Source organism: Streptomyces sp. NPDC001848 (assembly GCF_042891915.1).
Lineage (GTDB): Bacteria > Actinomycetota > Actinomycetes > Streptomycetales > Streptomycetaceae > Streptomyces.
In genome coordinates this window covers 117,828-172,531 of sequence record NZ_JBIATP010000003.1, presented here as the reverse complement: position 1 = coordinate 172,531, position 54,704 = coordinate 117,828, and the positions used below count along the sequence as shown (strand labels likewise).

Annotated in this window: 59 protein-coding genes and 2 pseudogenes (2 of these 61 cut by a window edge); 28 read left to right on the top strand and 33 right to left on the bottom strand. The window is 72.1% G+C overall.

Annotated elements, in window-relative coordinates; translation table 11 throughout:
* Positions 1-500, top strand: partial view of a DUF6461 domain-containing protein gene (locus tag ACFYZJ_RS06985; RefSeq protein WP_388563700.1) — the 3' portion only. Its footprint begins 91 nt before the window's first position; 500 of the gene's 591 nt are visible here — the last part of the coding sequence; its start codon lies off the left edge, out of view; its stop codon occupies positions 498-500.
* A gap of 50 nt (positions 501-550) precedes the next feature.
* Here ACFYZJ_RS06985 and ACFYZJ_RS06980 read toward each other — a convergent pair whose 3' ends face one another.
* The 5 genes from ACFYZJ_RS06980 to ACFYZJ_RS06960 form a co-directional block, all read right to left on the bottom strand.
* Complete coding sequence (locus tag ACFYZJ_RS06980) at positions 551-1,210, bottom strand: zf-HC2 domain-containing protein (protein WP_388563698.1); 660 nt, start codon at positions 1,208-1,210, stop codon at positions 551-553.
* A gap of 169 nt (positions 1,211-1,379) precedes the next feature.
* Positions 1,380-1,895 carry a hypothetical protein gene (locus tag ACFYZJ_RS06975; RefSeq protein ID WP_388563696.1) on the bottom strand — a complete coding sequence of 172 codons (516 nt, stop codon included), beginning with the start codon at positions 1,893-1,895 and terminating at the stop codon, positions 1,380-1,382.
* A 136-nt stretch (positions 1,896-2,031) separates the two neighbouring features.
* Complete coding sequence (locus ACFYZJ_RS06970) at positions 2,032-2,580, bottom strand: sigma-70 family RNA polymerase sigma factor (protein ID WP_388563694.1); 549 nt, start codon at positions 2,578-2,580, stop codon at positions 2,032-2,034.
* A gap of 125 nt (positions 2,581-2,705) precedes the next feature.
* Positions 2,706-4,130 carry an amino acid permease gene (locus tag ACFYZJ_RS06965; protein WP_388563692.1) on the bottom strand — a complete coding sequence of 475 codons (1,425 nt, stop codon included), beginning with the start codon at positions 4,128-4,130 and terminating at the stop codon, positions 2,706-2,708.
* An 84-nt stretch (positions 4,131-4,214) separates the two neighbouring features.
* On the bottom strand, positions 4,215-4,676 hold the full coding sequence (locus ACFYZJ_RS06960; protein ID WP_388563690.1) for a universal stress protein: 462 nt from the start codon (positions 4,674-4,676) through the stop codon (positions 4,215-4,217).
* A 169-nt stretch (positions 4,677-4,845) separates the two neighbouring features.
* Here ACFYZJ_RS06960 and ACFYZJ_RS06955 point away from each other — a divergent pair, with 169 nt between their 5' ends.
* Positions 4,846-5,697, top strand: coding sequence for a polysaccharide deacetylase family protein (locus tag ACFYZJ_RS06955; RefSeq protein ID WP_388563688.1), 852 nt, complete (start codon positions 4,846-4,848; stop codon positions 5,695-5,697).
* Positions 5,698-5,727: 30 nt separating this feature from the next.
* On the opposite strand, the gene ACFYZJ_RS06950 is transcribed toward ACFYZJ_RS06955, so the two are convergent.
* The 4 genes from ACFYZJ_RS06950 to ACFYZJ_RS06935 form a co-directional block, all read right to left on the bottom strand.
* Complete coding sequence (locus tag ACFYZJ_RS06950; protein WP_388563686.1) at positions 5,728-6,396, bottom strand: class F sortase; 669 nt, start codon at positions 6,394-6,396, stop codon at positions 5,728-5,730.
* Positions 6,397-6,449: 53 nt separating this feature from the next.
* Positions 6,450-7,019 (bottom strand): hypothetical protein, encoded by a 570-nt coding sequence (locus ACFYZJ_RS06945; RefSeq protein WP_388563684.1) that lies wholly within the window; start codon positions 7,017-7,019, stop codon positions 6,450-6,452.
* Between the two features lie 211 nt (positions 7,020-7,230).
* The gene (locus tag ACFYZJ_RS06940) at positions 7,231-7,995 is read right to left on the bottom strand and encodes a DUF4239 domain-containing protein (protein ID WP_388563682.1); all 765 of its coding nucleotides are present in this window, start codon (positions 7,993-7,995) and stop codon (positions 7,231-7,233) included.
* 16 nt (positions 7,996-8,011) lie between these two features.
* The gene (locus tag ACFYZJ_RS06935) at positions 8,012-8,140 is read right to left on the bottom strand and encodes a hypothetical protein (protein WP_388563680.1); all 129 of its coding nucleotides are present in this window, start codon (positions 8,138-8,140) and stop codon (positions 8,012-8,014) included.
* A 749-nt stretch (positions 8,141-8,889) separates the two neighbouring features.
* Here ACFYZJ_RS06935 and ACFYZJ_RS06930 point away from each other — a divergent pair.
* From ACFYZJ_RS06930 to ACFYZJ_RS06920, 3 genes are all read left to right on the top strand, one after another.
* A complete protein-coding gene (locus ACFYZJ_RS06930; RefSeq protein ID WP_388563678.1) occupies positions 8,890-9,846 on the top strand; it encodes an SCO0930 family lipoprotein in 957 nt (318 codons plus the stop codon).
* 306 nt (positions 9,847-10,152) lie between these two features.
* Positions 10,153-10,965, top strand: coding sequence for an SAM-dependent methyltransferase (locus ACFYZJ_RS06925; protein WP_388563676.1), 813 nt, complete (start codon positions 10,153-10,155; stop codon positions 10,963-10,965).
* Entirely contained in the window at positions 10,962-13,127 is a 2,166-nt protein-coding gene (locus tag ACFYZJ_RS06920; protein WP_388563674.1) for a putative bifunctional diguanylate cyclase/phosphodiesterase, read from the top strand. Before ACFYZJ_RS06925 ends, ACFYZJ_RS06920 begins: the two co-directional genes overlap by 4 nt.
* 4 nt (positions 13,128-13,131) lie before the next feature.
* Here the strand turns inward: ACFYZJ_RS06920 and ACFYZJ_RS06915 are convergent, their stop codons facing one another.
* Positions 13,132-13,995 (bottom strand): LysR family transcriptional regulator, encoded by an 864-nt coding sequence (locus ACFYZJ_RS06915; protein WP_388563672.1) that lies wholly within the window; start codon positions 13,993-13,995, stop codon positions 13,132-13,134.
* Between the two features lie 125 nt (positions 13,996-14,120).
* Here ACFYZJ_RS06915 and ACFYZJ_RS06910 point away from each other — a divergent pair, with 125 nt between their 5' ends.
* Entirely contained in the window at positions 14,121-15,011 is an 891-nt protein-coding gene (locus ACFYZJ_RS06910; RefSeq protein WP_388563670.1) for an NAD(P)H-binding protein, read from the top strand.
* A 12-nt stretch (positions 15,012-15,023) separates the two neighbouring features.
* Here ACFYZJ_RS06910 and ACFYZJ_RS06905 read toward each other — a convergent pair whose 3' ends face one another.
* A complete protein-coding gene (locus tag ACFYZJ_RS06905; RefSeq protein ID WP_388563668.1) occupies positions 15,024-15,908 on the bottom strand; it encodes a LysR family transcriptional regulator in 885 nt (294 codons plus the stop codon).
* 120 nt (positions 15,909-16,028) lie between these two features.
* Here ACFYZJ_RS06905 and ACFYZJ_RS06900 point away from each other — a divergent pair, with 120 nt between their 5' ends.
* From ACFYZJ_RS06900 to ACFYZJ_RS06870, 7 genes are all read left to right on the top strand, one after another.
* The gene (locus ACFYZJ_RS06900) at positions 16,029-16,700 is read left to right on the top strand and encodes a succinate dehydrogenase (protein WP_388563666.1); all 672 of its coding nucleotides are present in this window, start codon (positions 16,029-16,031) and stop codon (positions 16,698-16,700) included.
* A 1-nt stretch (position 16,701) separates the two neighbouring features.
* On the top strand, positions 16,702-18,651 hold the full coding sequence (locus tag ACFYZJ_RS06895; protein ID WP_388563664.1) for a fumarate reductase/succinate dehydrogenase flavoprotein subunit: 1,950 nt from the start codon (positions 16,702-16,704) through the stop codon (positions 18,649-18,651).
* Positions 18,648-19,397 (top strand): succinate dehydrogenase/fumarate reductase iron-sulfur subunit, encoded by a 750-nt coding sequence (locus tag ACFYZJ_RS06890; protein ID WP_388563662.1) that lies wholly within the window; start codon positions 18,648-18,650, stop codon positions 19,395-19,397. Before ACFYZJ_RS06895 ends, ACFYZJ_RS06890 begins: the two co-directional genes overlap by 4 nt.
* Before the next feature lie 239 nt (positions 19,398-19,636).
* Positions 19,637-20,407, top strand: a complete 771-nt coding sequence (locus tag ACFYZJ_RS06885; protein ID WP_388563660.1) for a GNAT family N-acetyltransferase — start codon at positions 19,637-19,639, stop codon at positions 20,405-20,407.
* Between the two features lie 116 nt (positions 20,408-20,523).
* Entirely contained in the window at positions 20,524-21,396 is an 873-nt protein-coding gene (locus ACFYZJ_RS06880; RefSeq protein ID WP_388564520.1) for a lysophospholipid acyltransferase family protein, read from the top strand.
* A 49-nt stretch (positions 21,397-21,445) separates the two neighbouring features.
* The gene (locus tag ACFYZJ_RS06875) at positions 21,446-22,948 is read left to right on the top strand and encodes a metallophosphoesterase family protein (protein ID WP_388563658.1); all 1,503 of its coding nucleotides are present in this window, start codon (positions 21,446-21,448) and stop codon (positions 22,946-22,948) included.
* A 124-nt stretch (positions 22,949-23,072) separates the two neighbouring features.
* Complete coding sequence (locus ACFYZJ_RS06870; RefSeq protein WP_388563656.1) at positions 23,073-23,546, top strand: DUF1348 family protein; 474 nt, start codon at positions 23,073-23,075, stop codon at positions 23,544-23,546.
* Between the two features lie 22 nt (positions 23,547-23,568).
* On the opposite strand, the gene ACFYZJ_RS06865 is transcribed toward ACFYZJ_RS06870, so the two are convergent.
* The 4 genes from ACFYZJ_RS06865 to ACFYZJ_RS06850 form a co-directional block, all read right to left on the bottom strand.
* Positions 23,569-24,576: an LLM class flavin-dependent oxidoreductase gene (locus tag ACFYZJ_RS06865; RefSeq protein WP_388563654.1), complete on the bottom strand. Its 1,008-nt coding sequence runs from the start codon at positions 24,574-24,576 to the stop codon at positions 23,569-23,571.
* 88 nt (positions 24,577-24,664) lie between these two features.
* On the bottom strand, positions 24,665-26,620 hold the full coding sequence (locus ACFYZJ_RS06860; RefSeq protein ID WP_388563652.1) for an amino acid transporter: 1,956 nt from the start codon (positions 26,618-26,620) through the stop codon (positions 24,665-24,667).
* Between the two features lie 226 nt (positions 26,621-26,846).
* Positions 26,847-27,032: a hypothetical protein gene (locus ACFYZJ_RS06855; protein ID WP_388563650.1), complete on the bottom strand. Its 186-nt coding sequence runs from the start codon at positions 27,030-27,032 to the stop codon at positions 26,847-26,849.
* Positions 26,966-27,502 (bottom strand): cation:proton antiporter, encoded by a 537-nt coding sequence (locus tag ACFYZJ_RS06850; RefSeq protein ID WP_388563648.1) that lies wholly within the window; start codon positions 27,500-27,502, stop codon positions 26,966-26,968. The genes ACFYZJ_RS06855 and ACFYZJ_RS06850 overlap by 67 nt, the downstream gene beginning before the upstream one ends.
* A 171-nt stretch (positions 27,503-27,673) precedes the next feature.
* Here ACFYZJ_RS06850 and ACFYZJ_RS06845 point away from each other — a divergent pair, with 171 nt between their 5' ends.
* Both ACFYZJ_RS06845 and ACFYZJ_RS06840 read left to right on the top strand, forming a co-directional pair.
* On the top strand, positions 27,674-28,078 hold the full coding sequence (locus ACFYZJ_RS06845) for a luciferase family protein (RefSeq protein ID WP_388563646.1): 405 nt from the start codon (positions 27,674-27,676) through the stop codon (positions 28,076-28,078).
* A 105-nt stretch (positions 28,079-28,183) separates the two neighbouring features.
* A complete protein-coding gene (locus tag ACFYZJ_RS06840) occupies positions 28,184-29,404 on the top strand; it encodes an MFS transporter (protein WP_388563644.1) in 1,221 nt (406 codons plus the stop codon).
* 29 nt (positions 29,405-29,433) lie between these two features.
* On the opposite strand, the gene ACFYZJ_RS06835 is transcribed toward ACFYZJ_RS06840, so the two are convergent.
* Complete coding sequence (locus tag ACFYZJ_RS06835) at positions 29,434-29,916, bottom strand: inorganic diphosphatase (protein WP_388563642.1); 483 nt, start codon at positions 29,914-29,916, stop codon at positions 29,434-29,436.
* A 200-nt stretch (positions 29,917-30,116) separates the two neighbouring features.
* Between ACFYZJ_RS06835 and ACFYZJ_RS06830 the strand changes: the two are divergent.
* A pseudogene (locus tag ACFYZJ_RS06830) lies at positions 30,117-30,554 on the top strand (TIGR03668 family PPOX class F420-dependent oxidoreductase); the annotation flags it as partial.
* Positions 30,555-30,618: 64 nt separating this feature from the next.
* Entirely contained in the window at positions 30,619-31,044 is a 426-nt protein-coding gene (locus ACFYZJ_RS06825; protein WP_388563640.1) for a CBS domain-containing protein, read from the top strand.
* 14 nt (positions 31,045-31,058) lie between these two features.
* Here ACFYZJ_RS06825 and ACFYZJ_RS06820 read toward each other — a convergent pair whose 3' ends face one another.
* Positions 31,059-31,346, bottom strand: a complete 288-nt coding sequence (locus ACFYZJ_RS06820; RefSeq protein ID WP_388563638.1) for a hypothetical protein — start codon at positions 31,344-31,346, stop codon at positions 31,059-31,061.
* A 679-nt stretch (positions 31,347-32,025) separates the two neighbouring features.
* Positions 32,026-33,225, bottom strand: coding sequence for a hypothetical protein (locus ACFYZJ_RS06815; protein ID WP_388563636.1), 1,200 nt, complete (start codon positions 33,223-33,225; stop codon positions 32,026-32,028).
* 265 nt (positions 33,226-33,490) lie between these two features.
* Here ACFYZJ_RS06815 and ACFYZJ_RS06810 point away from each other — a divergent pair, with 265 nt between their 5' ends.
* Positions 33,491-34,186 (top strand): helix-turn-helix transcriptional regulator, encoded by a 696-nt coding sequence (locus ACFYZJ_RS06810; protein ID WP_388563634.1) that lies wholly within the window; start codon positions 33,491-33,493, stop codon positions 34,184-34,186.
* Between the two features lie 43 nt (positions 34,187-34,229).
* Positions 34,230-34,718 carry a hypothetical protein gene (locus ACFYZJ_RS06805; RefSeq protein WP_388563632.1) on the top strand — a complete coding sequence of 163 codons (489 nt, stop codon included), beginning with the start codon at positions 34,230-34,232 and terminating at the stop codon, positions 34,716-34,718.
* A gap of 38 nt (positions 34,719-34,756) precedes the next feature.
* Here ACFYZJ_RS06805 and ACFYZJ_RS06800 read toward each other — a convergent pair whose 3' ends face one another.
* The 5 genes from ACFYZJ_RS06800 to egtA are packed head-to-tail and all read right to left on the bottom strand — an operon-like array spanning position 34,757 to position 39,449.
* Positions 34,757-34,972, bottom strand: coding sequence for a dodecin (locus ACFYZJ_RS06800; protein WP_388563630.1), 216 nt, complete (start codon positions 34,970-34,972; stop codon positions 34,757-34,759).
* Positions 34,973-35,024: 52 nt separating this feature from the next.
* Positions 35,025-35,996 carry an L-histidine N(alpha)-methyltransferase gene (gene egtD / locus ACFYZJ_RS06795; protein ID WP_388563628.1) on the bottom strand — a complete coding sequence of 324 codons (972 nt, stop codon included), beginning with the start codon at positions 35,994-35,996 and terminating at the stop codon, positions 35,025-35,027.
* Complete coding sequence (gene egtC, locus ACFYZJ_RS06790) at positions 35,993-36,820, bottom strand: ergothioneine biosynthesis protein EgtC (RefSeq protein ID WP_388563626.1); 828 nt, start codon at positions 36,818-36,820, stop codon at positions 35,993-35,995. The genes egtD and egtC overlap by 4 nt, the downstream gene beginning before the upstream one ends.
* Positions 36,820-38,136: an ergothioneine biosynthesis protein EgtB gene (gene egtB / locus ACFYZJ_RS06785; RefSeq protein ID WP_388563624.1), complete on the bottom strand. Its 1,317-nt coding sequence runs from the start codon at positions 38,134-38,136 to the stop codon at positions 36,820-36,822. The genes egtC and egtB overlap by 1 nt, the downstream gene beginning before the upstream one ends.
* Positions 38,133-39,449 (bottom strand): ergothioneine biosynthesis glutamate--cysteine ligase EgtA, encoded by a 1,317-nt coding sequence (egtA, locus tag ACFYZJ_RS06780; RefSeq protein ID WP_388563622.1) that lies wholly within the window; start codon positions 39,447-39,449, stop codon positions 38,133-38,135. Before egtA ends, egtB begins: the two co-directional genes overlap by 4 nt.
* Before the next feature lie 300 nt (positions 39,450-39,749).
* On the opposite strand from egtA, the gene ACFYZJ_RS06775 reads away from it, so the two are divergent.
* Positions 39,750-40,583: a TIGR02452 family protein gene (locus ACFYZJ_RS06775; protein WP_388563620.1), complete on the top strand. Its 834-nt coding sequence runs from the start codon at positions 39,750-39,752 to the stop codon at positions 40,581-40,583.
* 7 nt (positions 40,584-40,590) lie between these two features.
* Here ACFYZJ_RS06775 and ACFYZJ_RS06770 read toward each other — a convergent pair whose 3' ends face one another.
* Entirely contained in the window at positions 40,591-41,037 is a 447-nt protein-coding gene (locus tag ACFYZJ_RS06770; RefSeq protein WP_388563618.1) for a type II toxin-antitoxin system PemK/MazF family toxin, read from the bottom strand.
* A 77-nt stretch (positions 41,038-41,114) separates the two neighbouring features.
* On the bottom strand, positions 41,115-41,309 hold the full coding sequence (locus ACFYZJ_RS06765) for an antitoxin (RefSeq protein ID WP_388563616.1): 195 nt from the start codon (positions 41,307-41,309) through the stop codon (positions 41,115-41,117).
* Between the two features lie 95 nt (positions 41,310-41,404).
* Here ACFYZJ_RS06765 and ACFYZJ_RS06760 point away from each other — a divergent pair, with 95 nt between their 5' ends.
* Together ACFYZJ_RS06760 and ACFYZJ_RS06755 are read left to right on the top strand one after the other, a co-directional pair.
* A complete protein-coding gene (locus ACFYZJ_RS06760; protein WP_388563614.1) occupies positions 41,405-42,085 on the top strand; it encodes an alpha/beta fold hydrolase in 681 nt (226 codons plus the stop codon).
* Positions 42,086-42,266: 181 nt separating this feature from the next.
* Entirely contained in the window at positions 42,267-42,872 is a 606-nt protein-coding gene (locus tag ACFYZJ_RS06755; RefSeq protein WP_388563612.1) for a GPP34 family phosphoprotein, read from the top strand.
* 15 nt (positions 42,873-42,887) lie between these two features.
* Here the strand turns inward: ACFYZJ_RS06755 and ACFYZJ_RS06750 are convergent, their stop codons facing one another.
* Both ACFYZJ_RS06750 and ACFYZJ_RS06745 read right to left on the bottom strand, forming a co-directional pair.
* Entirely contained in the window at positions 42,888-43,574 is a 687-nt protein-coding gene (locus tag ACFYZJ_RS06750; protein ID WP_388563610.1) for an SDR family oxidoreductase, read from the bottom strand.
* Between the two features lie 88 nt (positions 43,575-43,662).
* Entirely contained in the window at positions 43,663-44,265 is a 603-nt protein-coding gene (locus ACFYZJ_RS06745) for a muconolactone Delta-isomerase family protein (RefSeq protein WP_388563608.1), read from the bottom strand.
* A gap of 163 nt (positions 44,266-44,428) precedes the next feature.
* Between ACFYZJ_RS06745 and ACFYZJ_RS06740 the strand changes: the two genes are divergently transcribed.
* Positions 44,429-44,992: a CGNR zinc finger domain-containing protein gene (locus tag ACFYZJ_RS06740; RefSeq protein WP_388563606.1), complete on the top strand. Its 564-nt coding sequence runs from the start codon at positions 44,429-44,431 to the stop codon at positions 44,990-44,992.
* A 162-nt stretch (positions 44,993-45,154) separates the two neighbouring features.
* Here the strand turns inward: ACFYZJ_RS06740 and ACFYZJ_RS06735 are convergent, their stop codons facing one another.
* Together ACFYZJ_RS06735 and ACFYZJ_RS06730 are read right to left on the bottom strand one after the other, a co-directional pair.
* Positions 45,155-46,642: a flotillin family protein gene (locus tag ACFYZJ_RS06735; protein ID WP_388563604.1), complete on the bottom strand. Its 1,488-nt coding sequence runs from the start codon at positions 46,640-46,642 to the stop codon at positions 45,155-45,157.
* A 133-nt stretch (positions 46,643-46,775) separates the two neighbouring features.
* On the bottom strand, positions 46,776-46,994 hold the full coding sequence (locus ACFYZJ_RS06730) for a hypothetical protein (protein WP_388563602.1): 219 nt from the start codon (positions 46,992-46,994) through the stop codon (positions 46,776-46,778).
* A 143-nt stretch (positions 46,995-47,137) separates the two neighbouring features.
* Here ACFYZJ_RS06730 and ACFYZJ_RS06725 point away from each other — a divergent pair, with 143 nt between their 5' ends.
* Both ACFYZJ_RS06725 and ACFYZJ_RS06720 read left to right on the top strand, forming a co-directional pair.
* Positions 47,138-48,172 carry a LacI family DNA-binding transcriptional regulator gene (locus tag ACFYZJ_RS06725; RefSeq protein ID WP_388563600.1) on the top strand — a complete coding sequence of 345 codons (1,035 nt, stop codon included), beginning with the start codon at positions 47,138-47,140 and terminating at the stop codon, positions 48,170-48,172.
* 63 nt (positions 48,173-48,235) lie between these two features.
* Entirely contained in the window at positions 48,236-49,669 is a 1,434-nt protein-coding gene (locus ACFYZJ_RS06720; protein ID WP_388563598.1) for a benzaldehyde dehydrogenase, read from the top strand.
* A gap of 18 nt (positions 49,670-49,687) precedes the next feature.
* On the opposite strand, the gene trxA is transcribed toward ACFYZJ_RS06720, so the two are convergent.
* A complete protein-coding gene (gene trxA / locus ACFYZJ_RS06715; protein WP_388563596.1) occupies positions 49,688-50,074 on the bottom strand; it encodes a thioredoxin in 387 nt (128 codons plus the stop codon).
* Between the two features lie 118 nt (positions 50,075-50,192).
* Here trxA and ACFYZJ_RS06710 point away from each other — a divergent pair, with 118 nt between their 5' ends.
* Positions 50,193-51,623, top strand: coding sequence for a dihydrolipoyl dehydrogenase family protein (locus ACFYZJ_RS06710; RefSeq protein WP_388563594.1), 1,431 nt, complete (start codon positions 50,193-50,195; stop codon positions 51,621-51,623).
* A 12-nt stretch (positions 51,624-51,635) separates the two neighbouring features.
* Here the strand turns inward: ACFYZJ_RS06710 and ACFYZJ_RS06705 are convergent, their stop codons facing one another.
* The gene (locus ACFYZJ_RS06705; protein WP_388563592.1) at positions 51,636-52,283 is read right to left on the bottom strand and encodes a peptide deformylase; all 648 of its coding nucleotides are present in this window, start codon (positions 52,281-52,283) and stop codon (positions 51,636-51,638) included.
* Positions 52,284-52,503: 220 nt separating this feature from the next.
* Between ACFYZJ_RS06705 and ACFYZJ_RS06700 the strand changes: the two are divergent.
* Positions 52,504-53,302 (top strand): annotated as a pseudogene (locus ACFYZJ_RS06700) (PepSY-associated TM helix domain-containing protein).
* A gap of 14 nt (positions 53,303-53,316) precedes the next feature.
* Complete coding sequence (locus ACFYZJ_RS06695) at positions 53,317-53,811, top strand: PepSY domain-containing protein (protein ID WP_388564518.1); 495 nt, start codon at positions 53,317-53,319, stop codon at positions 53,809-53,811.
* A 139-nt stretch (positions 53,812-53,950) separates the two neighbouring features.
* Here the strand turns inward: ACFYZJ_RS06695 and ACFYZJ_RS06690 are convergent, their stop codons facing one another.
* The gene (locus tag ACFYZJ_RS06690; RefSeq protein ID WP_388563590.1) at positions 53,951-54,298 is read right to left on the bottom strand and encodes a tetratricopeptide repeat protein; all 348 of its coding nucleotides are present in this window, start codon (positions 54,296-54,298) and stop codon (positions 53,951-53,953) included.
* A 386-nt stretch (positions 54,299-54,684) separates the two neighbouring features.
* Positions 54,685-54,704, bottom strand: the 3' end of a protein-coding gene (locus ACFYZJ_RS06685) for a LacI family DNA-binding transcriptional regulator (RefSeq protein ID WP_388563588.1). Its footprint extends 352 nt past the window's final position; 20 of the gene's 372 nt are visible here — the last part of the coding sequence; its start codon lies beyond the right edge, outside the window; its stop codon occupies positions 54,685-54,687.

Below are 54,704 nucleotides of genomic sequence, written 5' to 3'. Positions count from 1 at the left end.
CCGAGGAGCTGCTGACCCGCATGGGGGTGGAGCCGACGACCCTGGCGCTTCGCGACGGCAGAGACCTCTCGGACGATTTCGGCGACGACCTGCTTGACGATGACGAACCGGTCGCCACCTGCGGTGTCGACGGCTCCTGGACGTGGGCGTGGGAACAGGGCGGGACGCACGGACTGGACGAGCGGATACTGAGCGCTGTCTCTGCGGGGACCGAAGCCGTCGCGCTGCACTACAACGAGAAGCCGATGCACTGGTTCAAGTACGCGGTGGGCGGCGAGATCATCGTCGACTTCCACACCCTCCAGGCGATCGAGCCGACCGGGCAGGATCCGACAAGGCTTGACGAGATCATGAGGCCGCTCGGGCTGGTTCCTGGCAGTGTCGCGCCTCTTCACAGCGTCTTGGGGCTGGTGGAGAACGCTTTCGGCATCCGCCTGACGATGCCCGGGGAGGTCGACGACGAGCGGTGGAGTGGCAGGCTGCGTCCTCTGCCGGACTGAACGTCTCGTTGCTGCCCTCAGGGCGGGAGCTCAGGGGGCAGCCAGGCCCGTCAGGGGGCCTTCAGGGTGACCAGGTGCTGTCCGTCCTTGGTGCGCACGTCGAAGTGGTCGATCTCGTCCGACCGCATCCCGGTGCCGCCCTGCAGCGTGGTCGGCTCATCGTCCTCCGCGGGGTCCATCCAGCTCGCCACCGTCTGCTCCGAACCGTCCCTGCCGACCGCGACGAGCCGGCACGGGTGCGGTCCGGAGCGGTCCTTGACCGTGACGTCGATCTGGCTGCCCCAGAGCTGGTCGTGCGCGGTGATCCGGGCCCATACGCCCGTGTTCGGGTCGGTCGCGGTCATGGCCGTGGCGGTGGTGGACGTCGAGCCGTGCCCGGTGACGACCGCCATGGTCGGGCCTCCGACGGCGAACACCACAGCCGCCGCGACGGCGTACAGCCATCGCCTGCGCCCGCTGCGGTGCTTGGTCGCCACCTCGTCGAGCAGCCGCTCCAGCAGCCGGGGCCCAGGCGCCGCGAAGGGGTGCACGGACCGCGGGGTCGCCCTCCGGTAGAGCATCAACTGGCGTGCGGCGGGGCGGAACTCCGTGACATGCGCCGTGCACGACGGGCACTCCATGAGGTGGTCCTCGAAGCGGAAGGCTTCCGCCTCGTCCAGCACGCCCAGCGCGTAGGCGCCGACGTCGCGATGGCGTTCCAGGGACCTCATACCAAATCCTCAGGCCGGTGGGCGGTGGTGGGGGTGGTGCTGCTGTTGCCCACCGGTACGGACCAGGCGGCCGAATCACTCAAGGCCGTTACCGAATCGCGGCCAAGAAGGGTGTTCGGAGCCGCCGGGCCGGCGGATTGGTCGTCCGGGAAGACTTTCTTCAGAAGAATCAGAAGAGATGGATGGCGAGATGTCCCAGGGGAAGCCCCAGCTGCCAGGCCGGCGTCCACACCTTGGGGCCGTCGTCCTCGCCGACCACCGGACCGCCGCCCGGCACCGCGTCCAGATCGGGGGCGAGCAGCTCGGTCTCCTCCAGCCAGCGCCAGGCCGCCGTGGCGAGCTCCAGGTCGGGCGCCGGGCCGCCCGACCGGGCCGCTTCCGTGGACAGCTCCGCCATCCGCTCGCACACCCAGTCCTGCCACGGCTGGTCGTACGCCGTCAGCGAGAGCCAGGTCTCCAACTGGGAGACCACCCGGATGCCGGAGAGCTCGCCACCGGTGTCGGACAGGAAGATCGTCAGCGCCAGGGCGTCGCGCCCGGCGCGGAACTCGAAGGACGTCGGCGGCATCAGGTCGCCGGTCCGCAGCAGCTCGTCCGCGATGTACTCGGCGTACAGCCATGCCATGGGGACGGTCAGTTCGCCGCCGTCGGTGCCGTCCGTGCTCTCGTGGCCTCTGTGCAACATCCCTTCCTGCCTTCCTCCGGTGCGTGCGCGTCGCCCGATGCTCGGGCCCCAGTCCGCAACACGGATGAGGCAAGCCCATTGCTCAACCATGGTCGGCAGCAAGGCGCTTTGCGAAGGCTTGACTCCGACGTCGGTTTCACCGCAGGTCGGTCGCGTATTCCGGAAGGACCCGGCGCAGGGCGCGCAGCGCGTAGTACGCACGGGACTTCACAGTACCGGGCGGAATCCCCAGCGTTCGGGCGGCCTCCGCCACACTGGCCCCGCGGAAGTACACCTGCACCAGGACTTCCCTGTGCTCGGGAGTGAGTGTCTTCACAGCCCGCCGGACATCCAGCGTCGCGGCGGCCCGTTCGGCGTGGTCGGCGATCACGCGGGCGTTCTCCGGGACTGCATCCCCCACCTCGGGGGGACGCGCCTGGCGCGCCCGCCTGGCGTCGATGGCGAGCCGCCGGCCGACGGTGAGCAGCCAGGGGCGCACGGAGTCGAAATCGGGCGCGCGCAGCGCTTCCGGGTGCTGCCAGGCGCGTACGAACGTCTCCTGCAGCAGGTCCTCGGCACGCTGGCGGTCGCCGTCCGAGAGCCTGAGCAGCAGCGCGAAGAGCGGGCGGCCGTGCTCGCGCTGCAGCTCGGCCAGCTCGTGCTCGGCGGTCGTCCCGGTGGCGGGGGTGGTGCTTCCGGCCGTCATGGGCGTATGGGAGCGTGCCCTGGGAGGTCGGGACAGGGCCGGGACGGGGCGGTGCGGTGGGCGGTCGCTGTTCGTCGGTGAACGGTGCGCTGAGCGGTCGACCGGCGGGCCGTGGCGGGCCCCGGTCAGGCTGAGGGAGCGGCCCTCGCCAGCTCCGAGCGCCGGTAGGAGTAGCCGAAGTAGACGATCTGGCCGATCAGGAACCACACGGCGAACCGCACCCATGTCTCCCACCGCAGGAATGTGATCAGCCAGAGCGAGAAGACCACCCCCATCGCCGGGACGAACGGCATCCACGGAGTGCGGAACGTACGCGGCAGGTCCGGTCGCCGGTGGCGCAGCACGATCACCGCCGTGCACACCACGACGAACGCCAGAAGGATCCCGATGTTCGTCAGTTCGGCCGCCTGTGCGATCGGCAGGAAACCGGCGATCAGGGCCGAGGCGATCCCGACGATCCAGGTCACACGCGTCGGGACGTGACGCGTGGGATGTGTCTTCGCGAACCACGGGGGCAGCAGTCCGTCGCGCGACATGGAGAACCACACCCGGGTGACGCCGAGCATGAACGTGAACATGACCGTCAGGATGCCGATGATCGCCCCGACCGCGATCACGTCCGCGAGCCCGCCGAGCCCCACCGCCTTGAACGCGCTGGAGAAGCCGCTCTCCTTGTTGATGTCCTTGTAGTTCTGCATGCCCGTCAGGACCAGGCAGGCCGCCACGTACAACACCATGGAGATCGCCAGCGAGTAGACGATCGCCTTCGGCATGTGGCGCTGTGCGTCCTTCGACTCCTCCGCGGCGGTCGACATGGCGTCGTAGCCGAACACCGCGAAGAAGACGGTCGCCGCACCGGTGAACGCGCCACCGACGCCGTAGGGGAAGAACGGGTGGTAGTTGCCGGTGTCGATGTGGAACACGCCGACACCGATCACCAACAGGACGACGAGGACCTTCAGGGCCACGACGAACGTCTCGAAGCGGGCCGCGCTGCGGATGCCCAGGTTCAGCAGATATGCGATCAGCAGGCACAGCACGACCGCGAACAGGTCCACCCGGTGGCCCGCGCCCGTGCCCGGCGCGCCCAGCATCCACGCCGGGAGGTGCGCGCCCATCTCGCCGACGAGGAAGCCGAAGTAGCCGGAGATGCCGATGGCGACCACCGCCACGATCGCGGTGTACTCCAGCAGCAGGTCCCAGCCGATGAACCAGCCGGCGTACTCGCCGAGCACCGCGTAGCCGTACGTGTAGGCCGATCCCGCCTTCGGGATGAGCCCCGCGAACTCGGCGTACGACAGGGCGGCAGCCGCGCTCGCCAGGCCCGCGACCAGGAACGACACCAGCACCGCGGGGCCGGCGGTGCCGTTCGCGACCGTGCCCGCGAGCGTGAAGATGCCGGCGCCGATGATGCCGCCGACGCCGATTGCGGTCAGCTGCCACAGGCCGAGCGAGCGTTCGAGCCGGGTGCCCTCGCCGACCTCCGTCTCGTCGATGTGCTCGATGAGTTTGCGGCGGAGAATGCCCTCGCCCTTGCGGAGTCCGGCCATGAGCCTCACCTCTTCGCGGACGGCAATGCGCCTGGCCGGATCATGATGGCGCAGCGCCGTCGGGGAGGGAAGACGGCGGTGCCCCTACGGGACGACCGTCACCGGCCAGCGGCCCGCCTTCACCAGGCGGATCGCGACCGAGCCGATGATGCGGTGGCCGGCCTGCTCGGAGGCGCCCACCACGACCGCGTCCGCCTTCAGCTCGTCGGCCGCCGTGACCAGGCCGTTGTAGGGGTCGCCACGGAAGGTGTGGAACTCCCAGCGCACGTCGAATATGCCTTTCACCCGCTCGGCCGCCTCGCGGATCTGGGCGACCAGGTCCTCCGCGATCTGGTCGGTGGTCTCCGCCACCGGAACCCCGAGGGCCGCCCCGGCCGCCATCACCGGCTGGACGTACACGACCGCGAGGAGCGCGTGCTGCCGACGGGCGAGACCGCCGGCGTAGGCCGCGGCCCGCAGTGAGGAGTCGGAGCCGTCCACTCCGACGAGGATGACCTTGGGCCCGTCCGTGCCCCGCTCGAACTGGTGCGAGTGCTGTTCCGTCACACCGGCGAGGCTATCGGAATCCGCAGGTCCGGGCCGGTGCGGCCGGGGTCACCGGCCGTACGTCCGCTCAGGTCCGTATATCCGCGGACGTGGGTCCCATCGGGTGATTTCCGCCGCCGTACCGGTGTTGCGTGGTCGCGGTCGCACCGATCCGCGCGACTGATGAGTCATGAAAAAGGATCAGCTGCTCTCGCGGCGCCGCATGCTGCTCGCCGGGGCAGCCGCCCTGGGCGCGGCCGGGGCGGCGGGATGGGCCGGGCTGCTCCTCGACGACGATCCGGTACGGCCGGCGCGCGGCGCCCTTGGCGTCTCGGGTCCGGGGGCCCGCACCCGGCAGAAGGCGTCCACCTTCCGGCTGCGGCCCATGACCGGGTACGGCCCGGCGCGCCGCACACCGGCGCGGACCGCCGTGCGCCGCGAGCCGATCCTGCGCATGGCGGGCCGTGGCAGGAGCATGGTGCTGACCTTCGACGACGGCCCCGACCGCCACTACACCCCCGGCATCCTGCGGACCCTGCGCGAGTACGACGTGCGCGCGATGTTCTTCGTCTGCGGGGAGATGGCCGCGGACCACAAGGACCTGCTGCGCGAGATGGCCGACGACGGTCACATCGTCGGCAACCACACCTGGACCCACCCGCTGCTCACCCGGCTGACCCGCCCCGAGATCCGCGCCGAGATGGAACGCACTTGCGAGATCGTCCAGGACGCGTACGGCGAGGCACCGCTGTGGTTCCGTGCGCCGTACGGGGCCTGGAACCGGGCCACCTTCGAGCTCGGCGCCGAGTTGGGCATGGAGCCGCTGGCCTGGACGCTGGACAGCGGCGACTGGACGACCCCGCCCCCGGACGCGAAGGCCATCGTGGAACAGGTGGAGGGCGGCGCCGCCCCGGGCGTCGTCGTCCTCTCGCACGACGCGGGCGGTGACCGCTCGCAGACCGTGGCGGCCCTGCGCGACTGGCTGCCGTTCCTGCTGGACGCCGGCTACCACCTCACCGTGCCCCGGCGGCGTTTCGGCTGAGCAGGGTGCCGGCCACGCGTACGGCGCCCGTCAGCGCACCGCGACCATCCGGGCGAACACCACCACGTTGCCCTTGTAGTTCCCGTCGACGAATTCTCCCCCGCAGGTGATGACCCGCAGTTCCGGGGCCCCCTTGTTCCCGTAGACGCGGTCGCCGGGGAAGTGCGCCTTGGCGAACACCTCGTTCCCGTAGACCTCGAACACGGCGGTCCTGCCGTCCTGGCGTCGGACCTCTAGGTGATTGCCCTTCCCGAGCGCGCCGAGACCGTAGAAGACGGCCGGCCCCTCATGGTTGTCGACGTGACCCACGATCACGGCCGTGCCCTTCTCGCCGGGGGAGACCGCGCCGGTGAACCAGCCCGCCAGGTTCGGATCCTCGGGCGGCGGCGCGGCCACCCAGCCGGAGGTGTCCAGGCCCACCGGCATGACGGGGGCGTCGACCTGGAGCGCCGGGATGCGGATGCGCTCCACCGCGGAGTACGGCAGCGGATCGGGCGGGTTCGGGAGGTCGGGGCCCGAGCCGGAGCCCGATCGGGAGTCAGGGGCCGCCGCCGTCGCGGGCTGGGGCGGCCCCACGTGCGACTCGCCCGAACCGTTCCGCACCAGGGCGACACCCGTCAGCAGCACCAGTGCGATCACGCCCCACGGGGCGCGCTTGCGCTGGTTCCGCTCTCCTTCGGCCGGTCCGGAGGCAGACATTCGCCATCCCCTCCCGGCGCCGCCGTATCGACGCGCCGTTCACGCTGTGACGGTCAGGAGGTGCTGCCGCGGCCACGGCGGCGCGTGAGGTGCCAGGCGGTACCGACCGAACCCAGGACGAGCGCCGCGCCGAGAGCGGTCTTCGTCAGGTCGAAGCCACCAATGCTGCCGCCCTCACCGGCATGCACGCCGTGCTGTGGCCGCTCCGCCTCGCCGCGCCCGTTGCCACGGCGTGAGTCTTCGTCGCGTGACTCCTCGTCGCGGTCGTCCCGGGCCGTCATGACGAGCTGCCGGTGGCCGGAATGGTGGCCGCACTGGAACATCACGTCGAACGTGGTGCCCGGCAGAGCGTGCCGGCCGACCGTGACCGTGGCCGAGTTCCGTCCCCGGGGAATGGTGACGTCGTCGTCGAAGGCGCCGGAGAACACCTTGGCGTCGCCGTCGCAGCCCCGTACCGGCAGTTTGATCCGCCCGCCGGGGGCGACCGCGTCCGGCTCCAGGTTGTAGGAGAATCCCGAGTGGCCGGCAGCGTCCCCGTCACGGGCGGCGGCCGTCGTACACGCCGTGAGGGCCAGGGCGGTGACGCCCAGCATCGCGGCCGAAGCGACGCGAGTCGCGCGCATGGTGAGCCTCCAGGTCCCCGAGGAGCCGTGCTGCGGACCTGTTCCGCTTGCGTCGGAAATGCACCTCGTTGCCCGAAACGCTAAGAAAAGGGGAGGCTGGGCGCGATCGCAGTAGCGCGAATGGGGTACGGCTGTGCCGCACAGGGGAGGCCGAGCGGCGAAGGGGGCGGGCGCGGACGGCGCCCGCCCCCTGAGTGCTCGTGGAGCCCCGTCAGCCGTGCAACTGCGGGAACAGCGCCAGGAACGGCTCCGCGGAGGCCGAGATGCCCCGGCTGTAGGGCGCGTCGAAATCCCAGATCAGGAAGAGCAGGAAGGCGATCAGCGCCGAGAAGAGCCCCGCGAGGAGGAGTTCACGGGCCGTCCGCCGGATCTGCAGCGCGAACACCATGCCGATGGTGACCACGGCTCCCGCGATCAGCCCGAACCACACCACCGGCGGCATGGTCGAGCCGGTGGCGTCGGCGCGCGCGTTGCGCGCCGCGTCGGCCGCCGTCACCTGGTCCACGAGCGGCTGGTACGCCTGCGCCTCGTAGTCCGTCTTCGGGTGGTAGTCGGTGACGTCCTGACGGATCCGCTGGAACAGCTCCTGGCCGCGGGCCGTCACCTCACCGTGATCGGCCATCGCCTTCCACTCGGTGGTGACGACATGGCCGACATACGCGTTGACGTCTGCACGGACGCGGTCGCGGACGTCGGCCGGATAGACGCGGACGCGCTGTGAGATCTCGTGCAGCGCCTGCGCCTCGGCCTGCACATGGTCCTGGGCGGCGCTGCGGGCCTCCCAGACACCGGCGATGGCCAGGCCCAGCACGATGGCGTACACCACGCCGATCCACATCGTCATGTACTCGATCACGTCCGGGGTCTCGGACGGGTCCTCGTCCGCGGCGACCGTACGGGCGCGGACCAGGGTCACCACGATCACGACGACGCACGCGGCCGCCATCGCGAGGGTGAGAACAAGCCATTCCGACAACAGGTGCCTCCAGAGATCAGCGCGGACGCAGCGCGGCGATGGCGAACACCGCAGGCGCGGCGATGAGCAGGGTGAACGTGAGCGGGGACGGCCCGTCGTGGGGCGGCCGCGGGTGGGACACGGGGTGGTACGCCGGATAGCGCACCGGGGTGGGTGTGGGGTGCGGGCTCGGCCTGGGCGGGGGTGTCGGGGACGGCTTCGGTGCGGGTGAGGCGAGGTGGACGGGTGTCGGGACCGGCCGGGGGGCCGGCGGTAGGGGGCGTGGCGGCGGAGGCGGCGGCACGGGCTTCGGTGTGGGGTGCGGCCGCGGGGGCGGCGGGGGTTCGGGCGGCGGCGTGGGTGTGGGCGTCGGAGTCGGGGTCGGTGTGGGGCTGGGTGGCGGAGGGGGGCTCGGACTCGGCGGGGAGCACGGCGGCGTCGGCGAGAGCCGGCCGCCCGCGATCGCCACCGCCTCCGTGCCGCCCGGGCCGGTCGAGGCGTACGCGCACGCGTCGGCCGAGGCCGCCCCGGTCGGAGCGCCCACGAGGAACCACACCAGCGCCACCAGGGCCAACCCCCGGGTGACGAGGGCCGTTCGGGGCCGTTCGGGTCGTTGCACGACCGAGATCATCGGCTTCGCCGCGCCCCTGCACGCACCGGCCGCCGCGAATTGCCTCGAAGGAGGGAGGTCCGCCTTCGTGGTGTTTTGGGTAACCACGCCCGTCCCGCGCCGAGTTGGGCACATCCGTGCGAGGAGTGAGGGGTCGGCCGGGACGGCGGCCGGAAACACGTCACAGGTTCCGAAAAGAAATTCCCGGCCCGATTGAACACACCGGGCACTCCCGCCCGTACCCATGGCCATACAGCGGCGCACACAGGACGCTGCAACACCGAAGCTGACAGCGGGAGTTGAGAATGAAGACAACCTGGCGGAGCGCCTCCCTCGTGGCGACCGCTGCCGCCGTGCTGGCGCTCACGACGGCGTGCGGTTCGCAGAGCGGCACCCAGTCGGCGGGCAGCCAGAACGTGGGGGCCACCGCCCTCCCGGGCAGCCTGGGTTCCAGCGCCTCCCTCCCCGGGAACGGCTACGGCGCCGACTCCACCGCCGCGCCGAGCGCCTCGGCCTCCGCGGGTGGGCAGGCCGCGGGTCAGCTGGCCGTCGTCGACAACGCGAAGCTGGGCAAGATCGTCACGGACGGCGCCGGCTTCACCCTCTACCGCTTCGACCAGGACACGGCCCAGCCGCCGAAGTCCTCCTGTGACGGCGACTGCGCGAAGACGTGGCCGCCGGTCCCCGCCGAAGGGGCCACCGTCGCCTCCGGTATCGACAAGTCCCTGCTGGGCGAGGTCACCCGCTCCGACGGCAGCAAGCAGCTCACCATCGCCGGCTGGCCCATGTACCGGTACGTCAAGGACACCAAGGCCGGTGAGGTCAACGGTCAGGGCGTCAAGGGCACCTGGTTCGCGACCGCGCCCACCGGCAAGAAGGCCGGCGTCGCGTCCTCCCTGCCCGGCCTGTCGGTCCGCAACGACCCGAAGCTCGGACCGATCGTCGTGGACAAGAACGGCATGACGGTCTACCGCTTCCTGAAGGACAAGGCGTGGCCCGAGCCGGTGTCGAACTGCACCGGCGCCTGCCTGGAGAAGTGGCCCGTGGTCGCCCCGGTCCAGCCCGACGACACCAAGGGCGTCAAGAAGAAGGGCCTCATGGGCTTCACCCGACCCGACGGTGCCAAGCAGATGACCATCAACTGCTGGCCCATCTACACCTTCTCCGGTGACAAGGCCCCCGGAGACACCAACGGTCAGGGTGTGGGCGGCACCTGGTACGCCGTCTCGCCCGACGGAAAGCCGGTCGGCGCGCCGAAGTAGAGATCACACCTCCCCAGGGTTGATCGACCGCCTCACCCAGTCAGCGACGGAACGCGGAAGGGAGTGGAACAAGCCGGACGAACAGGACGCAGGCGCGCACGACCGGCCCACCCCCTCCGCACCGCACGGAGGGGGTGGGCCCTTTGCCGCGCGGCGGCACGCGTCCCGACTCTCCACGGAAACCCCACGTCGTGACCGGGAACGGACGGTCAATTTCCGTTTTTACTCGCCCCCTTGGCGGACGATCAGTAGCCTCAGCTCGAACACCGGATCGCCTACACCGTCGTCAACGCCTTGGAGAGCTGCATGGAGCGCCCCGCCTGGGCCCCCCGGAGCATCGACATCTCCGTGCCGAGTGTCGCCCGTATGTACGACTTCTACCTGGGCGGCTCCCACAACTTCGAGGTCGACCGCGAAGCCGCGCGCAGGGCCATGGGGTACATGCCGGGGCTCCCCAAGATCATGCAGGCCAACCGGGCGTTCATGCGCCGCGCCGTGCGCTTCGCCGTCGGGGAGGGCATCACCCAGTTCCTCGACATCGGCTCCGGCATCCCGACCTTCGGCAACGTCCACGAGGTGGCGCAGCAGGCGCACCCGGGCGCGCACGTGGTGTACGTCGACCACGACCCGGTGGCGGTCGCGCACAGCCGGGCCGTCCTCGAGGGCAACGACCACGCGGACGTCGTCGCGGCCGACCTCCGCAAGCCCCAGGAGATCCTGGCGAGCCCTCAGGTACAGCGACTCATCGACCGGAACCGGCCAGTCGCCCTCCTCCTCGTTGCCATACTGCACTTCGTGGAGGACACGGACGACCCGTACGGTGCGGTGGCCGAGCTGCGCGACGCGCTCGCGCCGGGCAGCCTGCTCGTTCTCACGCACGCTTCGTACGAGGGGATCCCGCTGCCGAAGGAGCGGGCCGACGGGGCGGTCGACGTGTACAGCAACATCCGCAATCCGCTGATCATGCGCTCGCGCGACGAGATCGCGCGGTTCTTCGAGGGGTACGACATGGTGGAACCCGGGCTGGTGCCGATGCCGAAGTGGCGGCCCGACACGGCACCCGAGGACGAGGACCCCTATGCGTTCGCGGGGTTCGCCGGCGTGGGGCGCTCGGCGTGAGGGCGGGACCGGGCGGACCGGGGGCACCGGGCACACCCGAGGACAGACTGCGCAGGTTCGCGACGATCTGGAGCCGGGCCGTCTATCCGGTGACCTCGACATCGCTGACCCGGCCGGAGTTCGAGGAGCGACTGCTGCCGCTGGCCCGGCAGTTGAGCGAGGCGCTGCGGGCCAGGGCCTTTGACGCAGCCGCCGCCAGGGCGATCGGCGCGGCGCTCATCGAGGCGCACTGCACCGACCCGGAGGCCCTCAGCCGCACCCTGGACTGCGTCGACGCCTACCTCGTGCTCTACTGCGGCGACCCGGACGCCTCCGCCGAGGCGCAGGAGGCCCGGCGCAGCCGCTGCTCGCGGTTGCAGCACGCGATGGCCGCCGGGTTCGCGGCGGCGCTCAAGGAGCGCACACTGGCCGAACAGGAGGCCATCGCGCAGGCCGCCCTCACGGCCCAGGGGGAGGTGGCCGAGGCGCTGCACTCCACCGAGGCCCGCTTCCGCGCGGTCTTCGAGGGCGCCGCCATCGGCATCGGCATCGCCGACCTCGACGGCAAGGTGCTCCAGGTCAACGGCGCCCTGCTGCGCATGTTCGGTGGCTCCGAGCAACTGGTGCGCGGCCGCAACGTCGCGGAATGGACGCATCCCGACGACGCACCGCAGGTCTGGCGCCTGTACGACGAGCTGGTGCGCGGGGAGCGGGACCACTACCACGTGGAGAAGGCCTTCTACCGGCCGGACGGAACGGTCCTGTGGACCAACCTCACGGTGTCCCTGCTGCGCGACGCCGACGGCAACCCGCAGTACCAGCTCGCGCTCATGGAGGACACCACCGAGCGGCGGCTGCTCAACCTCCGGCTGCGGTACGAGGCCACGCACGACGCGCTCACCGGCCTGCCCAACCGCACCCTGTTCTTCGAGCGCCTGGAGAAGGCCCTGGCGGCGGGGGAGGGCCGGCGGTTCGGCCTGTGCTACCTCGACCTGGACGGCTTCAAGACCATCAACGACAGCCTCGGGCACGCAGCCGGGGACCGGCTGCTCGTCGAGGTCGCCGACCGGCTGCAGGCCTGCGCGACCGGCCCCGGTGAAATGGTGGCGCGCCTCGGCGGCGACGAGTTCGTTGCGCTGACCACCGGGCCCGACACCGAGCGCGCGGTCGACGAACTCGCCGGGCGCATCATGAACGCGCTGGGCACCCCGATCAGCATCGACGGGCGGGAGCTGACCGTGCGCGGCAGCATCGGCATCGTCGAGGGCCCGGTCGGGGAGCGCGGCCCGGCGGAGGTGCTGCGCAGCGCGGACATCACCATGTACCGGGCGAAGTCGGCGGGCGGCAACCGCTACGAGCTCGCCGACCCCGAGGCCGACGCCCGGGCCATCACCCGGCACGGGCTGACCACGGCGCTGCCCACGGCCCTGAACCGGGGCGAGTTCTTCATCGAGTACCAGCCGCTGGTGCACCTCGGCGACGGCAAGGTGCACGGCGCCGAGGCACTGGTGCGCTGGCTGCACCCGCAGCACGGCGTGCTCGGCCCCGACCGTTTCATCCCGCTCGCCGAGCGCACCGGGCTGATCGTGCCGCTGGGCCGCTGGGTGCTCCAGGAGGCGGTACGACAGGCCCGCGCCTGGCAGGAGAAGCAGGACCAGCCCGGCCCGCTGCGCATCAACGTCAACCTCTCGCCGTGCCAGCTCACCCATCCGGGGCTGGTCTCCGACACCGTCGAGATCCTGGAGCGGGCCGGCCTCGAGCCGGACGCGCTCTGCCTGGAGGTCACCGAGTCGGCGCTCATCGGCGCCGACGACGACCTGCTCAAACCGCTGCGCCGACTGGCCGAGATGGGGGTGGACATCGCCCTCGACGACTTCGGCACCGGCTACTCGAACCTCGCCAACCTGCGCCGGCTGCCGGTGCGCATCCTCAAGCTGGACCGTTCCTTCACCCAGAGCATGCAGCAGTACCCGGCGGACCCGGTGGACCTGAAGATCGTGGAGGGGATCGTCTCCCTGGCCCACAGCCTCGACCTCGCGGTCACCGTGGAGGGCGTGGAAACCGGCGCCCAGGCCGAACAGCTGCGGATGATGGGCTGCGACACGGCACAGGGCTGGTACTACGCCCGCCCCGGCCCTCCGGAGCGCCTGCACGAACTGGCCCTGGTGGACGCGACGGGCTGAGCCGTCAGGGGCGTACGGGCTGTGCGCCCCCGGCCCGTGCCCGTACGGTCTCGGCCACTGAGGCGGCCGCCCGGACCAGCGCAGCGGTGGCCGTCGAACGGGACTGCTGCGGCCAGGCGATGGCCAGGACCGCAGGCGGCGCGTCCTCGACGGGGCGGTAGGCGACACCCGGACGCGGGTAGCGGTCGGCGACGGAGGCGGGGAGCAGGGTGACCAGGTCGCCCAGCGCGATCACCGTGAGCAGTTGGGCGAGGTCGCGGCCCTTTCGCCGTAGCCCGTCGAGGAATTGGTGCAGGTCGCCGGGGTGCAGGCCGAGGTCGGCGAGGCCGAGCCGATCCCGGGACGCGAGCGGATGCGTGGCGGCGAGGGCGGCGACGCGCGGCTCCTCGGCCAGCGTCTCGCTGTCCAGACCGGTGCGGTCGAAGGGCTCGTAGAGCAGCGCGGCGTCGGCCTCGCCCAGGCGTAGCAGCCGTGGCTGTTCCTGCCATCCGCACAGCCGGACCGTGACGGGTACGGCCCCGGGCTCGGTCGCGTAGCCCTCCAGGATCGGCTCCAGCAGTCCCGCGTCGCCGTCGGCCTTGACGGCCAGGACCAGTTCCCTGTCCCGGGCGGCCGCGCGCTGCGCCCGTCGAGCGGCGGCGCGCAGGGCGTCCAGCGCGATCCGCGCCTCCGCGAGGAGCACCTCGCCGGCCGGGGTCAGGGCGACGCTGTGCGTGGTCCGCTCGAAAAGGGTGACACCGAGTTCCGCCTCCAGGTGGCGGATCGCACGGGACAGGGGCGGCGGGGAGATGCCCAGCCGCTCGGCCGCGCGGGCGAAGTTGAGTTCCTCGGCGACGGCGACGAAGTAGCGCAGCGGACGCGACTCCACGGTTCCCCCCTCCCGGTATTGCCTAGAGGGTAACAACCGGGAGCGAACCGGTCCTTCAGTTCCGGTCGTCCGGGGAGCAGTCTCGATCACGTCCTTCCCAACCTCTGCTTCCCGGAGTCCTTCCCATGATTCTCGTCACCACCCCGACCGGGCAGATCGGCAGCCGGGTCCTCGAAGCCCTCCTCGACGCGGGGGACACGGCCGGGCCGATCCGGGTGATCGTCCGCGATCCCGCGCGCCTGACCCCACGCGTCCGCGACCGCGTGGAGGTCGTTCGGGGATCGCACGCCTCCCCCGACGTCGCCGCCGAGGCGTGCGCGGGCGCCGAGCGGGTGTTCTGGCTGGTGCCCCCGACGCCTACCGCCGACAGCGTCGAGGGCCACTTCGATGACTTCACCCGGCCTCTCGTCGAGGCGATCGAGAACCAGGGCGTCGAGCGCGTCGTCGCCGTCTCCACCCTGGGCCGCGGGGTCGCCGAGAAGGCCGGGCAGATCTCGGCCTCGCTGGCCATGGACGACCGGATCCGGGCCACGGGCGTGCACCACCGGGCGCTGTGCCCGCCGTTCCTGATGGAGAACCTGCTGCACCAGGCCGAGTCGATGCGCGGCGGGGGCGTGTTCTTCCTGGCGACGGCCGGTGACCGGGTGCTGCGCACCTGCACCACCCGTGACGTCGGCGCAACGGCGGCGCGGCTGCTGCTCGACGGCTCCTGGACCGGGCAGGCCGATGTGCCGCTGGTCGGCCCCGACGAGCTGACTCCCGAAGGCATGGCCCGGGTCGTGTCCGAGGTGCTGGACAGGCCGGTCCGATTCCAGCGGATCAGCGCCGAGGACCACAAGGCGACGCTGATGCGTCACGGCGCGACCGAAGCCTGGGCACAGGGCCTGGCCGACATGGCGCGAGCACTCGATGACCAGGGCTTCTACGGCGCCGCCGAACCGAGCACGCCGGATACCGCACCCACTTCCTTCCGCCAGTGGTGCGAGGAGGTGCTGAAGCCGGCCGTCCTGGCCTGAGCGCCGCCCGGCTCATCGCTCCAGCAGCATCCGCTGCAGCTCCCGCGCCGCACGCGGGGGAGCCACATCGCTGCGGTGGGCCAGGGCGATCGTCCGGTACAGCCCCGGCCGGGCCAGCGGCGTCACCCGCAGCCCGCGCCCGGAACGGGCCGCGACCATCCGCGGGACCACCGCGACGCCCAGGCCCGCCCGCACGAAGCCCAGCACCGCGTCCATCTCGCCGCCCTCCACCGCGAAGTCCGGCTCGAAGCCCTCCGCGCGGCAAGCCGCCACGGTGAGTTCCCTCAGGTCGTAGCCGTGCCGGAACATCACCAGGCGCTCGCCCTCCAGATCCGCGATCCGGACCGTGCGCCGCCCGCCGCCGGGCCGTGGCGCGTCCGGCGAGGACACCACCACCAGGTCCTCGCGCAACAGCTCCACCGTGGTCAGGGCGGGGGAGGGGGTGGGCAGCGGCAGCACGATCAGCGCGAGATCGAGGGCGCCGCGCGCCAGCTCCCGTACCAGGTCGTGGGAGCCGCCCTCCTCGATCAGCAGCCGGATGCCGGGGTAGCGGTCGTGGAAGGCGCGCAGCACGTCCGGCAGCAGGCCGGTGCACAGGCTGGGGGTGGCGCCCAGCCGGATCCGGCCGCTGCGCAGCTGCACCAGCTCCTGCACCTCGTGCCGGGCCGTGTCCGCGTCGGCCAGGATCCGGCGGGCCAGCGGCAGCAGTGCCTCACCGGCGTCGGTGAGCGTGATGTTGCCTCGCGCCCGCAGGAACAGATCCGCCCCCAGCTCCCGCTCCAGCGCCCTGATCTGCTGCGACAGCGAGGGCTGGGCGACATGGACCAGCTCCGCGGCCCGGGTGAAGTGCCGGGTCTCGGCGACCGCCACGAAGTACTGGAGTTGCTGGAACTGCACCCCTCCATCATAGGATCTGCCTATCAAAACAAGCCGGACCATGTCTTGGACCGATGAGGACCTTCGGCCCTAGCGTGCTGTGGCATGGCACTGGCAACGCGGACGGACCGACGGCCGTCCATGGCACGCACCGTGTGGGACTCCACCGTCGGCAAGAAGACCGTGATGGCGGTCAGCGGTCTGATCATGCTGCTGTACCTGGTCGCCCACATGATCGGAAACCTGAAGATCTACTTCGGGGCGGGCGAGTTCAACCACTACGCCCACTGGCTGCGCACCATCGGCGAGCCGTTCATGCACTACGAGTGGACGCTCTGGCTCATCCGAATCGTCCTGGTGGTGGCCGTCGTCGCCCACGCCGTCTCCGCCTACCAGCTCAGCCGCCGCGACATCAAGGCCCGGCCCAGCAAGTACGTGCACGCGAGGCCGCGGGCGAGCTACGCCACCCGCACCATGCGCTGGGGCGGGATCATCCTCGGCCTGTTCATCGTCTGGCACATCCTGGACCTGACCACCGGCTCCGTGCACCCGGGCACCTTCCAGCCCGGACACCCGTACCAGAACGTCGTCAACGACTTCTCCCACTGGTACAGCAACGTCATCTACATCGTCGCCATGCTGGCGCTCGGCCTGCACATCCGGCACGGCTTCTGGAGCGCCGCCCAGACCCTCGGCGTCGGCAGCCGGAGCCGCGACCGCGCCCTGAAGACCGTCGCCAACGTCCTCGCGCTGCTGCTCACGGCCGGATTCATCGCCGTACCCGTGGGCGTCATGACCGGAGTGGTGAGCTGACATGACCGACTACGTGAACTACACATCCGGCGACCCGCTCGTCGACACCAAGGTCCCCTCCGGCCCCATCCACGAGCGCTGGGACAAGCGCCGCTTCGAGGCCAAGCTGGTCAACCCCGCCAACCGCCGCAAGCACACGATCATCGTCGTGGGCACCGGCCTCGCCGGCGGCTCCGCCGGCGCCACCCTCGCCGAACAGGGCTACCACGTCGTCCAGTTCTGCTACCAGGACTCCCCGCGCCGTGCCCACTCCATCGCCGCACAGGGCGGCATCAACGCGGCGAAGAACTACCGCAACGACGGCGACTCGATCCACCGGCTCTTCTACGACACCGTCAAGGGCGGCGACTTCCGCGCCCGCGAGTCCAACGTCCACCGCCTGGCCCAGATCTCCGTGGAGATCATCGACCAGTGCGTGGCGCAGGGCGTCCCGTTCGCCCGCGAGTACGGCGGCCTCCTAGACACCCGCTCCTTCGGCGGCGTCCAGGTCTCCCGCACCTTCTACGCCCGCGGTCAGACGGGCCAGCAGCTCCTCCTCGGCGCCTACCAGGCACTCTCCCGGCAGATCGCCGCCGGGAACGTGGAGATGCACCCGCGCACCGAGATGCTCGACCTGATCGTCATCGACGGCCGGGCCCGCGGCATCGTCGCCCGCGACCTGATCACCGGCAGGATCGACACGTACTTCGCGGACGCCGTCGTCCTCGCCTCCGGCGGCTACGGCAACGTCTTCTACCTGTCGACGAACGCCATGAACTCCAACGCGACCGCCATCTGGCGGGCGCACCGGCGCGGCGCCTGGTTCGCCAACCCCTGCTTCACCCAGATCCACCCGACCTGCATCCCGCGCACCGGCGACCACCAGTCCAAGCTCACCCTCATGAGCGAGTCGCTGCGCAACGACGGCCGGATCTGGGTGCCGAAGGCCAAGGGCGACAACCGTCCGCCGAACGAGATCCCCGAGGACGAGCGCGACTATTACCTGGAGCGCATCTACCCCTCCTTCGGCAACCTCGTACCCCGCGACATCGCCTCCCGCGCCGCGAAGAACGTCTGCGACGAGGGCCGGGGCGTCGGCCCCGGCGGCCAGGGCGTCTACCTCGACTTCGCGGACGCCATCCAGCGGATGGGCCGTAAGAAGGTCGAGGAGAAGTACGGCAACCTCTTCGAGATGTACCAGCGGATCACCGCGGAGAACCCGTACGAGGTGCCGATGCGGATCTACCCCGCCGTCCACTACACGATGGGCGGCCTGTGGGTCGACTACGACCTGCAGACCACCATCCCGGGCCTGTTCGCGATCGGCGAGGCCAACTTCTCCGACCACGGCGCCAACCGCCTCGGCGCCTCCGCGCTGATGCAGGGCCTGGCAGACGGCTACTTCGTCCTCCCGGCGACCATCAACGACTACCTGGCCCGCAACCCGCACCAGGACCCGGTCACCGCCGGCCACCCGGTCGTCCAGGAGGTCCTGGCCGAGACGGAGGACCGCCTCAACCTGCTCCTGTCCGTCGACGGTGACCGTACCCCGGACTCGTTCCACCGCGAACTGGGCGAACTGATGTGGGAGTTCTGCGGCATGGCCCGCAGCGAAGCCGGACTGCGCAAAGCCCTGGAGCGGATCCCGCAGATCCGTGAGGAGTTCTGGCGGCGGATCAAGGTCCCCGGCACCGGCGAGGAGCTCAACCAGTCGCTGGAGAAGGCCAACCGCATCGTCGACTACCTGGAGCTCGCCGAGCTGATGTGCCTCGACGCGCTGCACCGCACCGAGTCCTGCGGCGGCCACTTCCGCGAGGAGTCCCAGACCCCCGACGGCGAGGCCGCCCGCAAGGACGACGAGTTCTCCTACGCGGCCGCCTGGGAGTTCACGGGCACGGGCGAGGCCCCGACCCTGCACAAGGAAGACCTGGTCTTCGAGTACGTCCACCCCACCCAGCGGAGCTACGCATGAAGCTCACCCTGCGCGTCTGGCGGCAGAAGAACGCCGACGCCGACGGCGCCATGTCCACCTACGAGGTGGACGGCATCTCGCCCGACATGTCCTTCCTGGAGATGCTGGACGTCCTCAACGAACAGCTCATCCTCTCCGGCGAGGACCCCGTCGCCTTCGACCACGACTGCCGCGAGGGCATCTGCGGCGCGTGCAGCCTCGTGATCAACGGTGACGCGCACGGCCCCGAGCGCACGACCACCTGCCAGCTGCACATGCGGTCCTTCAAGGACGGCGACACCATCGACATCGAGCCCTGGCGGGCCGCCGCCTTCCCGGTGGTCAAGGACCTGGTCGTGGACCGCTCGGCCTTCGACCGGATCATCCAGGCCGGCGGCTACATCACCGCCCCGACCGGCTCCGCCCCCGAGGCCCACGCCACCCCCGTGCCGAAGGCGGACGCCGACTACGCCTTCGAGCACGCCGAGTGCATCGGCTGCGGCGCCTGCGTGGCCGCCTGCCCCAACGGCGCGGCCATGCTGTTCACTTCGGCCAAGGTCAACCACCTCAACGTCCTGCCGCAGGGCGCGCCCGAGCGCGAGACCCGTGTCCTGGACATGGTGGCCCAGATGGACTCCGAGGGCTTCGGCGGCTGCACCCTCACCGGCGAGTGCGCCACCGCATGCCCCAAGGGCATCCCGCTGACCTCCATCACCCACATGAACAGGGAGTGGCTGCGGGCGACCCGCAAGGTGGCCAAGCGGTAGAGCCGCCCACGCAGAGACGTTCGCCGGCAGGGTGCGGACGGGCGGGACCGGGTTGTGGTGCTCAAGACCCGGTCCCGCCAGGCACCGTCCGGGCGCCCCTGGCATTCAACAACCTCACACCCGCTCTCCCTTCGTGGGTCACGCGCAGGCCAACCGGCATCGGAAGAACTGTTCCGGCCGGACGTACGGGACCGGCCCGCTCGTACCTGCCGAACCCGGCCCGTGACCAGGAGAGAGCCATGACCGGCGTTTCCGCCCTCGCCAGCCCCCCGCCGCCGCTGGCGCCCACCCGCTACACCATCGCCCTCGCCCGGGACGAGGACGACGTCCGGGCCGCGCAGCGGCTGCGCCACGACGTCTTCGCCGGGGAGATGGGCGCCCTGCTGTCCACCCCGCAGCCCGGCCTGGACATCGACCCCTTCGACGCGTACTGCGACCACCTGCTCGTGACGGACACGGTGACCGGCCAGGTGGTGGGCACCTACCGGCTGCTGCCGCCCGAGCGCGCCGCGATCGCCGGACGGCTGTACTCGGAGGGCGAGTTCGACCTCGACCCGCTCGCCGCGATCCGCTCCGGCCTCGTCGAAGTGGGCCGCTCCTGCGTCCACCCCGACCACCGGGACGGCACGGTCATCGGACTGATCTGGGCGGGCATAGCCCGCTACATGGTGGACGGCGGCCACGAGTGGCTGGCCGGCTGCTGCTCCCTGCCGCTCACCGACGGCGGAGCCCTCGCCGCGGCCACCTGGGAGCGGGTGCGGGCCAAGTACCTGGCCCCCGACGAGTACCGGGTACGGCCCCTGCTGCCCTGGCGCCCCGAGGCGCCGGTTCCGGCCGGGCGCACCGAACTGCCCCCGCTGCTGCGCGGCTACCTCCGCCTGGGCGCCTGGGTCTGCGGGGAGCCCGCCCACGACCCCGCCTTCGGCGTCGCCGACCTGTACGTGCTGCTGTCGATGCGCCGGATCGACGCGCGCTATCTGCGGCACTTCCTCTCGCTCGTCCCGGCGTGATGAACACCCACCGGACCGTGTCCAGGACCGGCCTCGCGGCACTGCGCCCGCGCCGCGGCACCCCCATCCCGGTGAGCCCGGGCGCGAGCACCGCCGCGCTCCCGGCCCCGGCCGCCGTGCCCGCGCCGCGGCACTCCGCCGCCCCGCACCCGGCCGCCGCCCCGGCCAGTCCCTGGCAGCCCAGCGCACCGTGCTCGCCGCACTCCTGCATCGACGCCGCGGCGTCGATGGCCGCCGTACCGCTCGCCGTGCTCCGGTTCGCGGCGGTTCTGACGCTGATGGTCGCCGGGTCGGCGCTCCTCCCGGTCGTGCGCAGGCTCCCCGTCGCACCGCGCGAGCGGATCATCAGGACCTGGAGCCGTGCGGTCGTACGGGCCACGGGCGTCCGCGTACGGATCACCGGATCCGCTCCGCCGCACGGCGGACTGCTGGTGGTCGCCAACCACATCTCCTGGCTGGACATCCCGCTGCTCGCCGCCGTGCGGCCCGGCCGGATGCTCGCCAAGTCCGACATCCGGAAGTGGCCGGTGGCCGGTGCGCTCACCGCGCTCAGCGGCGCCCTCTTCATCGACCGCAACCGGCTGCGGGCGCTGCCCGAGACGGTCGCCCGGATCGCGGGCGGCCTGCGCGCCGGGTCGACGGTCGTGGTCTTCCCCGAGGGCAGCACCTGGTGCGGCCGGGCGCAGGGCCGCTTCCGGCCCGCCGTCTTCCAGGCGGCACTGGACGCGGGCGCCCCCGTCCAGCCGGTCCGGCTCCACTACCGGCACGACGGCGGCCCGGCCGGCACCGCGGCGGCGTTCGTGGGCAGCGACTCCCTGCTGACCTCCGTGTGGCGGGTGCTCACGGCACGCGGGCTCGTCGCGGAGGTGTGGGTGACGCCGGTGCTGGCGCCGGGCAGCGCGCCGGACCGCCGGGGCCTCGCTCTGGCCGCCCAGCGAGCCGTCGAGTCCGCGAAGAACGCCCGGCAGGACCCGTACGCGTGCCTCTGAAGTACCGCCGCCGCACCGGTGCGCCGTAGATCATTGCTACGGTGCACCGGTGTCCGAATCCTCACGCGATACCGCCGAGGGCGCCGGCTGGGGCGCCGTGGAAGGCGGAAAATACCGGGAATTGATGCCGGGTCGGGTGGAGAAGCTCTCCTGGCTGAACCCGAAAACTCTCCGGGCGGCGCGCAACGGCGTGCTGGCCTCCTGGTTCGGTGATCCCACCGGCCGTACCCGAAGCCGCTGGGTGCAAGAGCGCGAGGCGGCCGGCGCGCCCGCGGACAAGGTGATCCGGCGCGACGACCCGGACCGCTTCTCCTTCATGGTCCTCGGGGACACCGGTGAGGGCGACGATCCCCAGTACGCCGTGGTGCCGGGCTTCCTGAAGATGGGTCAGGACACGCGTTTCGCCGTCATAGCGAGCGACGTGATCTACCCGGTCGGTGCCACCGCCGACTACGGGACCAAATTCTTCCGCCCGTACCAGGATTACCGGGCACCCATCTACGCCATACCCGGCAACCACGACTGGTACGAGGACCTGTACGGGTTCATGCGCGTCTTCTGCGACGCCCCGCCGCTCGCCCCGGACCCGGCCCCTCGCCCGCCGCTCAGCGCCCGGCTGCGCTCCCTGCTGTGGCACCACCCGGGCGCACAGGACGAACAACGCCTCGCCGAGGCACGCGCGTTGCGCTCGGCACCGGCCCAGCAGGCCGTCCAGCCAGGCCCGTACTGGGCGATCGACGCCGGGCCCCTCCGTATCGTCGGCATCGACACCGGCCTGCTCGGCACCATCGACGCCGAACAGGGCCGCTGGCTGCGGAAGGTCTCCCGGGGGCCCCGCCCGAAGATCCTCATCACGGGCTCCCCCCTGTACGTGGACGGTGAGCACCACCCGTGCCCCATCGAGGGCGGCGGTACGGTCGACGACATCGTCCGCGACCCGGACCATCACTACGTCGCCGCGATCGGCGGAGACATCCACAACTACCAGCGTTACCCGGTGAGGGTGGACGGCCGCACGATCCAGTACGTGGTCTCGGGCGGCGGCGGCGCGTTCATGCACGCCACCCACATCATCCCGCGCGTGTCCATCGCGAACGTCGGCGAGGAGGACTTCCGCTGCTACCCGCTGCGCGGCGACTCCCTCGCCTTCTACAGCAGGCTCTACGGACGCCGGCTGCGGCTGCGCCGCTTCTTCACCTTCACCGAGGCCGAGGCGATCGCCGTCATCGCCGAGAGGCTGGGCATCCCGCCGACGCGCGCCCAGGGCACCCCCGCCGCCCGGGTCACCTGGCGCACCCGCCTCGTCGCCAGCCTGCTGGGCGCCGGTGGCCGCCCCGACCGGACCTCACGGTTCCGGCTGCCCGTCCGCAAGATCTACACCCAGCTCTTCTCACCGAGCTCGGCCACCTACAGCCCGCCGTTCTTCAAGAGCTTCCTGCGCCTGGACGTCACCCCGGAGGCGCTCCGGTTGCGCTGCTTCGCGGCGACCGGCAACCGGCGCGAGGAACTCGACCCGCCCGTCGAGGACGAGGTGACCATCCCGCTGCTGTGACGCCACGAGCCGGGGTGCCCCGCGTGCGCCCGGGCCCGGAGTCCAGCGGCTGCGGGAGAAACAGCCGTCTCGTACCGTGGTCGCCCGAGTGGAGAACGACTGTTCCCGTCTTCACGGAGGCGACATGACGCACCCACCCCGCCCACCGTTCCCGCCGTTCACCCACGACACCGCCACCGAAAAGGTGCGGCTCGCGGAGGACGCCTGGAACACCCGCGACCCGGAGCGGGTGGCACTCGCCTACACGGTGGACTCCCGCTGGCGCAATCGAGCGGAGTTCCTCACCGGCCGCGACGAGATCGTCGCCTTCCTCACCCGCAAGTGGCGCCGCGAGCTGGACTACCGGCTCATCAAGGAGCTGTGGGCCGTCGACGGCAACCGCATCGCGGTGCGGTTCGCGTACGAGTGCCACGACGACTCGGGCAACTGGTTCCGCTCGTACGGCAACGAGAACTGGGAGTTCGACGACAACGGTCTGATGCGCCGGCGTCACGCGTCCATCAACGACCTCCCCGTCCAGGAGTCGGAGCGCCTGTTCCACTGGCCGCCCGGGCGCAGGCCCGACGACCACCCGGGCCTGAGCGACCTGGGCCTGTGACCGGTGTGCGGCGCGCGGCGGCCTACGCCGCCCCCAGCCCCGCGACCCGCGCCAGCCTCCGGTAGGAGTCCACGAGCGCCGCACGGTCGTACGTACTGGTCGTGACCAGCACCTCCTGCGCCCCCGTCTCCTTGAGCAGGCCCGCCAGCTCATCGGCGACCTGCTCCTCGGTGCCGGCGAGATGACCGACGAGCCCGGCCTCGTAGTACCCCCGCTCCTTGGCGCTCATCGCCATCGGCTCCACCCGCTCGGCGGCCGGCAGCGGCGGAAACGTGCCATGGGTCCGCGCGTACGCCATCGACCAGGCCTCGGGGATCAGGATGCGGCGGGCGTCCTCGGCGGTGCCGGCGACCGCGACGGTGCCGGAGACGACGACGTACGGCTCGGGCGCCCACTCGGAAGGCCGGAACTCCCCCCGGTAGCGCTCGATGCCGCGCAGCATCCGCTCGCGGTTCCGGAAGTCGCCGATCACCATGGGCAGCCCGGCGTGGGCGGCGATCAGCGCACCCTCACCCATGGCCAGTACGAAGGGCGGCACGGACAGACCCTCGGCCGGGCGGGCGTGCACGCCGGTGGGCGAGGTGCCGCGGAACCACCCCAGCAGCTCGGCGAGTTGGCCCGCGAAGTCGTCGGCGTCGCCCTTGTCGCGGCCGAGCGCCCTGCGCACCCCGTCCGTGAAGCCGACGGAACGGCCGAGCCCCATGTCGATCCGCCCCGGGAACAGCGACTCCAGCACGCCGAACTGCTCGGCCACCACGAGCGGTCGGTGATTGGGCAGCATCACACCGCCCGTCCCCACCCGTATGGTCCGCGTGGCCGCGGCGACGGCCGCCGCCAGCACGGTCGGAGCCGAGCCCGCGACACCGGACACGCCGTGGTGCTCGGAGACCCAGAACCGGTGATACCCCAGCCGCTCGACCTCCTGCGCCAGCCGCACGGTGTCCCGCAGGGCCTTGGGGCCGTCGTGCCCCTCACGGGTACGCGAGCGGTCCAGCACGGAGAAACGGGTGCCTGCGATCACTGAGCTCACAAGGACTTCAACGCTCGCCGCGCCGCGGGATTCCCGCCGTGGTGGGCGCGCGCAGCCGACGTCGACCCGTTCACCGACATCGACCCGCTCAGCCCACGTGGACCCGCGGCCGCCGCTTCCGGTCCGGCTCCGCCTCGCGCAGCACCTCCCGGGTGACCGGTGCCACCTCGCCCTGCCCGAAGAGGAAGAAGCGCAGGAAGTTGGCGAACGGGCCGCCCTCGGTCCACTCGAAGTAGATGTGCGGGATGCGCCCGGTCCTGTCACGGACATGGAGCAGGAGTGCCGCCAGGGCGTTGGGGATGGAGGAGGACTCCAGCGTCAGGACGCGGTAGCGGCCGTGCAGCACCTCTCCGCGCACGATCAGCCCCGCCTCGAACTCCGACGGGTCCCCGACGGTCACCTCCACGAAGACGAAGTCCTCCTGGGCCGTGACGTCGTTGTCCGCCCGGATCTGCTCGATCTTCTCGCGGTACTCCGCGACGTCGCGCCGGTCCGGCTCATTGGCGACGAAGCGGATACGGCGGCTGGCGATATCCCTGACGAAACGTTCCGCCATGTCGTCGAGGGTCACGCTGGTCACACGGAGCTCGAAGGCGCGGGCGAGCCGCGACAGCAGCGAGACGAGGATGATCCCGGCGATGAAGCAGGCGCCGATCTTCACACCGTCAGGCCGCTCGATGACGTTGACGACGGTGACGTACAGCAGAACCGCCGAGACGACCGCGAAGCCGATGGTCCAGCCCCGCTGACGGGCCTTGCGCGCGGCGATGGTCACCGCGATCGCCGCGGACGACATCAGCACCAGGACGCCGGTGGCGTAGGCGCCGCCCTGGGCGTCGACGTTGGCGTCGAAGATCCAGGTGACCAGGAAGGCGATCAGCGTGAAGACGATGACCATGGGGCGCACCGCGCGGGCCCAGTGCGGGGCCATGCCGTAGCGGGGCAGGTAGCGGGGCATCAGGTTGAGCAGCCCGGCCATGGCGGAGGCGCCCGCGAACCACAGGATCGCGATCGTCGAGATGTCGTACAGGGTGCCGAAACCGCCGCCCAGGTACTGGTGAGCGAGGTACGCCAGCGCACGACCGTTGGCCTGGCCGCCCGGCTGGAACTCCTTCGCCGGGATCAGCACGGTGGTGATGAAGCTGGTGGCGATCAGGAAGACGCTCATGATCAGCGCGGCGGTCGTGAGCAGCTTCTTGGTGTCGCGGATCCGGCCCGCGGGCTTGTCCTCGCTGTCGCCGGGGTCGCCCTGGACGTGCGGCATGACGGCGACACCGGTCTCGAAGCCGGACAGGCCGAGCGCCAGCTTCGGGAAGACGATCAGAGACACCCCGACCATGGCGAGGACGTTGCCGTGCTGGGTGGTCAGCGCATTGCTCCAGTCGGTCACCACGTGCCCGGCGGTGACGACGTGCCACAGGCCCACGACCACCACGACGGCGTTCAGACCCAGATAGGTCACCACCAGGGCGACCGCGACTCCGATCGCCTCCAGGAAGCCCTTGAGGAACACCGCGCCCAGCAGCGCCACGAGGAAGAGGGTGATCACCATCTCCTTCCCGTGCAGCAGACCCGTCAGATGCGGGTTCTCCACCAGGTGGGTGGAGGCGTCGGCGGCGGAGAGGGTGATGGTGATCAGGAAGTCGGTGGCGGCGAAGCCGAGCAGGGTGAGGACGAACAGCTTGCCCTGCCAGAAGGAGAGCAGGCGCTCCAGCATGGCGATGGAGCCTTCGCCGTGCGGGCTCTCCTCGGCGACGCGGCGGTAGACGGGCAGGGCGCCGGCCAGGGTGACGGCGACCAGGACGACGGTGGCGACGGGGGAGAGCAGTCCGGCGGCGAGGGCGGCGATGCCGGGCTGGTAGCCGAGGGTGGAGAAGTAGTCGACACCGGTCAGGCACATCACCCGCCACCAGCGCTGGCCCTTGTGCGGGGGTTCGGGCTGGGCGTGCGGACCCTGAACGGTGCCCTTGCCCATGTCGGACAGTCCCTGCAGCATCCACGCCCGCAATCGACTCGCAGGTGGGTGTTCGGTGGTCGCGGCCATGGACGTGTTCTCCTGTTGTGCGGCTTGCGCCTGATGCGTGGCTTGGTGCGGGAATCGACCCTCACCCGGACGGCCGCACCAGCGTAAGCAGAGAGTGACGCGAGGGCCCCCGGATGACGGGCCTCCAGGCGTCAAGCTTCCGTTAAAGAACACCAGGCAGACGGCCGCCCGGCCGCCCGGCCGACCACCCGACCACCCGGCCCCGCCCGGCAGGACACCCCTCGGGTCAGATGTCGGCCAGCCGGGCCTCCTCCAGGTCCAGAGAGCGCTGGAGGCGGCGGCGTGTCGTGTCGCTGATGGCGCGTTCGTCGTACAGGCGCCGGAGCTCCGCCGCTTCCGCGGCGATCAGGTCGCGGCGCAGCTGCCGGTAGACCAGGTCGGCGGATCCGACAGGGGCGGCGGTCCTGTCCACGTCGGCGAGGTGTTCACAGCGTCGTCGCGACGGGCGCTCAGCCCCCGCCGCAACCGGTGCAGGACGACGTCGGGAACGGCCTGTGACTGCGCCAGTTCGTCCAGGCGGCGCATGCCCGCGCCGGCCAGGCGGCAGCGCACCGCGGCCTCCTCGCGTTCCGTGTGGTCGGGCTCCAGCGCGATGCCCGAGCGGCGGACCACCGGGGCCAGGGTGAAACCCCGGACGACGAGGGTGACGACCACGACCGACGTGGACAGCACGAGCAGCAGGGGCCGCTGCGTCAGCGCGGCGCCGTGCCGGGTGGTGACCGGGATGGACAGGGCCGCGGCCAGCGGGACCACACCCCGCGTGCCCGCCCAGGTGAGGACCAACGCCACCCGCCGGTTCATGCGCTGTACCACCGCCGACAGCGGCGCCACCCACAGCAGGCGGACCGCGACGAGCGTGGCGGCGATGGCGAGCGCGACCATCCTTGATACGACCCTGACGGCCCCGCGGCTTTTTTGACGCCGTCCGCACATGTGCGGACGGCCGGCGTCGGCCCGATCGCCGTCACCGTCCTTCGGAGCCCCAACCTCACGGCCTGGTTACAGAACCCTCAACCTCTGATGGCGCCGGAGTGAGGAGACGACGATGGGCACATGACTCTGGCCCAGCGCGCCCTGGAACGGCTCGACGCCTGGCCCGACCTCACCGTGGGGCCGGCCAGTTGCGGCAAGGGGCGGGCGCTCAGCACCCCGCACAGCGAGATCGTCCACTTCCACAGCGACCGCGAGGCGGATCTGCACCTGACCACCGGGGTCATCCGCCGCTTCTCCGACGACCTCGCGGAGTCGACCGCCGTCCGCATCCTGCCCGGCTCCCGCTGGGTGACCGTGCGTCTGGACTGCGACACCGACGTCGATCTGCTGCTGAGTCTGGTGAGCGCGGCGCTGCACGCCCACCAGACCTCTCGCCCGTCGGCGCCCCAGCCGCCCGTCGCGTGCAACCTCCACCGCGTGATGCTGCTGCCCCGCGACCTCGACCCGAACGGTTTCAGCCGCTGACACCCGGGCAACGACGACACACGTGTCGTCGATAATGCAGTCGACGTGCTCGTTGGAAGACACCGCGCCGCCGGGCGGTGTCCGGGTCCGGGCCGGGGAGGCGCAGTGGGTGCGACATCGGTACAGCGAGCGCCGGCGCCGGCCCGGATGGGGCCGTGGCGCTTCGTGGTGTGGTTCGGCACGGTCAGCCTGCTCGCGGACTTCGTGTACGAGGGCGCCCGCTCCGTCACCGGTCCGCTCCTGGCGTCGCTCGGCGCCTCCTCGCTCGTCGTCGGCCTGGTCACCGGCGCGGGCGAGGCCGCGGCGCTGGGACTGCGGCTCGTCTCGGGGCCGCTCGCCGACCGCACGCGCCGGTTCTGGGGCCTCGCGATCGCCGGGTACGCGCTCACGGTGCTCTCCGTCCCCCTGCTCGGCGTGGTCGGGACGCTCTGGGCGGCCTGCGTCCTCGTCATCGCCGAGCGGGTCGGCAAGGCGGTGCGGTCCCCGGCGAAGGACACCCTGCTGTCGCACGCCACGGCGGTCACGGGACGCGGCCGCGGCTTTGCCGTCCACGAGGCCATGGACCAGATCGGAGCCCTCGTCGGACCGCTGACCGTCGCCGGCGTCCTCGCGCTGACGGGCGGCGCCTACGGACCCGCACTGGGCGTGTTGGCCCTGCCCGGGGCGGCGGTCCTGGGGCTGCTGGTGTGGCTGCGGGCCCGGGTGCCCGACCCGGAGGCGTACGAGCGCGAGATCACCCCGCCCTCCGCCGCACCCGCGACCCCCGGCGTCCGCCTGCCCACCACGTTCTGGACCTACGCGGCGTTCACCGCGGCCACCACCGCCGGCTTCACCACCTTCGGCCTGCTCTCCTACCACCTCGTCGAACGGCATCTGGCCCACACGGCGTGGGTGCCGCTGCTGTACGCGGCCGCCATGGCCGTCGACGCGGTCGCCGCACTGGCCACCGGCTGGGCCTACGACCGGTACGGGCCCCGCGTCCTCGCGGTGCTGCCCCTGCTGTCGGCGGCCGTCCCGGTGCTCGGGTTCACCCACACGGTGACGGTCGCCGTGGCCGGGTCGCTGGTGTGGGGCGCCGCCATGGGTGTGCAGGAGTCCACGCTGCGGGCGACGGTCGCCGACCTGGTCCCCTCGGGGCGGCGGGCGACCGCGTACGGGGTCTTCGCCGGTGTGGTCGGCGGGGCGAGCCTGGTGGGCGGTGCGCTGACCGGAGCCCTGTACGGCGTCTCGATCCCGGCCCTGATCACGTTCGTCGGCGTGGTCCAAGCCCTCGCCCTGATCCTGCTCGCCGTCACCCGGCCCGGCCGCGCGCGGGTCCGGCGCTGAGAGCTTCGCCCACAGGGGCCCCGGCTGCGTCAGCCCTGCGAGGCACGCCGGCGGGAGGCCTCGATCTCCGCGTAGGCCTCCTGCCGTCCCTCCCAGTGGGAGCCCTCGACCGACTTGCCGGGCTCCAGGTCCTTGTACACCTCGAAGAAATGGGTGATCTCCAGCCGGTCGAAGGCGGGAACGTCGCCGATGTCCTGGACGCCCGCGTAGCGCGGGTCGTGGGCCGGGACGCACAGGATCTTGTCGTCGGGGCCCTTCTCGTCCTTCATGACGAACATGCCGACGGCGCGGCACTCGATCGCGCAGCCGGGGAAGGTGGGTTCGCCGACGATGACGAGGGCGTCGAGCGGGTCGCCGTCCCGGCCGAGCGTGTGGTCGATGTAGCCGTAGTCGGCCGGGTACCGGGTGGAGGTGAACAGCATCCGGTCCAGACGGATGCGGTGCTGTGCGTGGTCCATCTCGTACTTGTTGCGTGATCCCTGCGGGATCTCCACGATCACGTCGAATTCCACGACGGCCTCCTTGCCTGGTCGGTCGGCAGGCCGGGGCGCGGGCCGGGTTTCCAGTGTGCCCCCGCCCCCCGCACGTCGGCATCCGAGGGCCGACCGTGTGAGAGCGCCGGACGCCGGGTACCCGCCAGCGCCGGAAGGAGTACCCGCCGACGTGCCGAGCTGTCCGCGGCGGTGTCACGCAGTCGTGAGGAGGAGCGCGAGTGCCGCGGATCGCTGAGCACGAGGCAATGCGACGGTTCACCGACGCCCGGGTGGCGCGGCTGGCCACGGTGGACCCCGAGGGGCGCCCCCACCTCGTACCGGTCGTGTTCGCCGTGCGCGGCGACGGCGGGATCGTCATGGCGGTCGACCGCAAGCCGAAGAACTCCCGGCGGCTGAAGCGACTGCACAACATCGCCGTCCATCCGGCCGTGAGCCTGCTGGTGGACGCGTACGACGAGGACTGGGAGCGGCTCTGGTGGGTACGGGCCGACGGAGGCGCCCGGGTCGTGCCGCCGGACGCGCCCGCGGACGACGATCGCGGCGAGTACCAGGCCGCCGTCGCCCTGCTGGCGCAGAAGTACCCCCAGTACCGGGACGCCCCGCCGGACGGACCCGTGGTCGTCGTCACCGTCCACCGCTTCAGCGGCTGGCACGCCGGCCCCGCGCCGGAGGCGGCCGACCGGGAGCCGCACCCCCACACGACGAACCAGGAGGTTTCCCATGACCAGGCAGGTACGTGACGTGATGTCCCGCGGCACGGTCGCCGTCGAGCCGATGACCTCCGTGGCGCGGGCGGCCCGCCTCATGCGCGACGAGAACGTCGGCGACGTGCTGGTGACGTACGACAGCGACCTGTTCGGGGTGCTCACGGACCGCGACATCGTGGTCCGCATGATTGCCGAGAACCTCGACCCGGACACCACGACCGCGGGCTCGGTGTGCAGCCGTCCCCCCGTGGTGACGCTCGCGCCCGACGACACCACCGACCACGCGGCCGCCCTGATGCGCCGCCACGCCGTACGCAGGCTCCCCGTCGTCGAGAAGGGCGGCTGCCCGGTCGGCATCGTCAGCCTGGGCGACCTCGCCGTGGCCGAGGACCCGGCTTCGGTTCTGGCGGACGTCAGCAAAGCCCGGCCCAACCGCTGAGGGGGTCCGTCACGTCAGGGCCGGGTGTCGGGTCGTCCCAGATCGTCGACCACGGTGGTCCGGCGGGCCCGACGCCACCCCCGGGGGCGGTGTGTCGCGCCGCTCGTCGCCGTTGCCAGGCCCAGCGCGAAGATCAGCGCCAGGGCGAGACCGGCGCAGAAGATGGCGAGGGCGTTCATGGTCGCGATGTTCTGTCCGAGCACCGACACGCTGTAGTGCGGGCCGCCCGACAGGTTGTCCGCGATCAGCAGCCCGGTGAAGGCGGCGGTGGCCGCGAGGAGGAGCATTCCGAGGAAGCGCATCCGAGTCATCTCCCCAAAGAGTCGTGACACCCTGCGGGTACCCGCCGCGGCACGGGCCAGACAGCGGCGAAACCATCCCCGAGGCACCGCAGCGACGGCACAATGGCCGCCGGCGGTGAGCGCCGCCGAAGCCGCGGGGAGACGAACGTGAGCGAGCGCCGGCGCCGGCCGGGCGGGCCGACACGGGTGGACACCCAAGTGGCCCCCGACGCGCGGGTGTCGCACCACTGGATCGGCGGCCGGGACGACCACGAGATCGACCGGAAGGTCGGCGACCAGGGTGTGTCGCGAAAGTCGTGTTGCGAAAGTCCCGTCGTTCGCCCGAAGGGCGGGCCTCACGGCGTCAGCTGCGTGCTCTGGGGGTGCCCCCGGCTCGAAGAGCTTGGGGGAGTGCCCCGGGCGGAAGCCCTGTCACCGGCCGCGTCGCCGCCACGATCCTCGGCGTCCTCAGCTTCGTCCTCGACACCGGCCGGGCACGGGACATCGAGCGCACCCTCGTGTCCGCGGTGCCGTCCCACCACCGACACCGACCTCGGCGGGCAGGGCAACGTCGAGGCGATGCGGTCCTGGCGGACAACGCTGTCTCGTGCGCCCGCCGACGGCCCCACTCGGACCCCGAGTCCCCGGTCACGGTGCCACGGTTCGGCGCCGGCCGCCGTCAAGCCCTGAACGGCCCTTCTCACAGCGGGGTGCGGCTGGCCGTCATGAGGTACGTTCCGTAGGCCACCGACATCAGCGTGAGCGCGATGCCCAGCAGCCAGGCCTGTTTCGGCCGTACCCGCCACGTCCGTACGAGCCCGCGCGCGAGCGGGATCAGCAGCGGGAACGCCGGCAGCAGGAAACGCGGCTTCGACGCGTACGGACCGGAGCCGCCGACCGTGATCAGCAGCAGTATCCCGGCGTAGACGATCAGTGCCAGCGGCGCCCGGTCGACGCACAGCAGGCAGAACAGCAGGATGGCTGCCGTGACGATCACCAGTGCCAGGGGATAGACGACCCGGCCGCCGTGCTCCAGCAGCCCCTTGAGGAAGTGCAGCGACCCCGCCCCGAAGTCGAAGCGGGAGTCCCAGGCACGCTGCACGGTGAAGTAGCCGCCGAACAGATCACCCATATGGGCGCCCACCCACAGCACGAAACTCACCCAGCCGAGGGGCGCGATCGCGGCGCCGCACCACATCCGGAGCGGGACGCGGCCGCGCCGCACGACGATCTCGTACAGGGCGACGGCGACCACCGCGGCGGCCACGGAGAAGCCCGTGGGGCGGGACAGGCCCGCGAGGGCGGCCAGCGCCCCGGCCCACAGCCAGCGGCCCGTCAGCACCGCGTACAGCGCCCAGACGGCGAGCGCGGTCAGCAGGGACTCGGTGTAGGCGATGTCGAGGACGACGGAGTGCGGCATCGAGGCCCACACCCCGACGAGGACGGTGGCGACGGCCCGTCCGTACAGGCGGTGGCCGATCGCGTAGATGCCGTACGCGGCCACCCCCGCGGCACTCCAGGCGACCAGCAGGGCGGCGGCGCCCGGACTGATCGGCAGAACGGTGTACACGGCGCGGGTCAGCCCCGGGTACAGCGGGAAGAACGCCCAGTCCCGCTGGACGGCACCGTTGTGCAGGACGTGGACATAGGTGCCGTAGCCGTGCTGGGCGATGTGGAGGTACCAGCGGGAGTCCCAGGAGTGGGCCAGACCCTTGAGCATCGGGTGGCCGGCGAGGTGGTTCGCGACGGCGATCGCGACGACACCGGCGATGCGGATGGCGGCGAACAGGGCGAGGGCCGATGGGGCGCCGGGCAGAAGTCGGTTGTCGAAGGGCAGGCGGATGCGACGGGTACCGCCCCCGGTGTGCGTGGGGGCGGGGGCGGGCGAGAGTGCGCTCACCCTTTGACCCTGCGGCACCGGCGCACGGTCCGCAACGTGAGGTTTGGCCATGGTTGGGTCATATACCACTGCTGTACGAGAATCTGGCGTGACGGAGTGCTGAAGTCGGTGAGTCGTCCATGCTCAAGAAGACGAAGACCCGTGGTGGGGCGGTTGCCTGTGTCGGCGGATGTTCTCACTCTTCCGCGTGACGAGTGGCACCGGCGCGGTCACAGCGACTTCACTGGGGGTGAACGCCCGTGTCCCCGACGGAAGGAGCAGCCGGGTGGATTTCCGCCGACCGCGGATACCCCAGCCGCCCACCAGATCCCCGGCGCCGGACAGCCGCGCGGCGGTCTTCTGGCGCAACCGCGCGCTGGGCCTGTTCGACCGGATCCCCCTGCCCACGGCGTACTGCACGACCGACGGCACGATCCTGCGGGCCAACGCGGCCATGGCGGGAGAGTGGGGGACACTCGCCGGCCCGCTGCGCGGGCGCAGCATCCTCGATCTGTTCCACCCGCAGACCAGGGACGAGCTGCGCGCGGTCACCGAGGCGATCCGGCTGCACCGCAGGTCCCGTTACACCGTCGCGGTCGGCTGGACCACCGCGGCCGGCGTCGAGCGCCGCGGCGAGATGACCGTCGACCTGGTCGGCGAGACGTCCACCGACGCCCCCGACCTGCTGCTGATGCTCCGCATCCGTGAGGACGTCCCCGCCCCGGCCGAAGACCGTGGCGCCCCACCCGTCAAGGCGGACGAGATCGAGTCCCGGATCCTCGCGCTGGCGGCGGCCGGTTCCACGACCGGCCAGATCGCCTCCGCCGTGGGAGTGACCGTGGACGGCGTCAACTACCACTTCAAGCAGCTCTCCCGCCGCTGGGGTGTGACCGGCAAGGCGGCCCTGGTGGCGCGCGCCTACGTGGAGGGCGTCCTCGCGCCCGGAGTGTGGCCGCCGGCCCCCGCGCGACCGGAGGCCTGACGCGGGGCCCTGACGCCGGGCACCCATCCCTACAGTGGGGTGCGTGACCCACGACAGCAGGCCCGTCGCCGTCTTCGACCTGGACAACACCCTCGCCGACACCACGCACCGGCAGCGCTTCCTTCGGACGAGACCGCGTGACTGGGACGCCTTCTTCGCGGCCGCGCCGCAGGACCCGCCGCTGGCCGAGGGGATCGCGCTCGCACTGAGGACCGCCGAGGAGTGCGAGCTCGTCTATCTGACCGGACGGCCCGCGCGCTGCCGGCGGGACACCCTCGACTGGCTCGCCGCCCACGGGCTGCCCGAGGGACGCCTGTACATGCGGTCGAACGGAGACCGCAGGCCCGCCCGCGTCACCAAGCTGGAGTTGCTGCGCGAGCTGGCCCGCGGCCGGGAGGTCCGTGTTCTCGTCGACGACGACGAACTGGTCTGCCAGGACGCCGAACGAGCGGGTTTCACCGTCGTCCGTGCCCGCTGGGCGTCCCCGTCCGCCGCGCTGCAGGACGCCCAGGAACGGGAGGGGCGGACCTGACGGGCCCGCCCCTCCGGGGCCTCGAGGACCGCCCTCCGCTACTCGCCCTCCTCCAGGCGGAAGCCCACCTTCAGGCCAACCTGGTAGTGCTCGATCCGCCCGTTCTCGATTCGGCCCCTGACCTGTGTGACCTCGAACCAGTCCAGGTTGCGCAGGGTCTGTGAGGCGCGTTCGATGCCGTTGCGGATGGCCTGGTCGATGCCCTCGGGCGAGCTGCCGACGATCTCGGTGACCCGGTAGATGTGGTCGGTCATGTGAGTGCTCCTCTCCTTGGCGGGTGTCCGCGGGTGTGTCACACGCGGCGGCTCAGCCGGCCGGGCGCGCCGAGCTCAGGGACAGGGCGAACCTCCCCTCCCGGTCCGTCCACCAGTGCGTCAGGTCCAGTCCGGCGGCCGCCAGTTCACGGCGTACGCCGTCCTCGCGGAACTTCGCCGACACCTCCGTGCGCAGCTCCTCACCCTCGGCGAAGTCGGCCGCCAGGTCCAGCGCGGGGATCTTCACGGTCTGCGCGGCGCGCGCCCGCAGCCGCATCTCGATCCACTCCATCTCCGCGTCCCACAGCGCCACATGGTCGAAGGCGTCCGGGTCGAAGTCGGCGCCCAGCTCCCGGTTGACGACGGTCAGCACGTTCTTGTTGAACGCGGCCGTCACCCCGGCCGCGTCGTCGTACGCCGCCACCAGCACCGTGGGGTCCTTCACCAGGTCCGTGCCGAGCAGCAGCGAGTCCCCGGGCGCCATCAGTGCCCTGACGGACCTGAGGAACGTCGCCCGCTCGGCGGGCACCAGGTTGCCGATGGTGCCGCCGAGGAACGCGACGAGCCGCGGCCCGGGTGTCTCCGGCAGCGTGAGGCCCGCCGTGAAGTCGGCGATGAGCGCGTGGACGTCGAGACCGGGCCGCTCGGCGGCCAGGGCCTGCCCCGCCTGGGTGAGCGCGCTCTCGCTGACGTCGACGGGGACGTAGGTGCGCAGCCCGCTCATCGCGTCCAGCAGGTGCCGTGTCTTCTCGGACGAGCCGGAGCCCAGCTCCACGAGGGTGCGCGCGCCGGCCGCGGCCGCGATCTCCCCGGAGCGGGCGATGAGGATCTCCCGTTCGGCGCGCGTGGGGTAGTACTCCGGCAGCTCGGTGATCTTCTCGAACAGGTCGCTGCCGTGGGCGTCGTAGAACCACTTCGGCGGCAGGGTCTTCGGACTGCGGGTGAGGCCGTCGAGGACGTCGGCGCGCAGCGCGGCGTCCGTGGCGTCCTCGGGAAGGGTGCGGGTCACATGGAACGGGCTCACGTGCGGGGCTCCTCGGGTGGTGGTGCCATGTCGTCGCGCGGGTCCTTCAGCGGTGTCAGCAGGACGTCGGTGGTGTCGGCCGTGAGCAGGGTCCGGTCGGGCACCTCCTGCCAGCGCGGGTCGTCGTCGTACGGTTCGGAGGCCACGACGACGGGGGTTCCCCCTGGTCGAGCGGGACCGAGGCCTTGGGGGTGGCCGCCGGTCTCGGCGAGGTACCACAGCGTGTCGCCCCACGCGGTCGCCGCGATCGTCGAGCCGTTGGTGAGCAGTAGGTTGAGCCGGGCGCCGGGGGCCGCCGCGGCGACCTCCAGCACGGTGTCGGCCAGGGCCTGCCCGCCGTCGTCGCCGGCGCGCAGCCGGTTCAGCACGAGCGCCCACACCAGGGCCGAGTCGGTGCGGGCCTCCAGCGACAGCAGTTCGGCCGGCGGCAGGGACCGGGCGAGGGCGGTGACGGAGCGGGGCCATCCGGGCACGGCACCGTTGTGGCTGAACAGCCACCGGCCGGCCGCGAACGGCGCCGCCGCGGCCTCTCCGGCGGCACACCCTTCGGTCGCGTCCCGTACGGCGGCAAGGAACGCCCCCGAGCGCACGACCCGCGCCAGATCGGCGAAGGACGGGTCGCTCCAGATGGGCTCCATCCGGCGGTACCGCGCGGGCACGGGGTCGCCCTCGGCGTACCAGCCGACGCCGAAACCGTCGGCGTTGACCGTGCCGTACCGCTGCCGCCGCGGCTCCCACGACTGCCGGTACAGGCTGTGCGACGGCTCCTTGAGGAGTCGGCCGAGCGGCACCTCGGGGCCCAGGTAGGCGAGATGACGGCACATCACGCGTCCCGGGCGGTGCGGAAGCCGGAGAAGATCTGCCGCCGGATCGGGTAGTCCCAGTTGCGGAACGTGCCCCTGCAGGCCACCGGGTCCACGGCGAACGAACCACCGCGCAGCACCTTGTACTCCGGTCCGAAGAACACCTCCGAGTACTCCTTGTACGGGAACGCCGTGAACCCCGGGTACGGCAGGAAGTCGCTCGACGTCCACTCCCAGACGTCACCGATCAACTGCCGTACGCCGAGCGGTGAGACGCCCGCCGGGTAACTGCCGACCGGCGCGGGGCGCAGGTGCCGCTGCCCGAGGTTGGCGTGCTCGGGCGTCGGGTCGGCGTCGCCCCACGGGTAGCGGCGGGACCGTCCCGTGGCGGGGTCGTGGCGGGCCGCCTTCTCCCACTCGGTCTCGGTGGGCAGCCGGCGCCCCGCCCAGCGCGCGTACGCGTCCGCCTCGTACCAGCACACGTGCAGCACCGGCTCGTCGGGCGGTACCGCCTCGGTGACGCCGAAGCGCCGCCGCAGCCACTGCCCGCCCTCGCGGCGCCAGAACAGCGGGGCCTCGATGCCGTGCGTCCGGATGTGCGCCCAGCCCTGAGGGGTCCACCAGCGCTCGTCGCCGTAGCCGCCGTCCTCGATGAAGGCGATGTAGGCGCCGTTCGTCACCGGGACGGCGTCGATGTAGAACGGCGGCACCTGGCGCTGGTGCGCGGGCCGTTCGTTGTCCAGCGCCCACGGCTCGGTGGAGGTACCCATGATGAACGGGCCGCCGGGCACGAAGACCTCGACCGGGCCGTCGTACGGCGCCACCGGCTCCGGATCGGGGGCGGTGAGCGCCTGGGGGCCCTTGCGGAGCTGGTGCGTGATCAGCATGGTCTCGTCGTGCTGCTGCTCGTGCTGGGCGATCATGCCGAAGGCGAAGCCCGCCTCGGTCAGGCGCCGGCCCGTCAGCGGCGTGCGCTCCAGCACGTCCAGGGCCCGTCCGCGGACCTCGGCGGCGTAGCGGCGGGCCTCGTCGGGCGGCAGCAGCGGCAGCGAGGGCCGCTCGGCGCGCGGGTGCTCGAACGCGTCGTACAGCCCGTCGATCTCGGGCCGCATCGCCTCGCGGCCGGCGACCGCGCGCAGCAGCCACAGCTCTTCCTGGTTGCCTATGTGCGCCAGGTCCCACACCAGCGGGGACATCAGCGGCGAGTGCTGGGCCGTGAGGTCGGGGTCGTCGACGCAGCCGGTCAGGAGCGCGGTGCGGTCGCGGGCCGTGGTGAGGGCGTCCAGCGCGCGCTCCCGGAGTATCTCGGGGTCGATCGGGGACCGTTCGTCGGTCATGTGCGGATGTCCTTCCCGTGGAACCGGGTCTCGTCCCCACCGGAGGGGGTGTCCTTCCCGTGGAAGCGGAGCAGCAGGTCGTCGGCGGGGCAGCGGCCCCGGGCCACGTAGCGGTCGGTGAACTCGGCGACGGCTCCCAGCACGTCGGCGGTGGCACCGAGCCTCGGCAGCGCCTCGGCGGCGGCCGCGAAACAGGCGACGGCGGCCTCGCGCAGCTCGGGGTCGGCCAGTCCGTCGCGGGCCGCGGCGATCCAGAGCGGATTGAACGGCGGCGGCAGGGGACCCGCCCGTTCGGCGAGGGGCTTGACCGACCGGTACGCGGTCTCGGCGGCCTCCGGGTCGTCGAAGAGCGCGGCCGTCACGGCGAGCGGGACGATCCAGCCGTCGTCACCGGGCTGCGCGTCGATCATGCGCAGCTCCAGGTGACCGCGGGGTCTGACCGGGGGGAACAGGGTCGTCAGGTGGTAGTCGAGGTCACCTCGGTCCGGCGGATCGGCGGACCGGGTCCAGGCCCGGAAACTCAGGCCCCGCGGCACCCGCCAGGGACCGCTGCGGTCGCGGACGCACATCACCGGCGCGTCCAGCACGTGCCGGGCCCAGGCGGCGCGCGGGTCGCCGTCGAGCGGGGGCGCGCCGGAGCGGCCCGGGTCCATGGCCGTCCACAGGAACTGCCGCGTCGAGCGCCAGCCCGTGGGCCGGCCCCCGGCCAGCGGGGAGTGCGCGAACGCGGCGACCAGGACCGCGCCCAGCTGGTGCGCCAGCCACCAGCGCCGCCCGAACCCCAGGGGCCCCGGCTCCTCGTGCCCGGCGTCCAGGCACACCTGCACGGAGGCGGAGGAGCACATCATGGACCGCCCCTCGGGCCCGGCACGGTCCAGGCAGCGCTCCATGGCGTCGTAGCGCGGCTCGCGCAGATAGCGGCGGGGAGGGCGCCACGGGTCGTGGCCGTGGCCGCTGAGGGCGAGGCCGGCCTCGCGCAGCACGGCGCGCACCGCGTCGAGGTCGGCGGAGACGGACCCCACGCACTCCATCAGGGAGGCGGCCGGAGCGGAGCTGAGCTCCAGCTGACCGCCCGGTTCGACCGTGAGGGCCGAACGCAGGGGCAGGGTCCGCAGTGCGGCATAGGCCGCGTCGAGATGTTCCGGTGGTACGGGGAGCCACGGATTGCGCGGCTCGTGGACTTGCCATTCGACTTCGACACCGAGCGAGCGGGGCGGTCCGGTCTTGAAGCAGATACCGCGGACCAGCGCCTCCACATCGGCTTCGGTGACGGCGGAGCGGTACTCCGTACAGTCACTCACCGAATCAGACATGTCGGGATCCTCCTGAGGTTCCACCATGTCGCCGATCCGGGCCCCAGGAGGCCGGACCGGCATCACTCGTCCCACCCAAGACGCTTCGGCGGATTCGCACAAGGGTGCGCAGTGGGGCTTTCCGGACTGCTTGCCTCCTGTTGTGCGAGTCGCGAAGCGTTGTTCCCGGCACCGCGAAAGTCTGTTGCGGCGTGAGACCAGCATCGCTCACCATGCGTTCATGAGCACGACGGGGGAGATCGTCGCCACGCCGGGGGAGCGTGCGCGCGGCGCGCTCACGGCGCCCACGGGGGTGGCGCCGTGAGCGCGCGTCTGCGCGGGATCGCGCGGCAGACGGAGGAGATCGTGGCGGCGGGGGCGTACCGCGCGCCCGCCGGACGTAGGGTGACCATCGCCGCGGCGGTCGAGGCCGCCCGCGCGCGGACGCGGATGTACGGTCCGGACGCGGTGGACATACCGCCGGCCGGCCAGGTCACCGCGGTTTTTGAGGTCACCGGCGAGAGCAGCCTGGAAGCGGCCCGGCGCCTGGTCGGCCGATCGGGTGAACCGGTGGCCGTCCTGAACTTCGCCTCCGCCAGAAACCCGGGCGGAGGCTTCCTGAACGGCGCGCAGGCCCAGGAGGAGGCTCTGTGCCGCGCCTCCGCGCTGTACGCGTGCGTTCGCGAGGTCAAGGAGTTCTACGACCACCACCGCGCGCACCGCGACCCGTTCTACACGGACCGGGTGATCCATTCGCCCGCGGTGCCCGTCTTCCGCGACGACCACGGGCGTCTGCTGGACGCGCCCTACACGGTCGGATTCCTGACCGCCGCCGCGCCCAACGCCGGAGTGGTCCTGCACCGGGCGCCGGAGCGGGCGACCGAACTGCCGCGCGCCCTCGCGACCCGCGCCGAGCGCGTGCTGGAGACGGCGGCGGCCTGCGGCTACCGACGCCTGGTGCTGGGTGCCTGGGGCTGCGGGGTGTTCCGGAACGACCCGGCGCAGGTGGCCGGGGCGTTCCACGGGCTGCTGGTCGAGGGCCGGTTCGCGGGATACTTCGAAGAAGTGCTCTTCGCCGTGCTGGACCGCACGCCGGGGGCGACGACACGGGCCGCGTTCGAGCGTGCCTTCGCCACCCGGGTGGGCGCGGCGTGACCCGGGGTCAGTGCCAGTCGTAGCGTTCCCGCAGCCGGTGCACCACGAGGTTGAACCGCATCCGGTCCAGCGCGCACGCCTCGCGCCGCATGCCGGCCTCGTGCACCCGCAGGACACGGTCCACGTCCACCCAGGAATCGCGCCCCGAGCGGTCCCAGGGCCCGCTCCCGATCGGCACCCACTCGCGGTCACCGTCGTGCCGCTTGCTGGACAACTGCACGGCCAGCAGCGTGCCGGCCGCCTCACGGGCGACCACGAGCACCGGGCGGTCCTTGCCCCGCCCGTCGTTCTCCTCGAACGGCACCCACGTCCAGACGATCTCGCCCGGGTCGGGATCACCGTCGTGTGCGGGGGAGTACTCGGTCCGCACCCGGCCCACCTCACGGGGGTCGGCCTCCGTGGTGGCGGAGGGGCCGTAGCGGCCGGGGACGTCTTCTTCGGTAAAGGCAGTCACGCGGCTCACGGTAGAGCGTCACGGCGGACGCGCGCCGAGCGGGTCGGCTCATGACATTGCGTCAATGACCGTACGACCTAGGGCTGGGGCGGGTTGTCCTGCTCCGGCCGGGACCGCATCTGTTCCCTGAGCGCGTCCGGGCCCTTGTCGACCTGACCGGGCTGTGTGCCGTGAGGCTGCTCGCCGGCGGGCCGTCCCGCCTTGTCGTGGCCCTCGCCGATGCGTTCGCCGTGACCCTTGAACATCTGCCTCAGCTTGTCCATCACGGACATGACAGCCTCCTTCGCGTGTCTGCACTTTCCTTCAAGGATCACGGCCGTTCGCCGGGGTTGCATCCGCTGGGGAAGGCGCCGCATACCATCCACGCATGGTCGATCACTGCTCGCTCGATGCCGGAGGCGTCCGGCTGGCCTGCCGGATCTCGGGCCCGCTCCATGCCCCGCCGCTCGTCCTGCTGCACGCGCTGGGCGAGGACGCCTCCACCTGGGACGCGGTGGCGCCGCGTTTCGCCCGCAGCCGGCGCGTGTATGCCCTCGATCTGCGCGGCCACGGCCGCAGCGACTGGCCCGGTGAGTACTCGCTCGAGCTGATGCGAGCCGATGTCCTCGGCGTCCTGGACGCGCTGGGCCTCGACGCGGTGGAGCTCATCGGGCACTCCCTGGGCGGGGTCGTGGCCTACCTGCTCGCGCAGGACCATCCGGGGCGGGTGGGCCGGCTCGTTCTGGAGGACGTTCCGCTGCCACGCCCCCGACGTCCGGCCGCCCCGGTCCGGCCGGACGGCGACCTGACCTTCGACTGGGCGGTGGTGACGGCCGTCAGGCCCCAGCTCGACACACCGGATCCCCGCTGGCTGGAGCGGCTCGGCCGGATCACCGCCGACACCCTCGTGCTCGCCGGCGGTCCCGGCAGCCACATGTCCCAGGACGGCGTGGCGGAACTGGCCCGCCGGGTCAGGCGCGGGCGGACGATCACCATTCCGGTCGGGCACCTCATCCATGAGGCGGCCCCGGACGCCTTCACGGACGCCGTCTCGGCCTTCCTGCTGTGACCCGTCCCGCCGGTGCTGTTTTCCGAGGTGCCCGGGCGCGAGCCCGCTCGGGAGTCGTGCGCGACGGCGGACGCCGCACCGGCTTCCACGGACCGTCGTCGACGCAGTCGCGCTACTGTCGGCCTGTCGGGACGGCCGCTCAACGACGAACCGCCACCGGAGCCTTCACGGGGAGCCGCACATGACCACTGCACGGGACCTGCTGATCGTCGCCCTGGACGCGGCACCCGGCCGTTCCGCCGAACCGGGCGACCTCTCGCTCGCGCTCGCGGGAGCGGAGTTGCTCGACCTCCGGGACGCCCGGGCCCTCACGCTGGACGGAGACCTCGTCGTGCCGGGCGACCCGCCGGTGACCGACGACCGCCTGGTGCGGGAGGCCGCGGCGACACTCGTCCGGCGGACACCCTACGAAACGGTCGAGGACTGGCTGTGGCGCCGCGGACGTGGTCTGTCCTCGGCGTATCTGGCCGCCTTCGAGGACGAGGGACTGCTCGAGCGGCAGCACCGCCGACTGCTGCCGTCCTGGACCGGCGAGGCGGTGCTGGCCGACTCCGCCGCCCGGCGGCGGGCGGCGGACCGCTGGGCCGAGGACGAGCCCGTGCTCGCCGCTCTCGCCACAGCCCTCGGGATCCGCGAGACGCCGGCCGGAGAACTGCCGGACGAGACCGACGCGGCGGTGACGACGGTGCTCGCCGCGGTCGACGACGCGGTGACGGAACTGACGGCCGTACGACAACGACGAGCCATCGAGAAGGCCGCCTTCGACAACATCTGGAGGGGGAACTGACCCGAGAGCCGGACCTCAGGCGTCCAGGGGCCCGGACAGGGCCGCCTTGACCTGCCTCGTCCGCTCGTCGGCGAGGACCTCGACCCGGTTGTCGGTCAGAGCCCGCATGGTCTGCTCGGCGACATCCTCGGCGCCGATCTTCGGCGCGTCCGTCCAGGCGGCCAGTTCCGTGTCCACGAAGCCCGCGTGCACCCCGACCACCAGGGTGCCCTGGTCCCGCAGTCCCTCGCGCAGCGCGCCGGTCAGCGACCACTGCGCCGCCTTGGAGGCCGCGTAGCCGGGCCAGCCGGGCCGCCCCGCCCAGGACGCCACCGACAGCATGTTCACCAGGGCACCGCCCCCGTTCCGCGCCAGGACGGGGGCGAAGGCGCGGGCGACGGCCCAGGTGCCGAAGAAGTTGACCTCCATCGCCTCACGGGCGCCGTCGAGGGAGCCGTCGAAGAGTTTCGTGCCCCAGCCGCCCACACCGGCGTTGTTGATCACAATGGTGACGTCTCCCGCCGCGGCGGCGGCCGCGGTGACCTCTTCCTGCCGGGTGACATCCAGACGCAGCGGCGTGACGTCCGGGTCCGTCACGCTCTCGGGGTCCCGCGCCGCCGCGTAGACCTTGGCGGCGCCGTGGTCGAGCAGCGCACGGGTGAACGCCCTGCCGATGCCGCGGTTCGCGCCCGTCACCAGGGCCACCGATCCGGCGATGTCCATAGGTCCTCCTCATCCGTGGCGTGGGGGCTCGTCCGCCCGCCGACGCCCACCGTCGTCCCACGGGGCCATCCTGCCCCGGGGTACGGCGTCAAGTGGCGCTCGGCGACGGGTCGTTCGGGTGTTCACCGAGCGGCGTCGTCTCAACCGTCATCCAGGGTGCCAGCGGCAGCGCCTCCAGGACGGCCGCCAGCTCGGCCGGTTCCTCGGCACGCCACAGGCCCAGCGCCCGCCCCCGGCCCGGTAGCCGCCACAGTCGTACGAGATACCCCCGCGCGGCCAGCTCCCGCGCGCAGGACGCCTCCGCTACCGTGGCGGAGGCGATGTCCTGGGCAGGTGTGTCCTCGGCCGCCTCGAGGGTGAAGTGGACCAGGAACTCCCGCGCACCGGGCCGGCCGGCCGCCGCCGGGGACGGGTCGTTCGGATGCGGGGACAGCGGCGTGACCTGGTCCGTGCGCCACACGCGCAGCGGCATCGAGGCCAGCACCTCCTCCAGCCTGGCATCGTCGTCGGCCGCGAACAGCCCCAGCGTGCGCCACTCGCCGGGCCTGAGCGGCGGGCGCCACAGACGGAGCAGGTGCCCCCGCCCGGCCAGCTGGCGCGAGTGCGCGGCCTCACGGGCACGGATGTCCGCGACGGCTTCCTCCGGTGTGCCCTCGGGAACCCGGGTGGTCATCGTGACGAGGTATTCCATGGCGCGACTCCCGCGGTGGCTCGCTGGGTCCTCCACATCACCATCACGCGCGGCGCGGCGGCGCGCACCTGTACCTGTCCCGGGACCGGCCCGGACGCGATTCACCGGACCACCGCGCTGGCGTTCGCTTGTCGTGGCGTGCATCACCTGTCAAAGTGGTGACGTGAACCTCGACCACGTGTTTCCCTGCGGAGACCCCGCCCTCGACTTCGCCGCGACCCTCCGGGCGCGCCGTTCGGTACGGTTCGAAATGTTCGTGTCGCCGGACCGGCTGGACGCCTGGTACCTGGAGTCCGGGCTCGTCGACGCCGTCATCCCGAGTCGGGAGTCCGACGTCGAGCGGGCGATCGAGGTCCGAGAGGCCATCTACGCGCTGGTCTCCGCCCGGCTCGCCGGACAGGAGTACGACCGGGGGGCTCTCGCGGTGGTGAACGGGGCGGCCCGCAAGCCGCCCGCCACTCCGCAGCTCACCCCGGCGGGGCGGTGGACGGAGGCGAGTTCCGAGGAAGTGCTGTCCACCGTCGCACGACACGCCGTGGAACTGCTGAGCGGACCGGACGTGCCGCTGATGAAGGAGTGCGGCAACCCCGAGTGCACCCGCGTCTACATCGACCGTTCGCGCGGCATGCGCCGCCAGTGGTGCGGCATGGAGTCGTGCGGGAACAAGCTCAAGGCGCAGGCCTACCGCGCCCGCAAGAAGCAGGCCCAGGCGTCGGCCGCCCGCTGAGGGACGGTCCGGGTCGGTGACGGTTCCCGGCCGACCGCCGCGCCGCAGAACACGCTCCGGGCGTACGGGGCCCGAACCGATCCCGTACGCCCGAAGCCGCAGCGCCGCAGCGCCGCAGCGCCGCAGCGCCGCAGCGCCGCAGCGGCTCACCGATTGAGGGATTCAGCCCTCGTCCTTCTCCACCGCCACCTTCTCCGGCCGTGGCGGCACGAACCCGTTGAGCCCGGCCGTCCCCGCCGCCGGTGTTCCGTTCTGGTTCATCGAGGAGAGCAACTGGCGGGCGAGCCCCAGGCCGGTGCCCCCCATCGTCAAGGCCTTGGCGAACATGTCGGCCATGCCGTCCGCCCCGTTGAGCAGCACCATGTTGTCGACGTTGCCGAACGCGGACGCGCCCGCCTGGACGATCTCCGGCCACTTCTCGGCGAGTTGCTGCGCGACCACGGCCTCCTGGTTCTCCGCGAGCGCCGCGGCGCGCGCCTTGATGGCCTCCGCCTCCGCAAGGCCCTGCGCACGGGCCGCCTCCGCCTCCGCCAGGCCCTTCGCCTGAGCGGCGGCCGCCTCGGCCTCACCGGTGGCACGCGTCGCCTCGGCCGCCGCCGCACCGCGCGTCTTGGTCGCCTCGGCCTCCGCCGCCGCGGCCGTCTTGACCCGCGTCGCCTCGGCCGCCGCCGCGAGCTCCGTCTCCTTCGCCTTGGCCTGCGCCGCCGAGATCCGCGCGTCCCGCTCGGCCTCGGCCAGCGTGCGCTTCTCGTACGCCTTCGCGTCCGCCGGCTTGCGGACATCGGCCTGGAGCTGCTGCTCGCGCCGGTGCGCCTCCAGCTCCGCGACCCGGGTCTCCTGCACCACGACCTCCTGGCGGGCCGCGGCGTCCGCGAGCGGACCGGCCTGGCGCGCCTTGGCGGCCGCCTTGTCCCGCTCGGCCTGGTAACCGGCCTGCAGGATCTCGCTGTCCCGCGTCGCCTCCGCCATCCGCGCGAACGACTGCTGCTCCGCCTCGGTGGCGAGACGGTTCGCCTCCGCCTGTGCGATGCGCGCGTCCCGCTGCACCGCCGCCGCGTGCGGCGCGGCCAGGTTCCGGATGTACCCCGTCGGGTCCTCGATCTCGTGGATCTGCAGCGAGTCCACGATCAGACCGAGCTTCTCCATCTCCGTACCGCAGGCGGCCCTGGTCTGGCCGGTCAGCTTCTCCCGGTCGCGGATCATGTCCTCGACCGTCAACCCGCCGACGATCGACCGGAGATGACCGGCGAACACGTTGTGCACCCGCTCCGACATCAGCTTCTGCTGGTCCAGGAAGCGCCGGGCGGCGTTGGCGATCGACACGAAGTCGTCGCCCACCTTGAAGATGACCACGCCGCGCACCTTGAGCGGAATGCCCTGGTGGGTCACGCAGTCCACGTGCAGTTCCGTCTCGTTGAGGTCGAGCGACAGCTTGCGCACCGCCTGCACACCCGGCAGCACCAGCGTGCCGCGCCCCGTGACGATGCGGAAGCCCATCCCTTCCTCGAGACCCTCGGTCCGGTGCTTCGAACCGGAGATGATCAGTGCTTCGTTGGGCTCCGCGACACGCCACATGAGCTTGAAGATCCCAACGATGACAAGCAGCGCGAGGACGGCAGCCCCCGCGACGACGCCGATGACCATCGGCATACGCCCCCTTTGCCTGGTGCCGGGTCGGCACCGAACGAAGGGAGTCTGCGCCTTGGCAAGCCCGGGGAGAAGACAGTGACGCAACCTTGTTGCAATCTTGACGCCCGCACCTCTCACCTGCGGCGAGACGGGCTCAACTGCCGTACACGGCCTCGACGTAGACCGTCCGCGGCGGCAGATGCTCCACCACCATCACCACCGTGCCCCGCTCGAAGCGGCCCGTCCCGTCGGCGGGATACGCGAGGAAGTGCTCGGCGCCGCCGCGCACACGGACGATCACCTCGCCGACCAGCCCGGGCCCGACGGTACCGGTGACACGTCCCATCAAGCCGACCATCGGCGCGTCGTCCATGGCCACAGGGTACGGTCCGCACGCTCCCGCGTCGCCGGCGCGTGACACGGAAAGCCCAACTTCCCTTGTGGCAGCGGGTGTTACGGACGCGAGCGCACCCCGGGGACGGTTGCTGTGAGTGTTCTGCGAAGATGCGGTACGTCATGGTGCAGATACCGAAACAGCCCGTCCCTTCGTCGCCCGCACCACCCGCCGTGCCGACGAGTGCCGATGTGGCACGCCTGGCCGGTGTCTCGCGCGCGACCGTCTCCTACGTCCTGAACAACACCACTGCGGTACGCATCAGCGAACCCACCCGCCGCCGCGTCCACGAGGCCGCCAAGGAGCTGGGGTACGTCCCGCACGCCGCCGCCCGCAGCCTGCGCGCCGGACACAGCCGCATGGTGCTCATGCCCTCGCCGAACGTGCCGGCCGGCCCGCTCTACAGCCAGTTCCTGAGCGAACTGCAGTGGGCGCTCAGCCGGCTCGACTACACGGTCGTGCAGTACGGCGGCATCGGCCTCCACCGCGGCGAGGCGGCCCGCGCCTGGGCGGAACTGCGGCCCGTCGCGGTCATCGTGCCCGGCGGCGACCTCGGCCCCGAGGGCGTGCACGTCCTCAAGCGCTCCGGAGCCCGCGCCGTCGTCACCCTGGGCCCCGAACGCGTCGAGGGCGCGCACGCGCTGCTCCTGGACCACGACGGGGTCGGACACAGCGCCGGGGTCCATCTGCTGGACCGCGGCCGCCGCCGTGTGGGTGTGGTCATGCCCGAGGAGCCCGGTCTGGAGTTCTTCTCCAGGCCCCGACTGGAAGGGGTGCGGCGCGCTCTGAGGGGCGCCGACGCGACCGTCACCGAGCTGCCGCTCGCCTACGAGGAGGGCTCCGCCGTCCGGCTCGCCGCACGCTGGCGTTCTTTGGGCCTGGACGCGGTCTTCGCGTACAACGACGAGTACGCGATGCTCCTGATGCGCGCCCTGCAGGACGAGGGCGTGGACATCCCTCGGGAGACGGCCGTGGTCGGCGCCGACGACCTGGTGCTCGGCCGGCTGCTGCGCCCGCGGCTGAGCACCGTCCACATCGAACTGCCGTCCGGACGCCACCTCGCCGAGCTGGTCGACCGCGCGGTGCGCGATCCTGGAGGTGTGCCGGAGGTGCACGAGGTGTTCGGGGCACGGATCGTGCACCGCGAATCGAGCTGAGCACGCGGGACGGGAACCTGCGCGCACCGTGCGCCCCGCCCGGTGCCGGATCGGAGAGCCGTCATGCCGCTCGCCCCGGAGACCTGGCAGCCCCACCCGCTGACGGGCGCCGAGTACGTCGTCACCGAGCCCGCCACGGGCGAGTCGCTCGGCACCATCACGCTCGCCTCCGAACAGGACGTCGAGACCGCCACCCGGGCCGCCGTCACCGCCCAGGGCGCCTGGGCCAGGACCCCGTACAGCGAGCGCGCCGCCGTGCTCCGCAGGGCCGGCGACCTGCTCGCCACGCACACCGCCGAGCTGCGCGACTGGATCGTCCGCGAGTCCGGCTCCGTCCCGGACAAGGCCGGCTTCGAGCTGCACGTCGCCGCGCAGGAGTGCTACGAGGCCGCGGCCCTGGCGTCCCACCCGATGGGGCAGGTCCTGCCGTCGGAGGCGCCCCGGCTGTCGTACACGCGACGCGTCCCCGTCGGCGTGGTGGGCGTGATCGCCCCGTTCAACGCCCCGCTCGTCCTCGCCGTCCGCTCCGTCGCGCCCGCCCTCGCGCTCGGCAACGCGGTCGTGCTCAAGCCCGACCCGCGCACCGCCGTCTGCGGCGGCCTCGCCGTGGCGGCCGTGTTCGCCGAGGCCGGACTGCCCGAGGGGCTGCTGCACGTCCTGCCCGGCGGGCCCGACGTGGGGCAGGAACTGGTCGCCGACCCGCGCGTCCCGGTGATCTCCTTCACCGGGTCGACCGCCGCCGGGCGCGCCATCGCCGAGGCCGGCGGACACCACCTCAAACGGGTCCATCTGGAGCTCGGCGGCAACTCCGCGCTGATCGTCCTGGAGGATGCCGACCTCGACGCCGTCGTCTCCACCGCTGCCTGGGGATCCTTCTTCCACCAGGGGCAGATCTGCATGGCGACCGGCCGCCACCTCGTCCACGCGTCGCTGTACGAGGAGTACGTCGAACGGCTCGCCGCCAAGGCCGACTCGCTCACCGTCGGCGACCCGTACCGCGAGAAGGTGCACCTCGGCCCCGTCATCGACGCGAGCCAACTCACCCGGATCCACGGCCTGGTGGTGGCCAGCACCGCCCGCGGCGCCAAGCTCGTGGCGGGCGGCACGCACCGCGGCCTGTTCTACCGGCCGACGGTGCTGGCCGGAGCCGACGACACCACACCGGCGTACACGGAGGAGGTCTTCGGGCCGGTCGCACCCGTACGCCCGTTCACGACAGCCGAAGAGGCCGCCGGCCTCGCCTCCGCGGGGCCTTACGGCCTCTCCCTGGGCATCGTCACGCGGGACGCCGCACGCGGCCTTGACCTGGCCGAGCGGATCCCCACGGGCATCGCCCACATCAACGACCAGACCGTGGGCGACGAGGCCGTGGCGCCCTTCGGTGGCATCCGTGCCTCCGGCACCGGCTCCCGCTTCGGCGGTGAGGCCAATCTTGACGCCTTCACCCACCTGCGCTGGACCACGGTGCGCGGGGACGTGGCCACGCACCCCTTCTGACCGCCCGACCGGCAGCCGCTACTCGCCGTTCTGCCCGGTCTTGGCCTGCTGTTCGGCCACCGCCTTGCGGACCTCGTCCATGTCCAGCCTGCGGGCCTGCCCGATCACGTCGTCCAGAGCGGCCTGCGGCAGGGCGCCCGGCTGCGCGAACACGGCGACCCGGTCCCGCACGATCATCAGCGTCGGGATCGACTGGATGCCGAACGCCGCCGCCAGCTCGGGCTGCGCCTCGGTGTCCACCTTGCCGAACACCAGGTCCGGGTTCTCCTCGGCGGCCTTCTCGTACACCGGTGCGAACTGACGGCACGGCCCGCACCAGGACGCCCAGAAGTCGATCAGGACGAAGTCGTTGTCCTGCACCGTCTGGTCGAAGTTCTCCTTGGTGAGCTCCACCGTGTTGCTCATGGCCTATCCCTCTTCCTGATGTCGGGGCCGAGCCGCTGTCGTCAACGGTCACACCTGGTCACGTATTCCGCGCCCTACCCGTGTGGCCACCGGGCACACCACCCACCAGACTGTCCCCATGACGGAAACGGAATCCATCGCGTACGACGTCGTGGTGCTCGGAGCCGGGCCCGTGGGGGAGAACGTCGCCGACCGCACCCGTGCGGCCGGTCTGTCCACCGCGGTCGTGGAGAGCGAACTGGTCGGCGGCGAATGCTCCTACTGGGCGTGCATCCCCAGCAAGGCGCTGCTCCGCCCGGTGATCGCCCGCGCCGACGCCCGCCGCGTCCCCGGCCTCGCCCAGCTCGCGCAGGGCCCCCTCGACGCCGCCGCGGTCCTCGCCCACCGGAACTACGAGGTCGGTGACTGGAAGGACGACGGGCAGGTTTCCTGGCTGGACGGCATCGGGGCCGACCTCTACCGGGGCCATGGGCGGCTGGACGGGCCGCGCAGGGTCACGGTGACCGGCCCGGACGGCGCGCGGCACGTGCTGACCGCACGGCACGCGGTGGCCGTGTGCACCGGCAGCGACGCCCAGCTGCCCGACCTGCCCGGGGTCGCCGAGGTGGACCCGTGGACCAGCCGCGAGGCGACCAGCGCCAAGTCCGTCCCCGGCCGGCTGATCGTCGTGGGCGGCGGTGTGGTGGCCTGCGAGATGGCCACCGCCTGGCAGGCCCTCGGCTCCCAGGTCACCGTCCTGGTCCGCGGCAAGGGCCTGCTGCCGCGCATGGAGCCCTTCGCCGGGGAACTGGTCGCCGAGGCGCTCACCGAGGCGGGCGCCGACGTGCGTACCGGTACCTCGGTGGAGTCGGTGCGGCGCGAGGGCGACACCGTCGTGGTCGTCACGGACGCCGGCGACCGCCTCGAGGCCGACGAGATCCTCTTCGCCACCGGCCGGACCCCGCGCACCGGAGACATCGGCCTCGACACGGTCGGCCTGGAGCCCGGCTCCTGGCTGCCGGTCGACGACACCCTGCGGGTGACGGGCAGCGAGTGGCTGTACGCGGTCGGAGACGTCAACCACCGCGCTCTCCTCACCCACCAGGGCAAGTACCAGGCCCGGATCGCGGGCGCGGCGATCGCGGCCCGCGCGGCGGGAGTCCCGCTGCTGGAGACCGACCCCTGGGGCGCCCACTCCGCGACCGCCGACCACCGGGCGGTCCCTCAGGTGATCTTCACCGATCCGGAGGCGGCGGCGGTGGGCCTGTCGCTGGCCGAGGCCGAGCAGGCGGGCCGCCGGGTGCGCGCCGTCGACGTCGAGTTCTCCTCGGTGGCGGGCGCGAACCTGTTCGCCGACGGCTACCGCGGTCGCGCCCGCATGGTCGTCGACCTGGACAGCGAGACCCTGGTGGGCGTCACCTTCGTCGGCCCCGGGGTCGGCGAGCTGATCCACTCCGCGAGCATCGCCGTCGCCGGCGAGGTCCCCATCGACCGTCTCTGGCACGCGGTGCCGTCGTTCCCGACGATCAGCGAGGTGTGGCTGCGGCTGCTGGAGGCGTACCGGGGCTGACACCCCCGCGCCTCAGTCGGGCAGCGTGAATCCCAGTTCTCGCGCTGCCCGTTCCGGCGTGGGCTGGGACCACCGTGCCGCCACCGCCTCGTTCGACGACAGCGAGCGTGGCTCGGCCCGGTCCAGGTAGAGCGTGCCGTCCAGGTGGTCCGTCTCGTGCTGGACGATGCGCGCCGGCCAGCCCGTGAACTCCTCGTCCACGACGGCCCCGTGCTCGTCCAGCGCGCGCAGCCGTACCCGGGCGTGCCGGGCCACCACGGCCTGCCAACCCGGCACGCTCAGACAACCCTCGAAGAACGCGGCGCGCTCGGTGCCGACCGCCTCGTACGACGGGTTGACCAGCACCCGGAACGGCTGCGGCACCCGCCCGCGCGCCACCCGGACCTCCTCCGGAACCGGCGCCGGGTCCTCGATGACCGCGATTCGCAACCCCACCCCGACCTGCGGCGCCGCGAGACCCACCCCCGGCGCCGCGTGCATCGTCACGCGCAGGGCCTCGACGAAACGGGCCAGCAGCGCGGGCTCCAACTCCCCGTCGAACGGCTCGGTGCCACGGCGCAGCACCGGATGCCCGGCGGCGACGATCGGCAACGGGCCGCCGCTGGCGAGCAGTTCCTCGACCTGCTCGGCGAGAGGCCTGAGATCACGTGGAGATGCCATCGCGCCAGCATGCCACGGCCCCGCCGACGCCTCCGCGTGACGTACGCCACGTAATCCTGCCGGAACTCGGCCCCGTCCCGCTCCGACCTCTGGACCGCCACCGCTGAGAAACGAGCCCTCGGAGAGGCCGCCGATGCCCACCGCTGCTTCGCCCACGACGGACGAGTCCCCGCCGTCCGTCGCCCCCTCGCCCTCCCCATGAGCGCCCCTGCGCCCCCTTGTGCTGCGCCCGCACTTCTACGCCGGGCTTCTCGTCGCCCCCTTCCTCCTGGTCGCCGCCCTGACGGGCTTCCTGTACGCCGCGTCGTTCCAGGCGGAGAAGATCGTCTACGCCGACGAGCTGACCGTCCCGGTCGGCGCCGGCAAGCTGCCGGTCAGCCGGCAGGTCGCCGCCGCCCGCAGGGCCCACCCCGAGGGCACGCTGTCCGCCGTACGCCCCTCCCCGGCGAAGGACGCCACCACCAGGGTGCTGCTCTCCGGCGTCCCCGGCGTCGCCGAGGGCCACTCGCTCGCCGTCTTCGTCGACCCGTACACCGGGAAGGTGCGAGGCGCCCTGGAACAGTACGGCTCCACCGGTGCCCTGCCGCTGCGCACCTGGATCGACGAGTTCCACCGCGATCTGCGCCTCGGCGAGATCGGACGGCTGTACAGCGAACTCGCCGCCAGCTGGCTGTGGGTCATCGCAGATGGGGGCCTTGTGCTGTGGTTCGCGCGCCCGCGCGCGGCGGGCGGTCCGCGGTACGAGCGGCCGCCGCCGCACCCTCGCTCCGCACGGCACGCTCGGCGTGTGGGCAGCGGCCGGGTTCTTCTTCCTCTCGGCGACGGGCCTGACCTGGTCCACCTACGCGGGGGCCAACGTCGACGAACTGCGCACCTCGCTCGGCCAGGCCACCTCCTCGGTCTCGGCGGCGGTGAGCGGGGAGCACGCGGGTCACGGCTCCGCGGCGGCCGGCGGCGGTGGCGAGCGCACGGTGTGGGCCTCGACGCGGTGCTGGCGGCGGCCCGAGCGAAGGGGCTGAGCGACCCCGTCGAGATGGTCCCGCCCGCCGACGCCGGCTCCGCGTACGTCGTGAAGCAGGTGCAGCGCAGCCGGCCCGAGAAGCAGGACTCGGTCGCCGTTGATCCGGCCACCGGCGAGGTCACCGACGTCGTGCGCTTCGCGGACCACCCGGTCCTGGCCAAGCTGACCCGCTGGGGCATCGATCTGCACACCGGCATGCTCTTCGGGATCGCCAACCAGATCGCCCTGATGGCCCTCGCGCTCGGTCTGGTCCTGCTGATCGTCTGGGGGCACCGCATGTGGTGGCAGCGCGGCCGGGCGGGCGCCTTCGGGCGGCCGATCCCGCGCGGCGCCTGGCAGCACGTGCCGCCACAGATCCTGGTGCCCTGCATGGCGGCGATCGCGGTCCTCGGCCATTTCGTGCCGCTGCTCGGGATACCGCTCGCGGCGTTCATCGCGGTGGACGTGGTGCTGGGCGAGATCGCCCATCGGCGTGGCAGGCGCACGTACGGCGGCCGGGTGGCGTGATCCGTGGCCGTGACGAGGCTCCTGATGCCGCGCGGCGACGACGCGCCGACGGTGCTGTGACAGCGCGACGGCCTGCGCCCGGCGGTACCGGGCTCAGGCCGTCGCTTCTCCGGCGGTTCTCTGCGGGACCCCTCGGGGATCAGAGGTCCGTGAAGTCACCCGCGAGCGCCGACGCCAGCCGCATGTGCGGCTCCGCCTCGTCGTGGCGCCCCTGCCGCTGGAGGGTACGCCCGAGCAGCAGCCGGGCGTAGTGCTCCACCGGGTCGCGCTCCACGAGGGTGCGCAACTCCGCCTCCGCGCGCCGCAGTTGGGCGGAGTGGTAGTAGGCGCGCGCCAGCAGCAGCCGGGGCCCGGTCTGCTCCGGCACCTCGGCGACCAGCCCCTCGAGGACCTGCGCCGCGGCGTAGTAGTCCTTCGCGTCGAAGAACATCCGAGCTCGCTCCCAGCGCTCCGCGGACGTCCCGTGGTCGTAGTACGTGGTCTTCACTGAGGACCTCCTCACGGGGCGCACAACCGGCGCGGTTGGTTGAATATTCCACGAGTTCCGAGGGGTGCGCGGCGACGGCCTCCAGCGGGGTGCCGCGGCATCGCGGCCACCACTGACGGTGCCCGCCCCGGCGATCGGCGCGTGCCGTTCTCCTACCGGATACCGATCTCAGCCAACTGGAGGCGGTACCTGGTGGTCTCGTCCGACGCCGGCCTGTCGAGCCTGGTGGCTCCAGCCGGACGTAACGGCCACTGGCCGAGGGGAGGGTGTGGGTCTGGGCGGCTCCGTCGGGTTGGTCCGGTTCGTCACGGTGCGGCCGGTGGTGCAGGCGGTGGCGCCGACGTCCGCTGAGCCGAAGCCGATGCTGGTGTAGCCCTTGGAGCCGGTCACGCTCGTGATGCTGCCG

Coding starts and splice junctions, on each gene's coding strand:
- ACFYZJ_RS06730 (WP_388563602.1), bottom strand. CDS start 46,994: ATGGACGACGCGCCGATGGTCGGCTTGATGGGACGTGTCACCGGTACC.
- ACFYZJ_RS06885 (WP_388563660.1), top strand. CDS start 19,637: ATGACCGGCGTTTCCGCCCTCGCCAGCCCCCCGCCGCCGCTGGCGCCC.
- egtA (WP_388563622.1), bottom strand. CDS start 39,449: ATGTCTGATTCGGTGAGTGACTGTACGGAGTACCGCTCCGCCGTCACC.
- ACFYZJ_RS06965 (WP_388563692.1), bottom strand. CDS start 4,130: ATGGCCGGACTCCGCAAGGGCGAGGGCATTCTCCGCCGCAAACTCATC.
- ACFYZJ_RS06860 (WP_388563652.1), bottom strand. CDS start 26,620: ATGGCCGCGACCACCGAACACCCACCTGCGAGTCGATTGCGGGCGTGG.
- ACFYZJ_RS06850 (WP_388563648.1), bottom strand. CDS start 27,502: ATGGTCGCGCTCGCCATCGCCGCCACGCTCGTCGCGGTCCGCCTGCTG.
- ACFYZJ_RS06970 (WP_388563694.1), bottom strand. CDS start 2,580: ATGACGGCCGGAAGCACCACCCCCGCCACCGGGACGACCGCCGAGCAC.
- ACFYZJ_RS06710 (WP_388563594.1), top strand. CDS start 50,193: ATGACGGAAACGGAATCCATCGCGTACGACGTCGTGGTGCTCGGAGCC.
- ACFYZJ_RS06755 (WP_388563612.1), top strand. CDS start 42,267: ATGACCACTGCACGGGACCTGCTGATCGTCGCCCTGGACGCGGCACCC.
- ACFYZJ_RS06720 (WP_388563598.1), top strand. CDS start 48,236: ATGCCGCTCGCCCCGGAGACCTGGCAGCCCCACCCGCTGACGGGCGCC.
- ACFYZJ_RS06870 (WP_388563656.1), top strand. CDS start 23,073: ATGACGCACCCACCCCGCCCACCGTTCCCGCCGTTCACCCACGACACC.
- ACFYZJ_RS06820 (WP_388563638.1), bottom strand. CDS start 31,346: ATGCGCTTCCTCGGAATGCTCCTCCTCGCGGCCACCGCCGCCTTCACC.
- ACFYZJ_RS06975 (WP_388563696.1), bottom strand. CDS start 1,895: ATGTTGCACAGAGGCCACGAGAGCACGGACGGCACCGACGGCGGCGAA.
- ACFYZJ_RS06765 (WP_388563616.1), bottom strand. CDS start 41,309: ATGTCCGTGATGGACAAGCTGAGGCAGATGTTCAAGGGTCACGGCGAA.
- ACFYZJ_RS06890 (WP_388563662.1), top strand. CDS start 18,648: ATGAAGCTCACCCTGCGCGTCTGGCGGCAGAAGAACGCCGACGCCGAC.
- ACFYZJ_RS06930 (WP_388563678.1), top strand. CDS start 8,890: ATGAAGACAACCTGGCGGAGCGCCTCCCTCGTGGCGACCGCTGCCGCC.
- ACFYZJ_RS06980 (WP_388563698.1), bottom strand. CDS start 1,210: ATGAGGTCCCTGGAACGCCATCGCGACGTCGGCGCCTACGCGCTGGGC.
- ACFYZJ_RS06925 (WP_388563676.1), top strand. CDS start 10,153: ATGGAGCGCCCCGCCTGGGCCCCCCGGAGCATCGACATCTCCGTGCCG.
- ACFYZJ_RS06695 (WP_388564518.1), top strand. CDS start 53,317: ATGGTCCCGCCCGCCGACGCCGGCTCCGCGTACGTCGTGAAGCAGGTG.
- ACFYZJ_RS06725 (WP_388563600.1), top strand. CDS start 47,138: ATGGTGCAGATACCGAAACAGCCCGTCCCTTCGTCGCCCGCACCACCC.
- ACFYZJ_RS06825 (WP_388563640.1), top strand. CDS start 30,619: ATGACCAGGCAGGTACGTGACGTGATGTCCCGCGGCACGGTCGCCGTC.
- ACFYZJ_RS06900 (WP_388563666.1), top strand. CDS start 16,029: ATGGCACGCACCGTGTGGGACTCCACCGTCGGCAAGAAGACCGTGATG.
- ACFYZJ_RS06705 (WP_388563592.1), bottom strand. CDS start 52,283: ATGGCATCTCCACGTGATCTCAGGCCTCTCGCCGAGCAGGTCGAGGAA.
- ACFYZJ_RS06950 (WP_388563686.1), bottom strand. CDS start 6,396: ATGTCTGCCTCCGGACCGGCCGAAGGAGAGCGGAACCAGCGCAAGCGC.
- egtB (WP_388563624.1), bottom strand. CDS start 38,136: ATGACCGACGAACGGTCCCCGATCGACCCCGAGATACTCCGGGAGCGC.
- egtC (WP_388563626.1), bottom strand. CDS start 36,820: ATGTGCCGTCATCTCGCCTACCTGGGCCCCGAGGTGCCGCTCGGCCGA.
- trxA (WP_388563596.1), bottom strand. CDS start 50,074: ATGAGCAACACGGTGGAGCTCACCAAGGAGAACTTCGACCAGACGGTG.
- ACFYZJ_RS06895 (WP_388563664.1), top strand. CDS start 16,702: ATGACCGACTACGTGAACTACACATCCGGCGACCCGCTCGTCGACACC.
- ACFYZJ_RS06955 (WP_388563688.1), top strand. CDS start 4,846: ATGAAAAAGGATCAGCTGCTCTCGCGGCGCCGCATGCTGCTCGCCGGG.
- ACFYZJ_RS06735 (WP_388563604.1), bottom strand. CDS start 46,642: ATGCCGATGGTCATCGGCGTCGTCGCGGGGGCTGCCGTCCTCGCGCTG.
- ACFYZJ_RS06910 (WP_388563670.1), top strand. CDS start 14,121: ATGATTCTCGTCACCACCCCGACCGGGCAGATCGGCAGCCGGGTCCTC.
- ACFYZJ_RS06845 (WP_388563646.1), top strand. CDS start 27,674: ATGACTCTGGCCCAGCGCGCCCTGGAACGGCTCGACGCCTGGCCCGAC.
- ACFYZJ_RS06945 (WP_388563684.1), bottom strand. CDS start 7,019: ATGCGCGCGACTCGCGTCGCTTCGGCCGCGATGCTGGGCGTCACCGCC.
- ACFYZJ_RS06800 (WP_388563630.1), bottom strand. CDS start 34,972: ATGACCGACCACATCTACCGGGTCACCGAGATCGTCGGCAGCTCGCCC.
- ACFYZJ_RS06760 (WP_388563614.1), top strand. CDS start 41,405: ATGGTCGATCACTGCTCGCTCGATGCCGGAGGCGTCCGGCTGGCCTGC.
- ACFYZJ_RS06750 (WP_388563610.1), bottom strand. CDS start 43,574: ATGGACATCGCCGGATCGGTGGCCCTGGTGACGGGCGCGAACCGCGGC.
- ACFYZJ_RS06745 (WP_388563608.1), bottom strand. CDS start 44,265: ATGGAATACCTCGTCACGATGACCACCCGGGTTCCCGAGGGCACACCG.